Source organism: Pseudomonas sp. JL27(2026) (assembly GCF_056933555.1).
The window spans coordinates 110,849-168,519 of the sequence record NZ_CM167794.1 but is presented as its reverse complement, the minus strand read 5'-3'; the positions used below and the strand labels follow the sequence as shown (position 1 = coordinate 168,519).

At 60.2% G+C, this 57,671-nt stretch carries 29 protein-coding genes, 2 tRNA genes, 4 rRNA genes and 4 pseudogenes (2 of these 39 running past the window's edge); 13 read left to right on the top strand and 26 right to left on the bottom strand.

The window, feature by feature from the left end:
• The 3 genes in view from AC1Z1G_RS00765 to AC1Z1G_RS00755 are tightly spaced (each overlapping or abutting the next) and all read right to left on the bottom strand, a layout consistent with a single transcriptional unit that may run on beyond the window.
• Positions 1–475: the 5' end (the start) of a site-2 protease family protein gene (locus tag AC1Z1G_RS00765; RefSeq protein WP_483624057.1), read on the bottom strand. The gene continues 1,622 nt to the left of window position 1, outside the view; the window shows 475 of its 2,097 coding nt (coding positions 1–475); it begins with the start codon at positions 473–475; its stop codon lies off the left edge, out of view.
• Positions 476–1,795, bottom strand: coding sequence for an efflux RND transporter periplasmic adaptor subunit (locus tag AC1Z1G_RS00760; RefSeq protein WP_483624055.1), 1,320 nt, complete (start codon positions 1,793–1,795; stop codon positions 476–478).
• Positions 1,792–2,574, bottom strand: coding sequence for an efflux RND transporter periplasmic adaptor subunit (locus AC1Z1G_RS00755; protein ID WP_483624054.1), 783 nt, complete (start codon positions 2,572–2,574; stop codon positions 1,792–1,794). The genes AC1Z1G_RS00760 and AC1Z1G_RS00755 overlap by 4 nt, the downstream gene beginning before the upstream one ends.
• 164 nt (positions 2,575–2,738) lie before the next feature.
• Between AC1Z1G_RS00755 and AC1Z1G_RS00750 the strand changes: the two genes are divergently transcribed.
• On the top strand, positions 2,739–4,907 hold the full coding sequence (locus tag AC1Z1G_RS00750; protein ID WP_483624053.1) for a PA5441 family protein: 2,169 nt from the start codon (positions 2,739–2,741) through the stop codon (positions 4,905–4,907).
• A gap of 3 nt (positions 4,908–4,910) precedes the next feature.
• Positions 4,911–5,624 carry a DUF3142 domain-containing protein gene (locus tag AC1Z1G_RS00745; RefSeq protein WP_483624052.1) on the top strand — a complete coding sequence of 238 codons (714 nt, stop codon included), beginning with the start codon at positions 4,911–4,913 and terminating at the stop codon, positions 5,622–5,624.
• Positions 5,625–5,977: 353 nt separating this feature from the next.
• Here the strand turns inward: AC1Z1G_RS00745 and AC1Z1G_RS00740 are convergent, their stop codons facing one another.
• The 7 genes from AC1Z1G_RS00740 to AC1Z1G_RS00710 all read right to left on the bottom strand — a co-directional run bounded on the left by AC1Z1G_RS00740 (position 5,978) and on the right by AC1Z1G_RS00710 (position 15,352).
• A complete protein-coding gene (locus AC1Z1G_RS00740; RefSeq protein ID WP_483624051.1) occupies positions 5,978–8,446 on the bottom strand; it encodes a TonB-dependent siderophore receptor in 2,469 nt (822 codons plus the stop codon).
• Between the two features lie 98 nt (positions 8,447–8,544).
• Positions 8,545–9,501, bottom strand: a complete 957-nt coding sequence (locus AC1Z1G_RS00735) for a FecR domain-containing protein (protein WP_483624049.1) — start codon at positions 9,499–9,501, stop codon at positions 8,545–8,547.
• The gene (locus AC1Z1G_RS00730) at positions 9,498–10,007 is read right to left on the bottom strand and encodes a sigma-70 family RNA polymerase sigma factor (protein WP_347903092.1); all 510 of its coding nucleotides are present in this window, start codon (positions 10,005–10,007) and stop codon (positions 9,498–9,500) included. Before AC1Z1G_RS00730 ends, AC1Z1G_RS00735 begins: the two co-directional genes overlap by 4 nt.
• Before the next feature lie 71 nt (positions 10,008–10,078).
• The gene (locus AC1Z1G_RS00725; protein WP_483624048.1) at positions 10,079–11,509 is read right to left on the bottom strand and encodes an efflux transporter outer membrane subunit; all 1,431 of its coding nucleotides are present in this window, start codon (positions 11,507–11,509) and stop codon (positions 10,079–10,081) included.
• Positions 11,510–11,646: 137 nt separating this feature from the next.
• Positions 11,647–12,714, bottom strand: a complete 1,068-nt coding sequence (locus AC1Z1G_RS00720; protein WP_483624047.1) for an HlyD family secretion protein — start codon at positions 12,712–12,714, stop codon at positions 11,647–11,649.
• Between the two features lie 25 nt (positions 12,715–12,739).
• Positions 12,740–14,278 carry an MFS transporter gene (locus tag AC1Z1G_RS00715; RefSeq protein WP_483624045.1) on the bottom strand — a complete coding sequence of 513 codons (1,539 nt, stop codon included), beginning with the start codon at positions 14,276–14,278 and terminating at the stop codon, positions 12,740–12,742.
• Positions 14,279–14,425: 147 nt separating this feature from the next.
• Complete coding sequence (locus AC1Z1G_RS00710; RefSeq protein WP_483624044.1) at positions 14,426–15,352, bottom strand: LysR family transcriptional regulator; 927 nt, start codon at positions 15,350–15,352, stop codon at positions 14,426–14,428.
• Between the two features lie 225 nt (positions 15,353–15,577).
• Here AC1Z1G_RS00710 and AC1Z1G_RS00705 point away from each other — a divergent pair, with 225 nt between their 5' ends.
• Positions 15,578–16,627 (top strand): RHS repeat-associated core domain-containing protein, encoded by a 1,050-nt coding sequence (locus AC1Z1G_RS00705; protein WP_483624042.1) that lies wholly within the window; start codon positions 15,578–15,580, stop codon positions 16,625–16,627.
• 75 nt (positions 16,628–16,702) lie between these two features.
• Here the strand turns inward: AC1Z1G_RS00705 and AC1Z1G_RS00700 are convergent.
• The 4 genes and pseudogenes from AC1Z1G_RS00700 to AC1Z1G_RS00685 form a co-directional block, all read right to left on the bottom strand.
• A pseudogene (locus tag AC1Z1G_RS00700) lies at positions 16,703–16,862 on the bottom strand (ABC transporter permease); the annotation flags it as partial.
• A gap of 32 nt (positions 16,863–16,894) precedes the next feature.
• On the bottom strand, positions 16,895–18,262 hold the full coding sequence (locus tag AC1Z1G_RS00695; RefSeq protein ID WP_347903084.1) for an HlyD family type I secretion periplasmic adaptor subunit: 1,368 nt from the start codon (positions 18,260–18,262) through the stop codon (positions 16,895–16,897).
• Positions 18,252–20,408, bottom strand: a complete 2,157-nt coding sequence (locus AC1Z1G_RS00690; RefSeq protein WP_483624040.1) for a type I secretion system permease/ATPase — start codon at positions 20,406–20,408, stop codon at positions 18,252–18,254. The genes AC1Z1G_RS00695 and AC1Z1G_RS00690 overlap by 11 nt, the downstream gene beginning before the upstream one ends.
• 42 nt (positions 20,409–20,450) lie before the next feature.
• Entirely contained in the window at positions 20,451–21,803 is a 1,353-nt protein-coding gene (locus tag AC1Z1G_RS00685; RefSeq protein ID WP_347903082.1) for a TolC family outer membrane protein, read from the bottom strand.
• 355 nt (positions 21,804–22,158) lie between these two features.
• Here AC1Z1G_RS00685 and AC1Z1G_RS00680 point away from each other — a divergent pair, with 355 nt between their 5' ends.
• Together AC1Z1G_RS00680 and AC1Z1G_RS00675 are read left to right on the top strand one after the other, a co-directional pair.
• On the top strand, positions 22,159–38,106 hold the full coding sequence (locus tag AC1Z1G_RS00680) for a LapA family giant adhesin (protein ID WP_483624038.1): 15,948 nt from the start codon (positions 22,159–22,161) through the stop codon (positions 38,104–38,106).
• 147 nt (positions 38,107–38,253) lie between these two features.
• Positions 38,254–38,592 carry a tryptophan synthase subunit beta gene (locus tag AC1Z1G_RS00675; RefSeq protein ID WP_483624036.1) on the top strand — a complete coding sequence of 113 codons (339 nt, stop codon included), beginning with the start codon at positions 38,254–38,256 and terminating at the stop codon, positions 38,590–38,592.
• An 83-nt stretch (positions 38,593–38,675) separates the two neighbouring features.
• On the opposite strand, the gene lapD is transcribed toward AC1Z1G_RS00675, so the two are convergent.
• Together lapD and lapG are read right to left on the bottom strand one after the other, a co-directional pair.
• A complete protein-coding gene (gene lapD, locus AC1Z1G_RS00670; protein ID WP_483624034.1) occupies positions 38,676–40,622 on the bottom strand; it encodes a cyclic di-GMP receptor LapD in 1,947 nt (648 codons plus the stop codon).
• 14 nt (positions 40,623–40,636) lie between these two features.
• Entirely contained in the window at positions 40,637–41,329 is a 693-nt protein-coding gene (lapG, locus tag AC1Z1G_RS00665; protein ID WP_483624033.1) for a cysteine protease LapG, read from the bottom strand.
• A gap of 197 nt (positions 41,330–41,526) precedes the next feature.
• Here lapG and AC1Z1G_RS00660 point away from each other — a divergent pair, with 197 nt between their 5' ends.
• Together AC1Z1G_RS00660 and AC1Z1G_RS00655 are read left to right on the top strand one after the other, a co-directional pair.
• Positions 41,527–42,222 carry a GntR family transcriptional regulator gene (locus AC1Z1G_RS00660; protein ID WP_483624031.1) on the top strand — a complete coding sequence of 232 codons (696 nt, stop codon included), beginning with the start codon at positions 41,527–41,529 and terminating at the stop codon, positions 42,220–42,222.
• A gap of 17 nt (positions 42,223–42,239) precedes the next feature.
• On the top strand, positions 42,240–42,989 hold the full coding sequence (locus tag AC1Z1G_RS00655; RefSeq protein WP_483624029.1) for a thioesterase II family protein: 750 nt from the start codon (positions 42,240–42,242) through the stop codon (positions 42,987–42,989).
• A gap of 81 nt (positions 42,990–43,070) precedes the next feature.
• On the opposite strand, the gene AC1Z1G_RS00650 is transcribed toward AC1Z1G_RS00655, so the two are convergent.
• Positions 43,071–43,856, bottom strand: coding sequence for a methyl-accepting chemotaxis protein (locus AC1Z1G_RS00650; protein WP_483627710.1), 786 nt, complete (start codon positions 43,854–43,856; stop codon positions 43,071–43,073).
• A gap of 69 nt (positions 43,857–43,925) precedes the next feature.
• A pseudogene (locus AC1Z1G_RS00645) lies at positions 43,926–44,951 on the bottom strand (HAMP domain-containing protein); the annotation flags it as partial.
• Positions 44,952–45,179: 228 nt separating this feature from the next.
• On the opposite strand from AC1Z1G_RS00645, the pseudogene AC1Z1G_RS00640 reads away from it, so the two are divergent.
• Both AC1Z1G_RS00640 and AC1Z1G_RS00635 read left to right on the top strand, forming a co-directional pair.
• Positions 45,180–45,612: pseudogene (locus AC1Z1G_RS00640) on the top strand (TonB-dependent receptor plug domain-containing protein); the annotation flags it as partial.
• A gap of 153 nt (positions 45,613–45,765) precedes the next feature.
• Positions 45,766–45,861: pseudogene (locus AC1Z1G_RS00635) on the top strand (hypothetical protein); the annotation flags it as partial.
• A 63-nt stretch (positions 45,862–45,924) separates the two neighbouring features.
• Here AC1Z1G_RS00635 and rrf (AC1Z1G_RS00630) read toward each other — a convergent pair.
• From rrf (AC1Z1G_RS00630) to AC1Z1G_RS00595, 8 genes are all read right to left on the bottom strand, one after another.
• A 5S ribosomal RNA gene (rrf, locus tag AC1Z1G_RS00630) occupies positions 45,925–46,040 on the bottom strand.
• A 106-nt stretch (positions 46,041–46,146) separates the two neighbouring features.
• Positions 46,147–46,262: ribosomal RNA gene (gene rrf, locus AC1Z1G_RS00625) — 5S ribosomal RNA — on the bottom strand.
• Positions 46,263–46,433: 171 nt separating this feature from the next.
• Positions 46,434–49,325: ribosomal RNA gene (locus tag AC1Z1G_RS00620) — 23S ribosomal RNA — on the bottom strand.
• A 260-nt stretch (positions 49,326–49,585) separates the two neighbouring features.
• Positions 49,586–49,661: transfer RNA gene (locus AC1Z1G_RS00615), tRNA-Ala, on the bottom strand.
• A 30-nt stretch (positions 49,662–49,691) separates the two neighbouring features.
• Positions 49,692–49,768 (bottom strand) — tRNA-Ile (locus AC1Z1G_RS00610).
• An 81-nt stretch (positions 49,769–49,849) separates the two neighbouring features.
• A 16S ribosomal RNA gene (locus tag AC1Z1G_RS00605) occupies positions 49,850–51,388 on the bottom strand.
• Together the 16S, 23S and 5S rRNA genes with 2 tRNA genes alongside form the textbook arrangement of a ribosomal RNA operon.
• A gap of 643 nt (positions 51,389–52,031) precedes the next feature.
• Positions 52,032–53,252 (bottom strand): CaiB/BaiF CoA transferase family protein, encoded by a 1,221-nt coding sequence (locus tag AC1Z1G_RS00600; RefSeq protein WP_483624028.1) that lies wholly within the window; start codon positions 53,250–53,252, stop codon positions 52,032–52,034.
• A gap of 13 nt (positions 53,253–53,265) precedes the next feature.
• Positions 53,266–54,447 carry an acyl-CoA dehydrogenase gene (locus tag AC1Z1G_RS00595; protein WP_483624027.1) on the bottom strand — a complete coding sequence of 394 codons (1,182 nt, stop codon included), beginning with the start codon at positions 54,445–54,447 and terminating at the stop codon, positions 53,266–53,268.
• Between the two features lie 157 nt (positions 54,448–54,604).
• Between AC1Z1G_RS00595 and AC1Z1G_RS00590 the strand changes: the two genes are divergently transcribed.
• From AC1Z1G_RS00590 to AC1Z1G_RS00575, 4 genes are all read left to right on the top strand, one after another.
• On the top strand, positions 54,605–55,525 hold the full coding sequence (locus tag AC1Z1G_RS00590) for a LysR family transcriptional regulator (RefSeq protein ID WP_483624025.1): 921 nt from the start codon (positions 54,605–54,607) through the stop codon (positions 55,523–55,525).
• A gap of 429 nt (positions 55,526–55,954) precedes the next feature.
• Positions 55,955–57,076 (top strand): Re/Si-specific NAD(P)(+) transhydrogenase subunit alpha, encoded by a 1,122-nt coding sequence (locus AC1Z1G_RS00585; protein ID WP_483624023.1) that lies wholly within the window; start codon positions 55,955–55,957, stop codon positions 57,074–57,076.
• Between the two features lie 15 nt (positions 57,077–57,091).
• The gene (locus tag AC1Z1G_RS00580) at positions 57,092–57,415 is read left to right on the top strand and encodes an NAD(P) transhydrogenase subunit alpha part 2 (protein ID WP_347903070.1); all 324 of its coding nucleotides are present in this window, start codon (positions 57,092–57,094) and stop codon (positions 57,413–57,415) included.
• A protein-coding gene (locus AC1Z1G_RS00575) for an NAD(P)(+) transhydrogenase (Re/Si-specific) subunit beta (protein ID WP_483624022.1) crosses the window boundary here: on the top strand, positions 57,415–57,671 show its start. It continues 1,180 nt past the right edge of the window; the window shows 257 of its 1,437 coding nt (coding positions 1–257); it begins with the start codon at positions 57,415–57,417; the stop codon falls past the right edge of the window. Before AC1Z1G_RS00580 ends, AC1Z1G_RS00575 begins: the two co-directional genes overlap by 1 nt.

Sequence of the window (57,671 nt, the reverse complement as noted above, 5' to 3'; positions counted from 1 at the left end):
ACACCCCAAGCCCCAGCGTCAGCGGTAAACCGTAACGCAAGGCACCAGGGCCGAATCGCGCCAACCAAGGCCAGGAGCGGTTGAGAAAACCATCCGGGCGCCACAGTGGAATGCGAAAAAACAAATACTGATGCAAGACGATTTGCCACAGGCTCTGGCGTTGCGCGGCAGCCTTGATCCCATAACTGCCGCGCTGCTGCGGGTCGAGCGCGCTGATCAGGTCATGGGCGCGTAGAAAACTCAGCAACTGGTCAAGCTCCTGGCCGTCCAGGACCAGCCCTGGCTCACGATTGGCCGCCCGCAACACCTGCTCGGGGTCACCCAGCGACCAGTGCCGCAGCAAGCGCATGGCCGCCGCGCCCAGTTTGAAGTAACGCCCGCGTACCGGGTCGGCCAGGGTCCAGCGTGGCGAGCCGTCGAGGGCCGGCGCGGCCGGGGTCAGTTGCAAATCCGCCCGCAGGCTGGGCAATGTCATCTAAAGGCCTACGCTCTGGCGCAAACCGGCCAGGGGTTTGCGCAACAGATACAGCGCCAACGGCGCGCGATCACCGAAAATTTTTGCCGTGCCCCGCAGGCCAATGCGGGGCGGGGTCTGCTCGAAACTCGCGTCCAGCCGATAGGCCAACTGCCCGCCGGCCGTGGCTTGCGCCTCGTACGCCGAGCGTTCGAGCCGGGCCAGGTGGCGTTGCAACGGGTCGCTGTCGAGAAACAGCGCCACTTGCGCGCCCGGTTCCAGCGCAATCGCGTCGCCCACCGCCAGTTCAATGCGCAGTTCGGCCTGGGTCGGGTCGGCAATTTCCATCAAGCGTTCGCCGGTCTGCACCGGTTTTCCGGTCATGCGCTCGGCGTCGGCGAACACCGCGATGCCGTCACGTTCGGCGCGCACTTCACTGCGTTTGAGCAGCTCGCGGGCGTAATCGCGTTCGGCGCGTTTCTGTTCGACCCGAGCCGCCAGCAGGTCAATTTTCGAGCTCGATTCGGCATCGGCGAAAGCGCGCTGGGCGTTGGCCTTGAGTTCGGCTTCTGCCACGCCCAGCGCCCGGTCAGCCACATCGGCCTGGGCCTTGAGGGTGGTGCTTTCGAAACGCAGCAGCAGGTCGCCACTCTTAACGGCCTGGTTGGGCTTGACCAAAAACTCGGCGATCACTCCGTCCAGCGGTGCAGCCACTACCCGACCGCCCAAGGGCACCACTTCGGCCGGCGCCAACACCGACTGACGCACCGGAATCAGCAACCCGAGCAACACCACCACTGCCAGCGCAACCTGACGTTTGTGCGTCCAGCGCAAGCGCCACGGTTTACGCGGTTGCAGCGCCAGCCAGGCATGGCTGTAGGTGTCACCGAGCTGCGACAACAGCACTTGCTCGGACGGGTTCCACGGCAAATCGCGGGCCAGCCACAGGCCACCGAACACCTCGCCCTTGTGATCGACCAGCGGCAACCAGAACACCTGCGCCGCCGAGAGGCTCTGCCAGTCGGCCTGGATTGCACCGCTCAAAGAAGTGGCGGGAATCACCCGCGCCTGCTTCAGCAGATCCAGCTTGAACAGTTGCGCCACGGCCTGCTCGACAAAAGCCACGAACGGCGCATTCGGCTCCACCGCACTGACCCCGGTCACCGCCCGCACCTTGCCGGCGATCAACAGCGCGGCGTGACGAAAACCGAACAACGCCTGGCCATCGTTCACCAGGCTGAAGGCCAGTTGTTCGGTGGAGCGTGCCGCGCGGGTCAGGCGTTCAAGTTCAAGAAAACGGGCGAAGACCTGTTCGGCCCCGGTCGCGACCGGCGCGTTCACTTAAGCTCCGTAAAACGCGCCGTGCCACTCATGCCGGCCAGCAGGCCGCTAGCATTCGGCAGCGTGGCCACCAGCAACAGGGTCTGGCTGCCTTCGTCGATCCGCGCACCCAGGCGTTTGACAGTGGCATCGAGGGCCTGGCCGGTTTCATCGGGGACGAAGCTGAAAGTCTGGCCCGGCTTGAGCCTGGCCATCCAGCTTGACGGCACCAGCAAGTGGATTTCCAGGGTGCGGTTGTCGACGATGTCCAGCAGCGGCGCGCCAGCGGCCACGCTTTCATAACGCTGGACCTTGCGCTCCACGACCTGGCCGTCAAACGGCGCCACCACGTTGCAGCGTTTGACCTGGACCTGGTAGACCTGGGATTGCGCACGGATTTCGGTCAGCTTGGCCTCGGCCCGCGCCACTTCGAAGCGGCCCACCGAATTCAGCGAGGCCAACTGCCGGTTGTGGGCCAGTTCTTCACTCGCGCCACGGCTGGCGGCCTGTGCGGCATTGAGCTGGGCCTGATAGGCCGAGCAGTCGAAGCGAGCCAGGGTGTCGCCCTTTTTAAAGGATTCGCCTTCGCTGAAGGGCAACTCGACGATGCGCCCCGGCAGCTCACTGGCAAGCATCGCCTGGTCCTTGGCGCGCAGTACACCGCGGGCTTCGTTGCTGGCGGCTGAGCTGGCGGAGGACGCCGGGGGCTCCTGTAGCGGATCGTCTGGCACGGGCGTTTGCGCGTGAACCCAACCTGCCAGACCGAACAATCCAAACATCAATCCATAAATACGCGGCATGACCGTGACTCCCTGACGGATGGTCGGAGTCTATGACAGACTTCCGAACCGTCAAGCAAATAGCCATCAGTGCCTGCAAATGCTGCTCGGCATGGCGGCATTCGGCGTCGGACGCGGTATGATCGCGGCCTCGATTTCAGGCGTTTCAGGATTAAGGACAATTCATGCGTATCGGACTGCTGTCGACTCTCGCGCTGGCCATCAGCGCCACCTTCGCACTCCCGGCGCAGGCCAGCTTCGACGAGGACATGTGCAGCGCCGAGTGGTGGCTCGAAGGCTCCGGTCATTGCAACAGCGTGCCGTTCCTGAGCCCGACCAACGACAGCCGCGTCAATCTGCGCTTGCTACTGGCGGACCAAGGCGTGCCGGCGTTCGATCCGACGCCCATTGCCGACCACGACCGCGAGGCCGGCTACGGCCCGGTGCCGTTCGACATCACACGCCTGGACCCCGCGCCCCTGCCAGCGCTCGTATCGCCACCGGCCACCACGCCGGCCTCGGTGCTTGATGAACCACTGCAAACGTTGGGTCTGGGCGACAGGGTCCCGAGCATTGCCGGTAACGCGTTTATCGATGGCGAAGGCAGCCGCTGCCGCAGCAACAACGAAGACAGCGCGGCCGCCTTCATCAAACAGTTGATCGCCAGCCCTGAACTTCCGGCCCAGGAGCGTCAGGACCTGGCACAGGCGCGCTTGAACCTGCTGAACGCATGCAGTTGGGACGCCGCCGCCCTGAGCAGTCAGTTGCCCGCCACCGTTACCTCGGCACCGGGCATTGCTTTCCTGGCATACCTGCGCGGCGGCGCCCAGTTCTACAGCGGCGCCTTCACCGACGCGACGCAGACCTTCGCCAGCCTGAGTGCCAGCGAACAGCCGTGGCTCAAAGAAACTGCGCTGTACATGAGTGGCCGAATCCCGCTCAACGCCGCCCAGGCCAATGCCTTCGACGACATGGGCCTGCCCACGTACGAGCATGTGGATGAGGCCAACCTGAAACTGGCCGAGCAAGGCTTCGAGCATTACCTGAAGACTTATCCACAGGGCGACTACAGCGCTTCGGCCAGAGGCCTGATCCGCCGCGTGCACTGGCTGGCCGGTGACGATAAAAACCTCGCCGACGACTACGCCTGGCAGCTCACTGCAGCCACTGAAGCCCAACGCAACAAGAGCCTGGCGGAGTTGATCGAAGAGACCCACAGCAAACTCTTGAGCGAGCCGGACAACGGCATTCAGGCGCCCCTGCTGCTGGCGATCAAGGACCTGCAAAACATTGGCGGCTACCAGACAACCTTCAGCAGCCAGCAACTGGAAGGCCAAAAAGCCCTGTTCGCCCAGCAACCGGCGCTCTACGACTACCTGCACGCCGCCGTGTTGTTGCGGCTTGAAAACAACCCCGAGGCCGCGCTGGGCATTCTGCCCGCCAACATCGTGGACAACCCCGACTACCTCGCGTTCAGCCAGCAGTTCCTGCGGGGGCAGGCGTTGCACGCACAGAAAAAATGGCCGCAAGCGCAGGCGCATTGGCTGCAATTGATGACCAAGGTCAAACGCCCGCTGCAATACGAGCAGGTAGAGTTGGCGCTGACCAGCAACTACCTGTACAGCGAGCAGATAGAAAAGATTTTCGCCGCCGACTCGCCCATCAAAACCCCAGCGCTGCGCTATCGCCTGCAACGCCTGGCCGCCGACGCCCCGTTGTTGCGTCAGCAAGTCAGCCAGGGCGCCGACGCCACCGAACGGGACAGCGCCCTGTTTGTGCTGCTCTACAAAGAACTGCTGCGCAACCAGTACGCCGCGTTCGCCGAAGACATGAAGCGGCTGCCGGCCGAGCTGTCGACGGACAACCTCGGGGTCAGCATCGGTTACCTGTACGGCAGCGGCAGGCCGCTGTCGATGTTTCGCTGGCAAGGCGAGCAGAGCGAGTCCGGCTATCGCTGCCCGAGCATCGCCGACACCGCTGCGGCGTTGCAGGCCAACGGCAAAGACCCCAGAGGCCTGAACTGCCTGGGCGAGTTCATCCTGCGCAATAAACTGGACGACTCGCCCGTAGATGAGCGCTCCACGATAGCCCCGCAACCCGGCGTCCCGGTGCCGTTCAAAGGCGATATTTATGCGCGCCACGAGGGCTATCGCCAGGTAATCGGTGACACCCAGGCGCCGAAGGAAGATCGCGCCTACGCCCTGTTTCGCGCCATCAACTGCTACGCGCCGTCGGGTAACAACAGTTGCGGTGGCACGGACGTCGAACCAGCGGTGCGCAAGGCCTGGTTCCGTCAGCTCAAAAGCGGTTTTGCCGATACGCCGTGGGGCAAGTCCCTGCAGTATTACTGGTAAGGCATGCGGCGTTTTTGCGTTGGCCTGCTGCTGGCCTTGTTGAGCGGCGCGCCCGCCCACGCCGCCGTCGACGCCCGCGACCATGACGCCTTCTGGCTATGGAGCGGGGTCAAGAGCCAACCGGTACTGGCCCAGGCCCAAAGCCTGTACATCCTGCAAGGGCAGATCAGCGAATCACGCCGTTATCCACAGCGCGGCGTGCGTTTCATCGCCCAGGGCATGGCAATCCCGCGCCTGACCCAGGGCGAGGTCTGGGTGGTTTACCGCGCCCACACCTTGCGCTGGCCGGCGTCGGCCTACACCCAGTTACTGGGGCAAGTCGAGCGCTGGCAGCAGGCGGGCAATCCGGTGGTCGGCATCCAGATCGACTTCGACGCCCGCACCCGTTACCTCAACGAGTACGTCGACTTTCTCAAGGACTTGCGCCGTCGCCTGCCCGCCCACTATCGCCTGAGTATCACCGGCCTGATGGACTGGAGCAGCAACGCCGACCCCGCCGTGATCGGCCAGCTCAGCGGGGTGATCGACGAAGTGGTGGTGCAAACCTACCAGGGCCGCCACAGCATCCCGAACTACGCCGCCTACCTGCCACGCCTCAACCGCCTGGGCCTGCCGTTCAAGGTCGGGTTGATCCAGGGTGGCGACTGGGACGAACCAGGGTATTTGAAAGACAGCGAGTGGTTCAGGGGGTATGTGGTGTTTTTGCAGAATCAGTAGGGTTTGCGGGCCGTTGAAATGTGAAAACCGGCCTAGGCCTAATGCCAATCAGTTAACGTCACTTTTACGAGGAATGCTTCAGGTTGTTTGCCAGACTCGAGAACCACCCCCTCACCCTAACCCTCTCCCCAAGGGGCGAGGGAACTGACGGCGGTGTTCATTCGAGTGACATCGACCTGAAAGTCCGAGTCGAACTCAGGTTTTGAAAGGCGTGGAGATCTGCTCCCTTTCCCCTCGCCCCTTTGGGGAGAGGGTTGGGGTGAGGGGTAGATTTCAGATCAAAACAGAGCATCCAGACGCTGAGTTTTCTTAACTGACGGGCATTTGGCCTAGGCCGGTTTTCTCTTCGCCCATCACCAATCGTATGTCAGGCTCGATACTACCCGGCGTCCTTCGCCGTAGTAGCAGTCCCACTCGCTGGTGCAGTTGGCAACGTAGGTCTTGTCTTCGAGGTTCTGCACGTTCAGCGCCAGTTTCACGCCTTTGAGTTGCAACGCCGACTTGCTCAGGTCATAGGAAAGGCTGGCGTCGTAGACCGTATAGGACGGGATCTTGAACGCGCCTTCGTAGTAGTCGCCGTAGCTGCCCTTGACGTAGCGCGCACCGACGCCTGCACCCAAACCGGCCAGTGGCGTGTCGCCCAGCAAGGTGTAGTTGACCCACATGGACGCGGTCAGTGGTGGGCTGGCTGCCGGGTGACGACCTTCGCGGCCGTCGTTGTCCTTGGTGTACTTGATGTCGTTGCGGGCCGCCGAGACGATCACGTTCAGCGCTTCGCTCAACTCGGCCTTGGCTTCCAGCTCAATACCCTTGGAGCGCATGGCACCGCTTTGCTTGCTGAAACCGGGGTTGCTCAGGTCGGTGGTCAGGAGGTTTTCCTGATCGATCTGATAGGCCGAAATCTGCACGAAGCTGTTCTGGCCCGGCGGTTGATACTTCACGCCCGCTTCATATTGTTTGCCGGTGGACGGATCGAACGGCGTCTTCCCGACGCTGGTGCCACTCTGCGGGATGAACGATTCGGAATAGCTGACAAAGGGCGCCAAGCCGTTATCGAACAGATAGACAATGCCACCACGGCCAGTGAACGCCTCGTCCTTGCGGTTGGTGTGATTGCCGCTGATCGGCTCCTTGTTATCGGTTTCGGCCCAGTCATAACGCCCGCCCAGGACGAAGATCCACTGATCGAGTTTGATCTGGTCCTGCGTGTAGAGGCCGGTCTGGGTCACGGTGTTATCCCAGCGGTAGCGGCTACCGAACTTGACCGGTTTGCCGTACTTGGGAGTGAACAGGTCGATGATCGGCGGGTTGCGGTCATACAACCCGTCGAACTTGGAGTTGAAATGGTAGTAGTCGAGCCCGACGATCAGGGTATGGCTGAACACGCCAGTGTCGAATTCGGCCTGGGCGATGCTGTCGATGCCCAAGACACGGTTGTCCTGTTGCCAGTCCACCCCGTAGCGGGTCATGTACCGTTGATCCTTTGCCCCGGTGTTGGGGTTTGGCACGAATTTGTAGCCATGCAACGGCGCCGTGTAGCGGTCGTCGACGCGGGCATAACGAGCGTTCTGCTTGAACGTCCAGACGTCGTCCAGGCGGTGGGAAAACTCATAGCCGAACGCATACTGATTACGTGTGTAGTCGTTGACGCCAGGCTCACCGAGGAACAGGCCACGGTCGATTTTGCCGTTGGGGTTATGGAACACCGTGCCCACGCTCGGCAGGCCCTGGGCCTCTGGCACGCTGTTGTCTTTCTGGTACTGGGCGAATACGTTCAGGCGCGTGTCTTCAGTCGGCTGCCAGGTGAAGCTGGGGGCGATGAACTTGCGCTGGTCTTCGACGTAATCGATTTCGGCATTGCTGTCACTGGCAAGGCCCGTCAGGCGATAGAGGAACTTGCCCTCTTTATCCAGTGGCCCACCCAGATCGACCGCGACGCTTTTGTGATCGTAACTGCCCGCCTCCAGCACCACTTGGTGCAGCGGTGTTGCGGTCGGGCGCTTGCTCACCATGTTGATGATGCCGCCCGGCTGGTTCTGCCCGTAGAGCACTGATGCCGGGCCCTTGAGGACCTCGACGCGTTCCAGCGAATACGGTTCGATTTGCAGCGCGCCACCGGTGCTGCCGCCGCCGTAAGGCAAGTGCAGGCCGTCCAGGTACAGCGGCGCCGGCAGAAAACCACGGGACGTCGGCTCATCGAACAGCTTCACCCGGTCAGAAAAGCCGCCGCCGGTAATGCCGGGCGTGTAGAGCAGCGCTTCGGTGACGCTCTGGGCGCCACGAGCCTTGATCTCGGCGGCGGTGATCACGTTGATGGTCTGGGGAATTTCCACCAGTGCCGAATCGGTCTTGCTGCCGGTGGCGCTGCGCTTGGCGACGATCCCGTCGACCGGTCCCCAGGCACTTTCCACCGACTCGGCGGCGCTGACCCGGGTCGCGCCCAGTTGCAGCGGACCGCCATCCTGCACGATGGGTTGCAACGACCAGCCGCCATCCGATTGCACCGCCTGCAAGCCGCTGCCGGCGAGCAACCGCGACAGCCCCTGAGACGTGTCGAAGCGTCCCTGCAACCCGGCGCTACGCTTGCCCTCGGTCATTTGCGCATCCACCGACAACAGGATCCCCGCTGCACTGGCAAAGCGGTTCAAGGCCTGATCGAGGCTGCCCGCCGGGATCGCGTATTCACGCACCTGATCGACGCTTGAGGATTGGGCTTGGGCCAGGTTGGGCAGTAAAGGTGTCGCGGCCAAAAGGCTGACAAACAGGCCACGGCGCAAGGCCCCAGCGAACGCAAACGTCGACGGTATCGGGTGAAATGGCATTGCAGGGTTCCCCATGAGAATGCATCCGATGTGCTTTCATGAGGTATCCCGGCCAGGTTCTGAAAACCGACAAGGCCTGGCCAAATTTTTTTTCGCGATCAGCCTTTGCGCTTCACCGTGACCCAATAGCGGGTCACGGATTCCACGCGAATCGGCAAGGTGCGCTCAAGGGCGGCGAGGATCGAGTCGGTGTCGTTGAGCGGAAACACCCCGGTCAACAAGAGGCCGGACACCTCATCGTCACAGCGCAACCAGCCCGGCCGGTAACGCGCCAACTCATTGATGAAGCGGCCCAGAGGCTGGCGTTCGGCAATCAAGCGCCCTTCGCTCCAACTGCTGGCATTGACGTCCACCGGTTGCATTGCGCCCACCTGACGGGCGTTGAACCACAGGCTGCTGCCCGCGTCCATCTGCACCGTCGAGGCATGACGCGGACTGATGCGCACCTGGCCTTCGTAGAGTTCGACACGGCTGCCGCCGTCCATTTCCCGCACGGTAAACCGGGTGCCCAGCGCCTGTACGTCACCGACTGCGGTCTCGACAATCAACGGGCGAACCGGATCGTGACCGCTGGTGAGCAGGATCTCGCCACGGACCAGCCGAATCCGCCGCGCTTGCGTGGTAAACCGCAGGTCCACCGCGCTGTCGCTATTGAGGGCCAGGCGCGTGCCGTCGCTCAAGGTCAGGTGACGGATCTCCCCGGTGCCCGTGCTCTGCTCGGCAAACGCGGCACGCCAGGGCTGACTGTCTTGAACCAAATACGCGCTGCCGCCCGCCATCAACAACCCGCCCAGCAGCTTCAGCGCCGTGCGCCGTTGCGCGTCCGGCGCATCGCGCAACACCGCTCGCGCGCTGTCGGCCGGCACGCCACCGAGCGTCTGTTGCAACTGTTGCAGGCGTTGCCAGGCGCGCTGGTGCTCGGGGTTGGCAGTTTGCCAACGGGCGAAGGCCTGACGCTGATCGGCATCCAGCTCACCGCCCCAGTGCAGCATCAGCCACTCACTGGCCTGCTCGACAATGTCTGGGGTAATCGGAGCGTCGCGCCGCCATTTCATTCTTCGAAGACCACCTGATAGCAGGCGAGGATCGCCCGGGTCATGTACTTCTGCACCGAACTGACCGTCACGCCCAGGCGTTCGGCAATCTGTGCATAACTCAGGCCTTCGAACTGCGACAGCACGAACGCCTGACGCACATTGTCCGGCATGCGGTCGAGCATGACGTCGATCTGCATCAGGGTTTCAAGAATCAGTGCACGGGTCTCCAGCGACGGCGACTCCGGCTCGGGCAGGTGGGCGATGCTTTCCAGGTACGCACGTTCGATGCGCAGGCGCCGCCATTGGTCGATCACCAGGTTGCGGGCAATTTGCGCCAAATAGCTGCGGCTTTCCTGATGACCAGGAAAACGCCCGGACACCAGAAGACGCAGGAACGTGTCCTGCGCCACGTCCGCTGCGTGCTCGCGATCACCCAGGCGCTTGCGCAACCAGCCTTGCAGCCAGCCATGGTGATCGCGGTAAAGACGATGAAGGTGTTCGTTGCCGTCAGTCGTTGCGTCCATGAATGGCTCACGCACATGATTGAGAGCAATTATCATTACACTTTTATTCTACTCAGGCAAAACGCCGTGATTCAGCGCACAGCCGTCGCCTCCTCAAGCGGATATACCGATTGCCATCCGCCGCCCAACGCCTTGTACAAATCGACCATGGCCAATGACACACCGGTGGCGCTTTCCACTTGTTGCTCCTGAGTGGCCAACAACGCGCTCTGCACCGTCAGCACGTTGACGAAATCCACCACCCCTTCAACGTATTGCTGCTGCGCGGTGCGCAGGGCGATCCGGTTCTGGCGCACCGCCTCGGCGAGGCTGTCGCGGCGCAGTTGGGTGGCGTTGTAACGGCTCAGTTGATCGTCGATTTCATGCCAGGCCCGCAGCACGGTTTGCTGATACGCCAATGCCGCTTCCTGCTGTTGCGCCTCCCGCAGTTTCAGCACACCGCGCAAGCGGCCGCCATCAAACAACGGCAGGCTGAATTGCGGACCGATGCCGAACTGACGCGAACCCCAGGAACCAAAATCGCTCAACTGCATGGCTTGCGAACCCAGGTGGCCCGATAGCGTAATACGCGGATAAAAGTCGCCCTTGGCCACGCCGATGCTGGCGGTTGCGGCGTGCAGACGCGCTTCGGCCTGACGAATATCCGGGCGCCGTTCGGCCAGTTGCGACGGCAGGCCGATGGCCAACCGGGGCGGCGCCTGCGGCACCGGCGCGTCCGCGGACAACTCTGTGTGCAACGCTTGCGGCGGCTCGCCCATCAACAGGCTCAGGGCGTTGATCAACTGTGACTGGCGCTGCTGCAACGCAGGCAGACGTGCTTCGATGGCCGCGACTTGGGCGGCCGCTTCGGCCACATCCAGATCGGTCGCCACACCGTCGGCCAGGCGCAGTTGTGACAGCTTGAGGCTGTGCCGGGCAACGTCGAGGTTCTGCTCGGTCACCGCGCGAGTACTCTGCACGCCGCGCAATTGAATGTAGTCCTGCGCCGTCTCGGCCAGCACCGCCAATAACACGCCCCGGCGATCATTTTCGGCGACTTCCAGGGTCGCGTCGGCAGCCTCGGTTTCGCGCCGCACCCGGCCCCACACATCCAGTTCCCAGGACGCTGAAAACCCGCCATCCCAGAGGTTGTATGCCGAACGGCCGTTATTGGCGGAAGGATCGCTCAGGCCTTCTGCACTGTTGCGTTTACGCCCATAACTGCCGGTCACGGACGTCGTCGGGTATTGCTCGGCGGTGATCACCTGCCGCGCCGCACGGCTTTGCTGCAAGCGACTGCTGGCCAGTTGCAGGTCCAGGTTGTCGGTCAGCGCACGGCGGCTGAGGGCTGACAATGTCGCGTCGTTGAACACCTCCCACCAGCGCTCGTCCATCTCGGCCGTCACCGCTTGGCTGGCAGCGGATTCCTGGGGTTTTGACCATTCGGCGACTTGCTGCGCGTGGGGTTTCACAAAATCCGGGCCGACGGTGCAGGCGCAGAGGCAAACCAAACTCATCACCATAACCGCAGACTGAACACCCACCCTGTGGCGAGCACGCTTGCTCGCGCTTGAGCGCGCAGCGCTCGTCGATTCAGGGGCCGCTACGCAACCCAGCGCGGGCAAGCTCACTCGCCACAGAGGCATGTCGTGACTCTGGCTCATCGCTGCGTTACCTCGCGCACTGTCGGCGCGGCATGCAGCGTATCAATGCTCGCCTCCACCGACATCCCGACCCGCAAACGCTCGGCCAGTGGCTGACCCGGATCAAGGGTGATTTTCACCGGAATCCGCTGCACCACCTTAGTGAAGTTGCCGGTGGCGTTGTCCGGCTTCACCGACGCGAACGTCACGCCCGTGGCTGGCGCAATGCTCTCGACCCGTCCGGTCAGGGTTTCACCGCCAAGGCTGTCGACCCGCACCTGAACGTCCTGCCCGGCCTGCACGTCGGTGAGCTGGGTTTCCTGAAAGTTGCCCACCACGTAAGCCTGCTGCAACGGCACCACCGCAAGGATCTTGCTGCCCGGCGTCACGTAAGCCCCAACCCGCACCGCCCGCTCGCCCACCATGCCATCCACCGGCGCGACGATGCGCGTATAGGACAACTCGAAACTGGCCATCTCCAGTGCCGCGTGGGCCCGCTTCAACCCGCCTTCTGCCGCATCGCGCTGCGCCGTGAGGATTTCCACCTGCTTGCGCTCCGCCGCCAGCACCGCCGTGGCATTGGCCAGCCGTGCGTTCGCCTGGTCGATGCGCGTACGCGCCTGCTGGGCGTTTTGCACCGTACCGGCACCAACCCCGGCGAGGTGGTTGTAGCGGTTCAACTCGTGATCGGCGAACGCCTGCTCGGCTTTGGCGGCGACCACCGTGGCCTGGGCCTGAGCGATAACCGAGGCCTGACGCTCCAGGGTGGCCCGGGCGTTTTGCAACTGAGCCATGGCCACCAGGGTTTCGGCGTCGGCGGCCTGTGCGGCGGCGCGCAGGTCGCGGTCATCAATCAGCGCCAGCAACTGGCCGGCCTTGACTTGCTGGTTGTCTTCGACCAGCACTTGCTTGATGAAACCGGCCACGCGCGGGGCCACCAGAGTGAAATCCGCCGCGACAAAAGCGTCGTTGGTGCTTTGTTGGTTTCTCTTGCCGAAAGCCCCCGAGGCCAGTCCATAGACCAGCGCAGCGACCACCAGCACCGCCGCGCTCAGCGCGACTTTGTGTTTCGTTTGGATCGTCATAAAAACCTTCTGTTTCAGTGAACGCTCAAGTCGGCGCACGCGGTGGATAAACCCGCGTCGGCAGCCAGAAAATCAGCAGGATCAGCGCCAGTGCGACGCCGGCCATGCACAGGTAAAGGTCCGAGGAAGTCAGCACCACCGCTTGCTGGTGCAGCCGATGCGCCAGGCCCGGGGTGTCGCTGTCGGCCAGCGGCGAATTGCCGAGGCGATCGACCAGCATGGTCGAGTGAAAATGCAGGCGCGCCGTGGTCAGTGCATCCAGTACGCCCGTGGCAACCACCGCCGCCAGGCCTTTCACGGTGTTGAACCACGCCGAGGCATATGGGCCCTCCATCGGGCTGATGCTGCCCGTGGCCAGCATCAACAACGGCAGTACTGCCATTGGTTGGCCAAAGATCTGCAACAGTTGCAGGGCGTAGAAGTCGTCGCGAATCCACACAGAGGTCAGTTGCGAACCGCCAACACATGACAGCGCCAGCATGCTCAGACCAATGCCCAACACCCACCGGCAATCGACCCAGCGCACGTTGCACAACGCCGCCACCAGCGGCAGTGCAATCAGTTGCGGGGCAGCCATCAACAACATTACCGGAGCCGTTTGAATCGGCCGGTAGCCCTGGACCTGTGCCAGGTAACCTGACGGAATGATGATCACCGCCAGCAGCACCACCAGCACTCCGGCCAGCGTCAGCAAGGCAAACGACAGGTTGCGGATGCCGAGCATCTGCAACTTGAAGAACGGCACCGGTTGCGACCATTCGTTGAGCATGAACAACACCAGCAACAGTAGGCCACCGCCGAGCAGCCAGCAGATCAGCGTCGACTCGAACCAGTCCAGCCGATTGCCTTGCAAAATGCCGATCACCAGCAGGCAAATCGCCGGAAACCCCAACAGCAAGCCACGCCAGTTGAATTGCTTGAGGCGCTCCAGGCGCAGCGGGTCCTGAGGCAAACCGTAGGCCACGGCGGCCATGGCCAGCAGGCTCGGCGCGATGATTTGCCAGAAAGTCCAGCGCCAGCTCACGTATTCGGTCCACAACCCGGCCAATGGCGTCCCCAGGCCCGGCCCGAACGTGGCCGTCAAGGCATAGCCGGCCAGGCCATAAAGCTTGACGTTGGCCGGCAGGAAACGCAGCGCGACGGTCATCAGCATCGGCGGCAGCGCGCCACCGGCCAGCCCTTGCAGGGTGCGCATCAGTAGCAGGCTTTCGTAGTTCGGGGCCAACGGGCTCAGCACCCCGAGCAAGGTGAACAGGGCAATGACGCACAGGGTGAAACGCCTTAGCGAAAAGGTCACCGAACACCAGGGGGCGAATGCCATGGCCGCGACCGAGGTCGCGGTGTAGCTGGCGACCAGCCAGGTGCCTTCGTCATAACCGATGGCCAGGGCGCCGCGAATGTCGGCCAGGGCGACCTTGGTCACCATTTCGTTGAGGCCCGACACCAGCACCGCCAGCAACACGCCGACCAACCCGATGATGATGCGCGGACCGAAAGCGGGAGGCGCGGCGGCTGCCGGTTTGCTGGCCGCTTGGAGGGTCGCGGGGGCAGCGAGGGAAGTCATGTGCGCTAATGCTCCGGAAAACAGAAATACCGGAGCAGTTTATGAACGCAGACAGCTGACGAAAACTGACTTATTGGCAGCTTATAAGTGCGTTTTATGCAGCAATGGTGAAGGTCATGGCCTCTTTACAAGCATCGGAGCGCCGCATCAACTCGAGACCGGCTGCGCCGCCTGCCACGTCTCGTCGCAACAGCGTTTGAGGGTTTCGCGCAACCAGCGGTGGGCCGGGTCCTTGTCGTAACGCGGGTGCCAGGCCTGGGTCAGCATCAAGGTCGGCAGTGGCACCGGCAACGCGAACGACTGCAATCGCAAGCCCAGGCGGGTCACGCTCAGCAGCGCCTCCTTGGGCACCGGCAGAATCAGGTCCGAATCGGGCAACACGAACATTGCGGCATGGAAGCTGGGGGCAATCAGCGTCACCCGTCGCTCCAGGCCCAGCGCATTGAGCGCGGTGTCGATCGGCCCACGGGCCAGGCCACGACGGGACATGCTGATGTGAGAAAAACCGGCAAACCGTTCCGGGGTGATCTCCCCGTCGAGCAACGGATGGTTCTCACGCACCAGACCGACAAAGGTCGTCGAAAACAGGTTCTGGACTTTCACTTCCGGGGTCAGCGGCCGTGTATTGCTGATGCGCAGGTCAATCCGCCCTTCGCGCAGCGCCTCGTCGTCGCCATCACCCTCCGGCACAAACCGCAGCTCACAGTGCGGGGCCTGGCGGTCCAGGGTGTCGATCAGATGACCGCCGTACACCCCGACGAAGAAGTCGTTGGCGCGCACGTTGAACCGCCGACGCAAGGTGCTCATGTCCACTTCATCGGCCGAACGAAACAGCAGCGCCGCCTGCTCCACCACGTCTCGCACCTGATCGCGTAGCGCCAATGCCTTGGGGGTCGGCACCAGGCCTCGTCCGGCACGCACCAGGATCGGGTCGCCAATCGCTTCGCGAATCCGCGTCAGGGTCCGGCTCATGGCCGCCGGACTGAGGTTCATCCGCCGCGCCGCGCCCACCACGCTGCCTTCGTCGAGCAATGCGTCGAGGGCGACCAGAAGGTTCATGTCCGGGAGTTGCATGTCAGGCACTCGTGGCTGATCAGGATTGAGCCAGACGCAATGCTAGCAAAAACCTTCTGATCGATGCGTTGCCAATGCTGGCCTCATCACGAGCACGTTGGCGCCTACAGAAGAAGGAAGTGTAAAGCGTGAAAACACTAGCAGTTCTGCTAGTTCACAAGCTTTTGATCAGAGCGTAAAACTAGGGACCGCATTATCAAAAACCAATCACGCAGGTTACTCGGCATGTCTAAAGATCAACAGAAGCCGATTACACAGCGCACCGTATTACTGGCAACCAACAGCATGCAGTCGACCATTGGCGAAGTCGTCGATGGCAAATCCAACGCCATCGCTTATTCCGCCTACGGCCATCAGTCCGCGCAGCAGGACGTCGCAACGCGATTGGGCTTCAATGGCCAATTGCGCGAGATGCACACCAGTTGGTATTTGCTGGGTAACGGCTATCGCGCCTACAACCCGCGACTGATGCGCTTTCATAGTCCAGACAGCTGGAGTCCGTTTGGGCGGGGCGGGTTGAATCCGTATATGTATGTGGCAGGGAATCCGGTGATGAATTCGGATCCTACGGGGCATTACGGATTAAAAAGTTTTGCCCTGGATTTTCTATTCGGCATGACGAGCGGTCCTGGAGGGAGTGGAGGGGGAACCGTTGCCAAACCGACGATGGGAAAGAAGGGGGGGATGACGGGGATTTTCCTTGCGGTCGCTGGAGGTCACGGCAAAAGGAGATCGCCCACAGGGAAAATCCCGTCTCCATCAAGGAACAATAATGGCTCTGACGGCATGTCGATAGGAGGAGTGGGTAACTCTGGCGTCGATATGCTTACGGCTTTATCTACAGTGGTTGCATCACCTCAAAGCGCGAACTCTCGAACCGTAGGGGTAAGCGTCTCACCAGCTTATACGCCGTCACTGCCATCCAGACCCCCTACCATTCTATCTGGAGGAGCATTACCCCCACCGGCTTTTGGACAAGCAAAAAAGCCTTCATTCATGACTCCTGGTACCTTTGCTAAATCACATCCTACTCAGACCTATACGGTTTACCCTGTGGAGACAGGAAGCCCGCCTCCACGCTTAGGTAGCACTTCTTCATCCTCAGTTCGGCCTTCGTCATCTGCCCAAATTGGGAGTTCAACACATAGCTCGTCTGATAGACCCGCTGCTAGAGTAGCTGGAATTCGTTGCCCAGAAACTCGTACAGAGCTCACTGGCCGTGTGGACGAAGAGGCTAGAAGAGAACTCAGACGCCTGCCGTCAGATAGCGAATAACCCGTCGTCACGGATACGTCGATGACATTAGGAGAAATTCGCAGAAAACCTGGCAAGTGGTTACAGCGGCGCTCTCTAGCTTCGCCGCTGCATCCCCCAGCGCTTCACCGTCACTCGTTCCAGCGTGTCGAATACCAGATTCTCCACCAGCAACCCGATCAAAATCACCACCCCACCCGGCAAAAACCTTGTCGGGGTACAGCTCATTGCGATTTTGAAAGATGTACCAGCCCTTCGAGCACTGGCAGCTCAGTGGGCCATCACACGCTACCGCTCGTGCAACGCCTCTGCCCGCGCCTTGATGATCGGCTTGAGCAGGTAGCTGAGGATGGTTTTCTTGCCGGTGATGATGTCCACCGAAGCAACCATGCCGGGAATGATCAGCAACGGCTTTTCGTCCGTGCCCAGATGGCTGCGGTCGGTGCGTAGCTTGATCATGTAGTAGGTGGTTTTCTTGTCTTCGTCGGTGATGGTGTCGGCACCGATCTGTTCCAGCGTGGCCTTCAGGCCGCCGTAAATGGTGTAGTCGTAGGCGGTGAATTTGACGATGGCTTCCTGGCCAGGGTGCAGGAACGCGATGTCTTGCGGGCGAATCTTCGCTTCCACCAGCAGGGTGTCGTCCAACGGGACGATTTCGACCATGTCGCTGCCCGGCTGAATCACGCCACCGATGGTGTTGACCAGCAGTTGCTTGACGATGCCGCGCACCGGCGAGGTCACCAGTGTCCGGCTGACGCGGTCTTCCAGGGCCTTGCCGGTCGCCTGGGCCTTGTTCAGGTCCGTGCGCGCTTCGTTGAGCTGGGTCAGCGCCTCGCTGCGGAACTTGCCACGGGTTTCGTCGATCTTGCGCTGCACTTCCTTGATCGCCGACTCGGCACGCGGGATCGCCAGGGTGGTGGCGTCCAGTTGACCGCGGGTTTCGACTTCGGCGCGCTTGAGCCGCAGCACTTCCACCGGCGACACCGCGCCCTGAGCCACGAGTGGCTCCGACATGTTGATTTCCTGGCGCTGCAAGCCCAGTGCGTTGCGGTACTGCGATTGCTTGGAGGTGAATTCGCGCAGCTCTTGCTGACGCTGAATCAACTGCTCCTGCAAACCACCGATCTCGTCGTGCAGTTGCTGGCGACGGCTGATGTACAGCGATTCTTCACTGGCAGCCTGCACCGGAACCGCTTTCATGACGTCGTCCGGGAAAGCCAATGGACGGTCGTCGACTTCCGCGCTCAAGCGCTCAACACGCAGCAACATGGACAAACGGTCCGCTTCGGTTTCGCCGACGTTGGACACAAACCGCGTGTCGTCCAGACGAATCAGCGGGGCGCCCGCCTCGACGATTTGCCCTTCGCGAACGAAGAGCTCGGCGACGATACCGCCCTCCAGGTTCTGGATTTTCTGGATTTTCGACGAAGGAATCGCCTTGCCATCGCCCTTGGTGACCTCATCGATCACCGCAAAGTTGGCCCACAGCAGCAGGAACACAAAGAAGCCGATAATCGCCCAGATCGTCAGGCGCACCACGCGCGGGGCGTCTTCGATCAACGCCTTGTTGACCTCCGGCAGCGGCTGGCCTTGCAGTGAATCGGTGCCTTTGAAATAACGACGGATCGAGTCCTTCATCCCAGACTTAAGCAACACTGATCTGCCCCTTCTTCAACGCTTCCATCACCACGGCTTTTGGACCATCGGCCAGAATTTGCCCTCGATCGACCACCAGCAAACGGTCAACTAGCGACAGCAGCGATGCCCGGTGCGTCACCAGCACCACGGTTTTGTTTTCCACCACGGCTTGCAGGCGTTGCTTCAAACGTTCTTCGCCGGTGTTGTCCATGGCGCTGGTCGGTTCATCGAGCAGCAGGATCGGCGGGTTCAGCAACAAGGCACGAGCCAGGGCCACGTTCTGGCGCTGGCCGCCGGACAGGTTCTGTCCGCGCTCGCCGACTTGCAGCTCATAGCCTTGCGGGTGCAGGCGGGCAAACTCATGGACACCGGCCAGTTCGGCCGCTTGCAGCACCAATTCGTCTTCGACGTAACGGGCACCGGAAACCAGGTTGTCGCGCAGGGTGCCGGCGAGCAACTGGATGTCCTGGGGCACGTAGCCAATGTTGTGGCGCAGCTCACTCACGTCGATCTGGCGGATGTCGACACCATCCACCAGCAACGCGCCGTCATCCGGCTGATACAGGCCCACCAACAGTTTGGCCAGCGAGCTTTTGCCCGAACCGCTGCGCCCGATGATGCCGATCTTCTCGCCCGGCTTGATGATCAGGTTGATGTTCTTCAGGGCCGCGTTCTGCTGGCCGGGGTAGGTGAAGTTCAGTTGACGGCATTCGATGGCGCCTTGCAGGACCTTGCGGCTCAGCGGGCGCTCTTCGAAGTTGCGCTCTTGCGGCAACTCCATCATCTGGTCGACCGAGGTCATGGTAACCCGCGCCTGCTGGTAACGCGTGAGCAGGCCGGACAACGACGCCAGCGGGCTCAGGGCGCGGCCGCTGAGCATGTAGCAGGCAATCAGGCCGCCCATGCTCAGGTTGCCGGCGATGATCTGGTACACGCCGAAGACAATCATGATCACGCCCGCCAGTTGCTGGATCAGCAGGGTGATGTTCATTGCCAGGCCGGAGAGCATTTTCACTCGCAGCTCGAGGCGGCTGAGGGTGCCGATGGTCTGTTCCCACTGGTACTGGCGTTCGCTTTCAGCGTTGTTGACCTTGACCGCATCCAGCCCGGCCAACGTCTCGATCAGGCTCGACTGACGCTCGGCACCCAGGGCCATCGTGCGCTCCATGGTTGCCACCAACGGCTTCTGCAAGGCATAGCCGATCAGCAGGGCAATCGGGAACGCCAGGACGGGGATCCACACCAGATGGCCGCCAAGGATCGCGATCACCAGGAAGATCAGCAGCGTAAACGGCAGGTCGATCAGGCTGGTCAGGGTCAGCGACGCGAGGAAGTCGCGCAGGCTCTGGAACTCGTGGATGTTCTGGGCAAAGCTGCCGACCCGCGCCGGGCGGTACTTCATGGCCATGCCGACAATCCGCTCGAACAGCGTCGCGGAGATAATCAGGTCGGTTTTCTTGCCGGCCAGGTCCAGGCACAGGCTGCGCAGGCTTTTAAGCACCAGGTCGAACAGGTAGGCGCCGGTAATACCGATGGCCAGCACCCAGAGGGTCGCTTCGGCCTGGTTCGGTACCACGCGGTCGTAGACGTTCATCACGAACAGCGGCGCAGCCATGGCGATGATGTTGATCAGCAGGCTGGCGGCGATGGCGTCGGCATATAGCCAGCGTGAACGCTTGAGGGTGTCGCGAAACCAGGAGCGCGCGCGGGGAATCAGCGTGCCGTGGTTCACGTCGAATTTGTGTTGGGGTTGGGCGAAGAACACTTGCCCGGTGTAATCGTCAGCCAGCAGTTCGCGGCTGACGCAGACTTCGCCGCCGTCACTTTCACTGAGCAGCAAACGTGCCTGATCGTCGCCTTGCCAGCCCAGCAGGACGGCACTGCGGCCGTCCTTGAGCAACAACAGCGCCGGCATGGCGATGGCCGGGATCTGCTCCAGTTTGCGCTGCAACACCCGCCCTTGCAGGCCGGCGCGTGCAGCGGCACGCGGGAGCAACTCGACACTCAAGCGCTGCTTGGGCAATGGCAGACCGGTGGTCAGCATGGCCGCGCTTGCCGGTTTCTGGTGCAACGTGCACAGCGCCAACAGACCATCCAGTAACGGATCGTCATGCAACGCACGTGGATCATGACTGAGATGAACTCGACTGACTTCTGATTCCACGCTCGGCAACCTTGGCTAACTATTGAACAATAAAGGGTCTGCTCAATTCATGCCGGGCAGTTGGACCTTGGGCTTCACGTCATTGGATACGACGGAGGCCATCGGTGCGACCACTCCCTGGCTCTTGAGCAACTCGCCCATGGTCGCCTTGATTCGATACTGAGTAAATAACTGAATGTTTTTGATTTCCGCCAACCGACGGGAAGCGGTGAACAGTTCGTTCTCACTGTCGAGCAAGTCGAGCAGGGTGCGCTCGCCGAGGCTGAACTGTTTCTGATAGGCGGTGCGCACGCTGGTGCTGTAATCGACATATTGCTGAGCGATCGGCACCTGGGCGTTGGCATTGTTCAAGGCGTTCCAGGCCAGGCCCAGTTCCTCGTTCAAGACCCGCAGGGCGTTATTGCGAATATCCAGCGCCTGGGTGGACTGATAGGCCTTGGATTCCAGGTCAGCTTTGTTGCTGCCACCGGCAAACAGGTTGAAACGCATGCGCAACATGGCCTGCCATTCATTGTTGTGACCGTTCTGGCCATCCAGGTCGTTGTCGGCGGTGCGGCCCAGCTCGGCATCGAAACGCGGGTAAAACGTCGATTTGGCCGTGTCGTACTGCTTCTCTGCGGCAACGATGTCCGATTCGGCGGAACGCAGGATCGGGCTGTTCTCCAGCATTTGCTGGCGGGCTTCATTCAGGTCGGCGGGCAGCATCGCAACGAAGCTGTTCGGACGCTCCAGTTGATCAGGCATCTGGCCCACAGCACTGAGGAAGTTGGTTTGGGCATCGGCCAGGTTGGTCTGTTCGGTGATCAGGTTGTTGCGGGCCTGCGCCAGACGGGCTTCAGCCTGATCGCGGTCAGCGGTACGGCCGACACCGCGCTCGGTGCGCAATTTGATCTGGTCGAAGATCCGCTCGTGGTTGCGCAGGTTGTCCTGGGCCAGTTGCACGAACTCACGACGGGTCAGCACGTCGAGGTACACCTGGGCCACGGTCAGCGCGGTGCGCTCGGAAGTGCCCAGCAAGGAATACGCACGGGAGTTAACGGTGGCTTGTTGACGCCCGACTTCGCTGGACGTCGCAAAACCGTCAAACACCATTTGTTGAAGACGCAGGCTCGATTCGCCGCGGTTCAGGGTTTCCCAGTGATTGTTGCCGGTGCCCGCGCGGGTGGTCGGGTTGTCGGTGCCTTCACGGCCATAACCGCCCAGCAGATCGACCCGTGGCAGGTATCCACCCTTGGCCGCTTTTAACTGATAATCCGCGGCGATTCGGCTGTTAACGCCCGCCTGGATTTCCGGGTGCACGTCCAGAGCCTGTTGCATGGCCTCTGGAAGGGTTTGTGCTTGAACGAAACTGGCGGCGAGGACGAACGGAATAGCCTTGAACACGTGCGAACGCATAGATAAATTTCCCAGGACTTCTTGTCTCAAATCACAGCAGAACGTGGTGCTGCGTCGGAAGATGGCAACCAGAGTGACCGTATATCGGAAAGTTCAAAATCGGAACTGGGTCACACACTGTAGGGCAGGTCGCCGCATAAATATCAATGTGACATTACCGGGACGATTGTTTAGGATGGCACCCAGAAGGTCAATAGTTTGGCATAAAGTTAATTTCGAAAGATTCTAGCCAAATTATTGACGAAATCCCTGCTAAACAGTGCGTCAAATACTTTACAAGTACGTCCAGACCGAGGTGGCAAAGGCCCCACGGGTACATGGAAGTCAACTGAACGGAACGTCCGGAGAATCCTCAATGAGCAGTGTTGTTGCCATCGTCAAAAGCATTGTCGGTCAAGTTTTCGCGGTGTCCCCCGAGGGCATCAGACGCGTACTCATTGAAGGCGACCGACTGTTCGTGGGCGACCAGGTAGACACCGGCCCGGCCGGCGCGGTCACCCTGGAACTGGCTGACGGCCGCAGCCTGGACCTGGGCCGCGACACGCAATGGAGCGGCAGCGCACCGGACTCCAGCACCGACCTGGCACAAGCCACCGCGCAATCCGCGCCATCGGTTGACGAACTGCAACAAGCTATCGCGGCCGGTGTCGACCCGACGACTGCCTTCGAAGCCGCTGCGGCAGGCCCGACCGCCGCAGGCTCCGGCGGTGCTGCCGGTGGTGGCCACAGCTTCGTGGTGCTCGACGCCACGGCCGGCCGTGTCGACCCGACCATTGGCTTCCCGACCGCAGGCATCGGCTCTGCGACTTCGGCGGTGGACAATACCGTTGGCGGCCAGAACAACGACAGCGGCAATGGCAACAATGTGCTGCGTGGCTCAACCCTGAGCCTCAGCGCGACCCCGACCATCACGGAAGCCGGCGGCGTGCTGGTGTACACCGCGACGCTCACCGAGGCCCCTCTCACCGACCTGATCGTGACCCTGTCCAACGGCTCGGTGATCGTGATCCCGGCCGGCCAACTGACCGGCAGCGTCAACGTGCCACTGGCACCCAATGACAGCGTCTATATCGATCCGGGCCAACTGACCGTCGACGTCGCCCGCACCACCGGTGGTGGCGGCCTGGTGCTGACCGTCGATCCGACGCCGGCCGTCACTCAGATCACCGACACCATCGACACCACCACCGTCACCCTGACGGCCAATCCGACCGTCACCGAAGGCGGCCAGATCACCTACACCGCGACCCTGACCAACCCGGCGCAGACACCGGTCACCGTGACCCTGTCCAACGGTTCGACCATCACCATCGAAGCCGGCAAAACCACCGGCACCGTGAACGTCGATACTCCACCAAATGACGTGTACAACAACAGCAGTACCGTCAGCACCACGATTACCGGCGCCACCGGCGGCAACTTTGAAAACCTGGTGCCGAGCACCACGCCGGCCGTTACCACGATCAACGACTCGATCGACAACACCGGCCTGACCCTGACGGCCACCGAGAGTGTCACCGAAGGCGGCCAGATCACTTACACCGCAACCCTGACCAACCCGGCGCAGACACCGGTCACCGTGACCCTGTCCAACGGTTCGACCATCACCATCGAGGCCGGTAAAACCACCGGCACCGTGAACGTCGACACCCCGCCGAATGACGTCTACAACAACAGCGGCACTGTCAGCACCACGATCACCGGTGCCACCGGCGGCAACTTTGAAAACCTGGTGCCGAGCACCACGCCGGCCGTTACCACAATCAACGACTCGATCGACAACACCGGCCTGAGCCTGACAGCCACCGGCACCGTGGTTGAAGGTGGCCCGATCACCTACACCGCCACCCTGACCAACCCGGCCGGCACGCCGATGACAGTGACCTTGAGCAACGGCTCGGTCATCACCATCGAAGCAGGCAAAACCACCGGCAGCGTGGTCGTCGACACTCCACCAAACGATGTCTACAACAATGGCAGCACCGTCAGCACTACGATTACCGGCACCACGGGCGGTAACTTCGAGCAACTGACCCCGAGCACCGAGCCTGCACTCACCACCATCACCGACTCCAAGGACGACACCGGCCTGAGCCTGTCGGCGTCTACCGAAGTTGCTGAAGGTGGCTCGATCATCTACACCGCGACCCTGACCAACGCGGCCCAGACTCCGGTCACTGTCACGCTGAGCAACGGCGCAATCATCACCATCGCGGCTGGCGCAACGACTGGCACCGTCAGTTTTCCAGCACCGGCCGACGACGTCTACAAAGACGCCGGCAAGGTGGAAGTCTCCATTAAGGACGCCAGCGGCGGTAACTTCGAAAACCTGGTGACCAGCGATGTGCCTGCCGTCACGGTGGTTAATGACACCATCGACACCAGCACCGTTTCGCTGACTGCAACGCCGGATGTGGCTGAAGGTGGCACGGTGGTGTACACCGCGTCCGTTACTGCGCCCGTCACTGGTTCGCCAGTGGTAGTCACTCTCTCCAACGGCCAGACCATCACTATTCCAGTGGGCGCCAGCTCCGGGACTGTGAGTTTTGTTGCGCCGAATGATGTGTTGGCCGGCGGCAGCTCGCTGAGCGTGAAAATCGACGACGCCAAGGGCGGCAATTACGAAAAACTGGCCATCGACAGCAAGCCTGCCGACACCTCGGTGACCGACGTCAACGACACCACCAACCTGTCGCTGACCGCGACCGGCTCGGTAGATGAAGGCGGCCAGATCACTTACACCGCGACCCTGACCAACGCCGCTGGCACCCCGGTGACCGTGACGCTGAGCAATGGCTCAGTGATCACCATTGAAGCCGGTAAAACCACCGGCACCGTGACCGTCGACGCGCCAAAAGACAGCGTCTACATCGACGCCGGTAAGGTTGAAGCGAGCATCACCGGCACTGCCGGTGGCAATTTCGAGAACCTGGTGACCAGCGACAAACCCGCGGTCACCGTGGTCAATGACACCATCGACACCAGCACGGTTTCGCTGACCGCGACTGAGAACGTCGCTGAAGGCGGCACGGTCGTTTACACCGCTTCGGTTACCGCGCCCGTCACCGGCTCCCCGGTGGTGGTGACCCTGTCCAACGGCCAGACCATCACCATCCCGGTCGGCGCAAGCTCCGGCACCGTGAGTTTTGTGGCACCCAACGACGCATTGGCCGGTGGCAGCTCGCTGAGCGTCAAGATTGACGACGCCAAGGGCGGCAATTACGAAAAACTGGCCATCGACAGCAAGCCTGCCGACACCTCGGTGACTGACGTCAACGACACCACCAACCTGTCGCTGACCGCGACCGGTTCGGTGGACGAAGGCGGCCAGATCACTTACACCGCGACCCTGACCAACGCCGCTGGCACCCCGGTGACCGTGACGTTGAGCAACGGTTCGACCATCACCATTGAGGCCGGCAAAACCACCGGCACCGTCACCGTCGATGCGCCAAAAGACAGCGTTTACATCGATGCGGGCAAGGTTGAAGCAAGCATCACCGGCACTGCCGGTGGCAATTTCGAGAACCTGGTCACCAGCGACAAACCTGCGGTCACCGTGGTCAATGACACCATCGACACCAGCACGGTTTCGTTGACCGCGACTGAAAACGTCGCTGAAGGCGGCACCGTGGTTTACACCGCTTCGGTTACCGCGCCCGTCACCGGTTCGCCGGTGGTGGTGACCCTGTCCAACGGTCAGACCATCACTATCCCGGTCGGCGCCAGCTCCGGCACCGTGAACTTCATCGCGCCAAACGATGCGTTGGCCGGTGGCAGCTCCCTGAGCGTCAAGATCGACGACGCCAAGGGCGGCAACTACGAAAAACTGGCGATTGATAGCAAACCCGCCGACACCTCGGTGACCGACGTCAACGACACCACCAACCTGTCGCTGACCGCGACCGGCTCGGTAGACGAAGGCGGCCAGATCACCTACACCGCGACCTTGACCAACGCCGCTGGCACCCCGGTGACCGTGACCTTGTCGAACGGTTCGACCATTACCATCGAGGCGGGTAAAACCACCGGCACCGTGACCGTCGACGCGCCGAAAGACAGCGTCTACATCGACGCCGGCAAGGTTGAAGCGAGCATCACCGGCACTGCCGGTGGTAACTTCGAGAACCTGGTGACCAGCGATAAACCCGCGGTCACCGTGGTCAACGACACCATCGACACCAGCACGGTTTCGCTGACCGCGACTGAGAACGTCGCTGAAGGCGGCACGGTGGTTTACACCGCTTCGGTTACCGCGCCCGTCACCGGTTCGCCGGTGGTGGTGACCCTGTCCAACGGTCAGACCATCACTATCCCGGTCGGCGCCAGCTCCGGCACCGTGAACTTCATCGCGCCAAACGATGCGTTGGCCGGTGGCAGCTCCCTGAGCGTCAAGATCGACGACGCCAAGGGCGGCAACTACGAAAACCTGGCCATCGACAGCAAGCCTGCCGACACCTCGGTGACTGACGTCAACGACACCACCAACCTGTCGCTGACCGCGACCGGCTCGGTAGACGAAGGCGGCCAGATCACTTACACCGCCACCCTGACCAACGCCGCTGGCACCCCGGTGACCGTGACCCTGTCGAACGGTTCGACCATCACCATCGAGGCCGGTAAAACCACCGGCACCGTCACCGTCGATGCGCCAAAAGACAGCGTCTACATCGACGCCGGTAAGGTTGAAGCGAGCATCACCGGCACTGCCGGTGGCAATTTCGAGAACCTGGTCACCAGCGACAAACCTGCCGTCACCGTGGTCAACGACACCATCGACACCAGCACGGTTTCGTTGACCGCGACTGAAAACGTCGCTGAAGGCGGCACGGTCGTTTACACCGCTTCGGTCACCGCGCCAGTCACCGGCTCCCCAGTGGTGGTGACCCTGTCCAACGGCCAGACCATCACCATCCCGGTCGGCGCAAGCTCCGGCACCGTGAGTTTTGTGGCACCCAACGACGCATTGGCCGGTGGCAGCTCGCTGAGCGTCAAGATTGACGACGCCAAGGGCGGCAACTACGAAAAACTGGCGATTGATAGCAAACCCGCCGACACCTCGGTGACCGACGTCAACGACACCACCAACCTGTCGCTGACCGCGACCGGTTCGGTAGACGAAGGCGGCCAGATCACTTACACCGCGACCTTGACCAATGCCGCCGGCACCCCGGTGACCGTGACCCTGTCGAACGGTTCGGTGATCACCATCGAGGCCGGTAAAACTACCGGCACCGTCACCGTCGACGCGCCGAAAGACAGCGTCTACATCGATGCGGGCAAAGTCGAAACGAGCATCACCGGTACTGCCGGTGGCAATTTCGAGAACCTGGTGACCAGCGACAAACCCGCGGTCACCGTGGTCAACGACACCATCGACACCAGCACCGTTTCGCTGACCGCCACGCCGGATGTGGCCGAAGGCGGCACGGTTGTTTACACCGCTTCGGTTACCGCCCCTGTCACTGGTTCCCCAGTGGTGGTGACCCTGTCCAACGGCCAGACCATCACCATCCCGGTCGGCGCGAGCTCCGGCACTGTCAACTTCATCGCGCCAAATGATGCGTTGGCCGGCGGCAGCTCGCTGAGCGTCAAGATTGACGACGCCAAGGGCGGCAACTACGAAAAACTGGCCATCGACACCAAGCCCGCCGACACCTCGGTGACCGACGTCAACGACACCACCAACCTGTCGCTGACCGCGACCGGTTCCGTGGATGAAGGCGGCCAGATCACTTACACCGCGACCCTGACCAATGCCGCTGGCACCCCAGTGACCGTGACCCTGTCGAACGGTTCGGTGATCACCATCGAGGCCGGTAAAACTACCGGCACCGTCACCGTCGACGCGCCGAAAGACAGCGTCTACATCGATGCGGGCAAAGTCGAAACGAGCATCACCGGTACTGCCGGTGGCAATTTCGAGAACCTGGTGACCAGCGACAAACCCGCGGTCACCGTGGTCAACGACACCATCGACACCAGCACCGTTTCGCTGACCGCCACGCCGGATGTGGCCGAAGGCGGCACGGTTGTTTACACCGCTTCGGTTACCGCCCCTGTCACTGGTTCCCCAGTGGTGGTGACCCTGTCCAACGGCCAGACCATCACCATCCCGGTCGGCGCGAGCTCCGGCACTGTCAACTTCATCGCGCCAAATGATGCGTTGGCCGGCGGCAGCTCGCTGAGCGTCAAGATTGACGACGCCAAGGGCGGCAACTACGAAAAACTGGCCATCGACACCAAGCCCGCCGACACCTCGGTGACCGACGTCAACGACACCACCAACCTGTCGCTGACCGCGACCGGTTCCGTGGATGAAGGCGGCCAGATCACTTACACCGCGACCCTGACCAATGCCGCTGGCACCCCAGTGACCGTGACGTTGAGCAACGGTTCGACCATTACCATCGAGGCCGGTAAAACTACCGGCACCGTGACCGTCGACGCGCCGAAAGACAGCGTTTACATCGATGCGGGCAAGGTCGAAGCGAGCATCACCGGCACTGCCGGTGGCAATTTCGAGAACCTGGTGACCAGCGACAAACCTGCGGTCACCGTGGTCAACGACACCATCGACACCAGCACCGTTTCGCTGACCGCCACGCCGGATGTGGCCGAAGGCGGCACGGTTGTTTACACCGCTTCGGTTACCGCCCCTGTCACTGGTTCCCCAGTGGTGGTGACCCTGTCCAACGGCCAGACCATCACCATCCCGGTCGGCGCGAGCTCCGGCACTGTCAACTTCATCGCGCCAAATGATGCGTTGGCCGGCGGCAGCTCGCTGAGCGTCAAGATTGACGACGCCAAGGGCGGCAACTACGAAAAACTGGCCATCGACACCAAGCCCGCCGACACCTCGGTGACCGACGTCAACGACACCACCAACCTCTCGCTGACCGCGACCGGTTCCGTGGACGAAGGCGGCCAGATCACTTACACCGCGACCCTGACCAATGCCGCCGGCACCCCGGTGACCGTGACGTTGAGCAACGGTTCGACCATTACCATCGAGGCCGGTAAAACTACCGGCACCGTGACCGTCGACGCGCCGAAAGACAGCGTTTACATCGATGCGGGCAAGGTCGAAGCGAGCATCACCGGCACTGCCGGTGGCAATTTCGAGAACCTGGTGACCAGCGACAAACCTGCGGTCACCGTGGTCAACGACACCATCGACACCAGCACCGTTTCGCTGACCGCCACGCCGGATGTGGCCGAAGGCGGCACGGTTGTTTACACCGCTTCGGTTACCGCCCCTGTCACTGGTTCCCCAGTGGTGGTGACCCTGTCCAACGGCCAGACCATCACCATCCCGGTCGGCGCGAGCTCCGGCACTGTCAACTTCATCGCGCCAAATGATGCGTTGGCCGGCGGCAGCTCGCTGAGCGTCAAGATTGACGACGCCAAGGGCGGCAACTACGAAAAACTGGCCATCGACACCAAGCCCGCCGACACCTCGGTGACCGACGTCAACGACACCACCAACCTCTCGCTGACCGCGACCGGTTCCGTGGACGAAGGCGGCCAGATCACTTACACCGCGACCCTGACCAATGCCGCCGGCACCCCGGTGACCGTGACGTTGAGCAACGGTTCGACCATTACCATCGAGGCCGGTAAAACTACCGGCACCGTGACCGTCGACGCGCCGAAAGACAGCGTTTACATCGATGCGGGCAAGGTCGAAGCGAGCATCACCGGCACTGCCGGTGGCAATTTCGAGAACCTGGTGACCAGCGACAAACCCGCGGTCACCGTGGTCAACGACACCATCGACACCAGCACCGTTTCGCTGACCGCCACGCCGGATGTGGCCGAAGGCGGCACGGTTGTTTACACCGCTTCGGTTACCGCCCCTGTCACTGGTTCCCCAGTGGTGGTGACCCTGTCCAACGGCCAGACCATCACCATCCCGGTCGGCGCGAGCTCCGGCACTGTCAACTTCATCGCGCCAAATGATGCGTTGGCCGGCGGCAGCTCGCTGAGCGTCAAGATTGACGACGCCAAGGGCGGCAACTACGAAAAACTGGCCATCGACACCAAGCCCGCCGACACCTCGGTGACCGACGTCAACGACACCACCAACCTGTCGCTGACCGCGACCGGTTCCGTGGATGAAGGCGGCCAGATCACTTACACCGCGACCCTGACCAATGCCGCTGGCACCCCAGTGACCGTGACGTTGAGCAACGGTTCGACCATTACCATCGAGGCCGGTAAAACTACCGGCACCGTGACCGTCGACGCGCCGAAAGACAGCGTTTACATCGATGCGGGCAAGGTCGAAGCGAGCATCACCGGCACTGCCGGTGGCAATTTCGAGAACCTGGTGACCAGCGACAAACCTGCGGTCACCGTGGTCAACGACACCATCGACACCAGCACCGTTTCGCTGACCGCCACGCCGGATGTGGCCGAAGGCGGCACGGTTGTTTACACCGCTTCGGTTACCGCCCCTGTCACTGGTTCCCCAGTGGTGGTGACCCTGTCCAACGGCCAGACCATCACCATCCCGGTCGGCGCGAGCTCCGGCACTGTCAACTTCATCGCGCCAAATGATGCGTTGGCCGGCGGCAGCTCGCTGAGCGTCAAGATTGACGACGCCAAGGGCGGCAACTACGAAAAACTGGCCATCGACACCAAGCCCGCCGACACCTCGGTGACCGACGTCAACGACACCACCAACCTCTCGCTGACCGCGACCGGTTCCGTGGACGAAGGCGGCCAGATCACTTACACCGCGACCCTGACCAATGCCGCCGGCACCCCGGTGACCGTGACGTTGAGCAACGGTTCGACCATTACCATCGAGGCCGGTAAAACTACCGGCACCGTGACCGTCGACGCGCCGAAAGACAGCGTTTACATCGATGCGGGCAAGGTCGAAGCGAGCATCACCGGCACTGCCGGTGGCAATTTCGAGAACCTGGTGACCAGCGACAAACCTGCGGTCACCGTGGTCAACGACACCATCGACACCAGCACCGTTTCGCTGACCGCCACGCCGGATGTGGCCGAAGGCGGCACGGTTGTTTACACCGCTTCGGTTACCGCCCCTGTCACTGGTTCCCCAGTGGTGGTGACCCTGTCCAACGGCCAGACCATCACCATCCCGGTCGGCGCGAGCTCCGGCACTGTCAACTTCATCGCGCCAAATGATGCGTTGGCCGGCGGCAGCTCGCTGAGCGTCAAGATTGACGACGCCAAGGGCGGCAACTACGAAAAACTGGCCATCGACACCAAGCCCGCCGACACCTCGGTGACCGACGTCAACGACACCACCAACCTCTCGCTGACCGCGACCGGTTCCGTGGACGAAGGCGGCCAGATCACTTACACCGCGACCCTGACCAATGCCGCCGGCACCCCGGTGACCGTGACGTTGAGCAACGGTTCGACCATTACCATCGAGGCCGGTAAAACTACCGGCACCGTGACCGTCGACGCGCCGAAAGACAGCGTTTACATCGATGCGGGCAAGGTCGAAGCGAGCATCACCGGCACTGCCGGTGGCAATTTCGAGAACCTGGTGACCAGCGACAAACCTGCGGTCACCGTGGTCAACGACACCATCGACACCAGCACGGTTTCGCTGACCGCGACTGAGAACGTCGCTGAAGGCGGCACGGTCGTTTACACCGCTTCGGTTACCGCGCCCGTCACCGGCTCCCCGGTGGTGGTGACCCTGTCCAACGGCCAGACCATCACCATCCCGGTCGGCGCAAGCTCCGGCACCGTGAGTTTTGTGGCACCCAACGACGCATTGGCCGGTGGCAGCTCGCTGAGCGTCAAGATTGACGACGCCAAGGGCGGCAACTACGAAAAACTGGCCATCGACACCAAGCCAGCCGACACCTCGGTGACTGACGTCAACGACACCACCAACCTGTCGCTGACCGCGACCGGCTCGGTAGACGAAGGCGGCCAGATCACTTACACCGCGACCTTGACCAATGCCGCCGGCACCCCGGTGACCGTGACCTTGTCGAACGGTTCGACCATCACCATTGAAGCCGGCAAAACCACTGGCACCGTGACCGTCGACGCCCCGAAAGACAGCGTTTACATCGATGCGGGCAAGGTTGAAGCGACCATCACCGGCACTGCCGGTGGCAATTTCGAGAACCTGGTGACCAGCGACAAACCCGCGGTCACCGTGGTCAACGACACCATCGACACCAGCACCATTTCGCTGACCGCGACTGAAAACGTCGCCGAAGGCGGCACGGTGGTGTACACCGCCAGCGTCACTGCGCCCGTCACGGGTTCGCCAGTGGTTATCACGTTGTCGAACGGCCAGACCATCACCATCCCGGTCGGCGCAAGCTCCGGCTCCGTCAACTTCATCGCGCCAAACGATGCGTTGGCCGGCGGCAGCTCCCTGAGCGTCAAGATCGACGACGCCAAGGGCGGCAACTACGAAAAACTGGCCATCGACAGCAAGCCTGCCGACACCTCGGTGACTGACGTCAACGACACCACCAACCTGTCGCTGACCGCGACCGGTTCCGTGGACGAAGGTGGCCAGATCACCTACACCGCCACCCTGACTAACGCCGCTGGCACCCCAGTGACCGTGACCCTGTCGAACGGTTCGGTGATCACCATCGAGGCCGGTAAAACCACCGGCACCGTGACCGTCGACGCGCCGAAAGACAGCGTCTACATCGATGCGGGCAAAGTCGAAGCGAGCATCACCGGTACTGCCGGTGGCAATTTCGAGAACCTGGTGACCAGCGACAAACCCGCGGTCACCGTGGTCAATGACACCATCGACACCAGCACGGTTTCGCTGACCGCGACTGAGAACGTCGCTGAAGGCGGCACGGTCGTTTACACCGCTTCGGTCACCGCCCCCGTTACCGGCTCGCCAGTGGTGGTGACCCTGTCCAACGGTCAGACCATCACCATCCCGGTTGGCGCCAGCTCCGGCTCCGTCAACTTCATCGCACCGAACGACGCCCTCGCAGGCGGCAGCTCCTTGAGCGTGAAGATCGATGACGCCAAGGGCGGCAACTACGAAAAACTGGCCATCGACAGCACCCCGGCGAAGACCAGCGTCACGGATGTGATCGACACCACCAACCTATCGCTGACCGCGACCGACTCGGTGGCTGAAGGCGGCCACATCACCTACACCGCCACCCTGACCAACGCCGCTGGCACCCCGGTGACCGTGACGTTGAGCAACGGCGCAGTCATTACGATTGATGCGGGCAAAACCACCGGCACTGTCACCGTCGACGCCCCGAAAGACGACGTCTACATCGATGCGGGCAAGGTCCAGGCGACCATCACTGGCGCCAACGGTGGCAACTTCGAAAAACTGGTCACCAGCGACAAGGCTGCGGTGACTGACGTCACCGACACCATCGACACCACGACGGTCAAACTGACCGCCACCCCGAACGCGGCCGAAGGCGGCACCGTGGTCTACACCGCGTCCGTGACCTCGCCGGTCACCGGCTCGCCGGTTGTGGTCACGCTGTCCAACGGCCAGACCATCACCATCGCGGTGGGCGCCAGCTCCGGCTCCGTCAACTTCATCGCGCCAAACGATGCGTTGGCCGGTGGCAGTTCGCTGAGCGTGAAGATTGACGACGCCAAGGGCGGCAACTACGAAAAACTGGCCATCGACGCTACCCCGGCTAAAACCAGCGTCACGGATGTGATCGACACCACCAACCTGTCGCTGACCGCGACCGACTCGGTGGCTGAAGGCGGCCACATCACCTACACCGCCACCCTGACCAACGCCGCTGGCACCCCGGTGACCGTGACGTTGAGCAACGGCGCAGTCATTACGATTGACGCTGGCAAAACCACCGGCACCGTCACCGTCGACGCGCCGAAAGACGACGTCTACATCGACGCCGGCAAGGTCCAGGCGACCATCACCGGCACCAACGGTGGCAACTTCGAAAAACTGGTCACCAGCGACAAGGCTGCGGTAACCGACGTCACCGACACCATCGACACCACGACGGTCAAACTGACCGCCACCCCGAACGCAGCCGAAGGCGGCACCGTGGTCTACACCGCGTCTGTGACCTCGCCGGTCACCGGTTCGCCGGTTGTGGTCACGCTGTCCAACGGTCAGACCATCACCATCGCTGTGGGCGCAAGCTCCGGCACGGTGAACTTCATCGCGCCAAACGATGCATTGGCGGGCGGCAGCTCCCTGAGCGTGAAAATCGACGACGCCAAGGGCGGCAACTTCGAAAAACTGGCCATCGACAGCACCCCGGCGAAGACCAGCGTCACGGATGTGATCGACACCACCAATCTGTCGCTGACCGCGACCGACTCGGTGGCTGAAGGCGGCCACATCACCTACACCGCCACCCTGACCAACGCGGCCGGCACGCCAGTGACCGTGACCCTGAGCAACGGCGCAGTCATCACCATCGACGCCGGCAAAACCACCGGCACCGTCACCGTCGACGCCCCGAAAGACGACGTCTACATCGACGCCGGCAAGGTCCAGGCGACCATCACTGGCACCACCGGTGGCAACTTCGAAAAACTGGTCACCAGCGACAAGGCTGCGGTGACTGACGTTACCGATACCATCGATAAAACCGAAGTCAGCATCAGCGGCAGCAGCCAGGTCACTGAAGGTGAGACTGCCCACTACACCGTGACCCTGTCGCACCCGTCGCAAACCGAAGTGACGCTGAATATCAGCTACAGCGGCACCGCTAAAGACGGCTCGGACTTCACCGGCGTATACACGGTGAAAATCCCGGCCGGCGCCAGCACCGCCAACTTCAACATCGCGACCATCGACGACAAGATCACCGAAGGCACCGAGAACTTCGTGGTCAAGATCGACTCGGCCTCGGGTGGCAACTTCGAAAGCCTGGTGGTCAGCAGCACCAACGGCAGCGTCAATACATCGATCATCGACAACGATGCGCCGCCGGTCATCGACCTGGACGCCAACAACTCCAGTGGCGCAACTGGTGCCGACTACAAGGTGACGTTCACCGAAGGCACCACCGGGCCAGGTGTGTCGATTGCCGACACGGACCTCTCGATCACCGACCCGGACAGCACCCTGCTGACCGGCGCCACCATCGTGCTGACCAACCGTCAGCCAGGTGACTCGCTGAACCTGGGCAACCCCGTCAACGGCATCACCATCAATACCAACAGCAAGGATGGCTCGATCACCCTGACGTTGTCCGGCAATGCGACGCTGGCCGACTACATGCAGCAAATCAAAAACATCACGTTCACCAACAACAGTGAAGACCCGAGCACCACGCCTCGGACCATCACCGTGACCGTGACCGATGGCGGCAACTATTCCAACGTGGCCACCACCACCGTCAACGTGGTGGCGGTCAACGATGCACCCGTCGCCACTGGCGGCGCGGTCACCGGCACCGAAGACACCCCGCTGATCCTCGGCTGGTCGAATTTCGGCGTAAGCGATGTGGACAGCCCTGCCGCCAGCCTGGGCGTGAAAATCACCCAACTGCCGGGCGACGGGAAACTGCAGTACCTGGACGGTTCGACCTGGAAAGATGTGGCGAACAACCAGACCTTCACCAAGGCAGACATCGACAGCGGCAAGCTGCGCTTCATGCCTGATGCCAACGAATCCGGCACCGACGGCTACGGCGGTACCAAGGTCGGTGATCAGCAGGCCGATTACGCGCAGATCAAGTTCCAGCCAACCGACGGTCAACTGCTGGGCAACACCGGCACGGTGAAAGTCGACATCACGCCTGTCGCCGATGCGCCAACACTGAGCATCGCTGGCAACAATGTGAACTCCACCGGCCTGATCAAGGAAGTCTGGACCGGCCTGGCTGGCCTGGGCACCAACGGTAATGGCGCGCCATCCGACACCCTGAAATCAGTGATCGATGCCGCTGGTAAACCGAACAGCAGCACCACCGTGACCAACGTGCAGTCTGACGGCAGCGTGACCGCGGGCACCGCGTCGAAAACTTCCGGGCTGATCTACCTTGAAGCCGGCAAGACCTACAGCTTCAGCGGCGTCGGCGACGACAGCCTGCTGGTGACCATCGGTGGCAAAAATGTGGCCAGCGCCCTGTGGGGCAACGGCGGTCAGCTCAGTGGCTCGTTCACGCCGACCACCAGCGGTTACTACACCCTGGACATCTACCACCACAACCAGAGCGGCCCGGGCAGCTATGACGTTAACCTGTCGGTCAATGGCAGCACACCTGTCGATCTGAGCACCGCAGGCGTGCCGATCTACACCGGCGTGACTGACCTGGTGAATGCCGGCGTGACGGTCTCCGACCTGCACGGCAGCAATGGCGAGGGTTACTACGACGGCTACAAACTCAACGAAGGCGCCGAGGGCGGCAGCGTTCATCTGTCGAAGATCACTACCGCACTGACCGACACCGACGGCTCCGAAAGCCTGAGCGTGAAAATCGGTGGCATTCCGGCAGGCTCGGTACTCAGCGATGGCGCCGGCCACACCTTCACCGCTGGCGCGACCACCGGTGAAGCGAACGTCACGGGCTGGAACCTCGGCACCCTGACCATCACGCCGCCGCCGTACTACAACGGTTCGTTCAACCTGACCGTGACCTCGACCTCCACCGAGTACCTCGGCGGCTCGGCACCGAGCACCGCGCAGATTCCGGTCACCGTCTACCCGGCGGTGTACAACGCGGTCACGGCCACTGCGGCGGACGACAACATCACCGGCACTGACGGCAACGACATCATGGTCGCCGACATCGGCGGGCTGACCGTGGTGCCTGGCGCCAACTACAACATCGCTTTCATGGTCGACAGCTCCGGCAGCATGAGCGCGGCCTCGATCAACGCGGCCAAGGACTCGCTGACATCGGTGTTCAACACCCTCAAGCAAAGCCTGGCCAGCAACGGTTCGGGCACAGTGAATATTTTTCTGGCGGACTTCGATAACCAGGTCAACAAATCGATCTCGGTCAACCTGAACGATCCGGGTGCCCTGACACAGCTCAAATCCGTGCTGGACTCCATGGCGTCCGGCGGCGGCACCAACTACGAAGACGTGTTCAAGGCCACGGCCAACTTCTTCCAGAGCGGCATGGCCACCGGTAACAACAATGCGACCAACCTGACTTACTTCATCACCGACGGTAAGCCAACGTATTACCAGACCAACGAACAGACCAACCCGACGCTGTACGGCAACGTGAAGCTCGATGACGTGCTGACCACCAGCAACTACTCGCTGGGCCAGACTTACAGCGCCTATATCGATAACACCCACGCGCTGTCCATCAACAGTTCGGGCGCCGCCACGCTGTCGACCTGGAACGGTAACCGCTGGGTCGACAAAGGCCTGGGCACCGTACACGCTCAGGGCGACGGCACCTATGAGATCTCCAAACTCGGGGGCACCGGTTACGCCGAGTACTGGAACTACATCGACTCGGCCAACAACTCCAGCGCCAGCTTCACGCTGCTGAGCAAGCTGTCGCAGGTCGAGGCCATCGGCCTGAACAACGACGTCGGCCTCAATGACCTCAAGCCTTACGACACCGATGGCAAGCCGCAAACCAACATTGATCCGAAAGACCTGGCCAACTCGATCATCGGCCACACCGAAGCAACGATGCCAGGGTCCGACACCGTCAGTGGTGGCGACGGCAATGACATTTTGTTCGGCGACCTGGTGAGCTTCAACGGGATTGCCGGCGAGGGTTACCAGGCCATGCAAGCGTTCGTCGCCCAGCAAACCGGCGTGGATGTCAGCAAAGTCACCACCAGCAACGTGCACCAGTACATTACCGAGCACTACACCGCGTTCGATGTGTCCGGTTCACATGACGGTAACGACACCCTGCTGGGCGGTGCCGGCAACGACATCATCTTCGGCCAGGGCGGCAACGACCTGCTCGACGGTGGCAAGGGCAATGACATCCTGCTCGGCGGTACCGGCAACGACACGCTGATCGGCGGTCAGGGCAACGACATCCTGATTGGCGGCTCGGGTGCCGACACCTTCGTCTGGAAGGCCGGTGACGTTGGCAACGACGTGATCAAGGACTTCAAGGCCAGCGAAGGCGACCGGATCGACCTGCGTGATCTGTTGCAGGGCGAGAGCGGCAGCACCATCGACAACTTCCTGAAGATCACCACGGTTGAAGGCGTGTCGACCTTGCAGGTCAGCTCCGAAGGCAAGCTCAACTCGGCTGGCGGCGTGGCCAACGCAGACGTGACGATCAAACTGGAAGGCAACAACTGGTCCGGTCAGAGCATCAACTCTCTGATCGCCGGCAGTGACCCAACCATCAAGATCGACCACAACAACAGCTGATCCGGCCACTGACGGTCGCCCTCACGGGGCGGCCGTCATGCGCCAGCCATCACCACCCGTGACGATTTCGTCGTCGCACCGCATACTCGCGTCCGTTGGCCTAAGCTGCTGACAGCATGACGCTGGTCCACTCATGAGGGATTTTCAATGTTCTACGTGCAACGCGATGCACAAGGCCTTCTGGTTCGCGTGGAAGCCGCCGCTTATGCCGAAGCGACGGAGACACTGCCCGCCGATCACCATGAAATCCAGGCCTGGTATGCCAACGAGGTGATGGAAACCAGCCTCAAACAACTTAAGCAGAGCGACCTGGAAATGATCCGGGTACTCGATGACTTGATTCAGGTGCTGACCACCAAGGGCGTGATTCGCGTCACCGACCTGCCAGCAGCCGCACAGGCCAAACTGATGGACCGGACCCAGGCCCGTGAGGCACTGGGCGGCTTGAGCCACCTGATCAATGATGAAGAAACCGGGTTGATCTGACGACCAGAGAAGCATCGCGGGCAAGTCGGACGGCGTTCCGATGCTCGCGATGTGTGACTTATTGGCAACTCAGCTCAACAGCCTTACTTCCAGGGCTTCGGCTCACCAAACAGCTGACCCTGCACCCCGTACAAGCCCATCTCGCGAATCACCTGCAACTCCCCTTCCGTTTCGACCCGCTCGGCAATCAGCGGCAGGTCGATGCTGTGGGCAGCACGCTGGATGGCTTCGATGAACAGGCGTTTGTCGCTCTCCTGATCGATGGCGCGGATATAACTGCCATCGATCTTCAGGTACGCCAGCCCCAGCCGCGCCAGGTTGCCGATCATGCTGAAACGGCCACCGAAACGTTGCAGGCTCAGGGAAAAACCCAGCTCGCGCAGGTGCCGGGTCAGTTGCTCAAGCACGGCCTGCTCGGGCAATTGCTCCTCACCGATTTCCAGGGTAAGGCGCGATCCCAGGTTGGCATGCTGGCGCAGAATGTCGAAGACCGCGTTCAGCGCTTGCGGGTCGGCCAGCGTCGCAGCGGAAAGGTTCAGCGCCAGCGAATCTTCGTGCCCGCCCATTTGCTTGAGCACCTGTTCAAGCATCAAGCGGTCCAGCCGGGCGGTCCAGCCGAAACGCTCCAGCCATGGCAGAAAGCGCCCGGCGGGGATGGTCTGGCCCTGTTCGTCGGGCAGGCGCGACAGCACTTTGTAGTGCAACACCGTTTGTGTGTCCTGGCTGGCCACGACGGGCTGGAAGTACAGTTCGAAACGCTGCTGGCTCAAGGCCTGATCCAGCAGCGTATGCCAGGCGTGATGGTCATCCCCGACGCTGGCCGTCACGCTGTGATCCAGGCACGCCCAGTTTGCCTCGCCTTCGCCTTCAGCATGGGACAACGCCTGATCGGCCAGGCTCAACACTGCTTGCGGTGTATCACCGTGGGCGTACGGCACCAGCCCGATAGACGCTACCGAAGCCACATCGGTGGCCCCGGTCGTGTGCAGGCTGGACAGCGCGATGTCCAGGTTCTGCGCCAGTTGCAACGCTTCTTCACGCACCAGCCCCGGCGCCAGCACTGCGAATTCCCCCCCACGGATGCGGGTAACCAGGTTGTGGGTTTCCGGGTAACGGGAGCACTCGCGCAACAATTGCTCACCGACAGCCTGCAGCAGCAGGTCGGTACGCTGACCGCCGAGGCGCTGGTTCAGACCGGCCAGGTCCTTGACCCGCAACAGCAGCAGATAGCCGGAGCTGGCTTGCTCGGGGTTACTCACGCGCGCATTGAGCTGCATTTCGAAATAACGCCGATTAGCCAGCCCCGTCAGGGTGTCCTGATAGGACTCGACCCGCAGCTTTTCACTGCGTTCAGCCTGTTCCTGGAACAGCGCCTTGAGCTTCTCGACCATCTGGTTCATCGCCTGCACCACGCGCCGCAGTTCGGGCGTGCGTGGCAGCTCCGGCAGGCTGAGGAACTCGCGACGGGCGATGGCGTGGGATTGCTGAACCATGTAATCGAGCGGTCTCAATTGCCGACGCAACAACAGCGCCCCCAGCACGGCGCTCGCTGCGCCGCAGATCAGCAGCCAACCCAAGCTGCCCAGCGCGCTCTGCCAGAGCTTGGCCACGGCAAACATCGGGTGGCTGACCACCTCGACCCGTGCCGCCTGCTCCCAGCCACGGCTGACTTGCGCATCGCCACCGGCTGGTTCCAGGTCGATCAACTTGACGAACCAACCCGGCACGCTGCCGACCTCGGGCGCACCGCTGCGCTCGACCATCACCTGGTCGGTCTTGAGATCCACAACGCGGATGCTTGCGTAATAGCCACTGTCGAAGATCGAGCTGACCATCAACTCGACCATCGCCGGGTCATCGATATTAGGCGTCAGTGACAACGCCAGCGCGGTCGCGGCGTCCTGCGCATGGGAGCGCAACTGGTTGACGTACTGGGTACGTGAACTTTCCAGACTGACCATGAAGCTGCCGGTGAAAGCGACCACCAGGAACAGACAGATTGCGATCAACAGCTGTTTGAACAAAGACATCTGAGCGCGTGCTCCTAGTTAGTCGTCTCGACCGGGAAACCTTCGGCCTGCATTTTCTTCAACACATCCTGCCAACGAGACAGGCGCTTGGTGTCACCGACTTTTTTGTTGCCCTTGGCCCCCGTCAACCACAAGCCCTCGGCGTTGAAGGAGTACACCGGCAGCAGGTCGGTCCGCTGGCTGGCCGGCTGGATCGCGTCGATCAAGCTGTCGAGGACCAGCGGCATGGCGTCCGGGCTTGAATAGTAGGTCAAGACCATGTGGGCGCGATTCTGGCGCAGGGCCTTAACATAGGTGATGCGTAACTTGTCACTGGAAACGCCGAGGTGGCGCAGGCTGAAATACTTGGCGATGGCATAGTCCTCGCAATCGCCGGCACCTTTCCACAGCGCTTCGATCGGCGTTTCCCAGTAGTCTTCGACGTGCCACAGATCGATGTCTTCGACGTAGCGCATCTGCTTGTTGAAGAACAGGTTGACCACTTTGAGCTGTTCAAGCTCCGGGGTTTGCTTCTGTGTCGCCAACAGGTGCTGCCAGGCATCGATCCGCTGCTTGCCGGGGCCCAGCGGCCCATAAATCGCTTCGGCGCGACGGCTGATCAGCGAGAAGTCCCAATCGGCGTGCAGGCCGCCCAGCAGAATGCCGGCCAGCAGCAGCGCTGAACACAGCCATCGCAGGGTTCGTGGGAGAGCTGAACGCGTCGCCAATGCGAGACATCCTGGGGGGCAGTTGAAAACCCAGTGATGGTGAAGGCTCACTGACCAAAAGACAATGGCACCATGCGATCACGCACTATGCTTAAAAGATGCAACAAAAGGGCTCGGCAGGCGGTTTGACAAGCGTTCCGACGGCCTCTAGTGTGGCCCGGATCCAATGTTTGACACTTTATGTCAGGTGCGTTGTCGTGACAAAGAAGCCGAACCCTCTCAGCAGTATTGTCGTCAGTGGGCCGATTCCCGCCCACCTGGCACGTGCGGTGATCGAGGAAACCCTGCGCGCGGCGATTCTTGACGGTCGATTACCCTGCGGCGCCGCCCTGCGCCAGCAAGAGTTGGCCGACCTGTTCGGTGTCAGTCGCATGCCGGTGCGCGAGGCCCTGCGCCAACTCGAGGCACAATCGCTGCTGCGCGTTGTCGCCCATAAAGGGGCGGTCGTCGCGCCGCTGATCGAAGGCGATGCCGCCCAAACCTATGCGCTGCGCATTCTGCTCGAATCCGAAGCCCTGCGTTTATCGATCCCCTTGCTCGATGCCGACGACTTTGCCGAAGCCACGCGGTGCATCGACCTCCTTGAGTCGCAGACCGACTACGCTGCCATCGGCCGACTCAACCGGCTGTTTCACATGAGCCTGTACCGTAAAGCGCCCAACCGCCGGTTGCTGGCCTTGATCGAAGACGGCTTGAATGAAGAAGAACGCTTCCTGCGCTTGAACCTTGAAGCCATGGGGCTGGGCAAGCTCAGCCAAAAGGACCACCGCGACCTGCTGAGCGCCGCCCAGGCGCGGGACATTCAGTTGAGCGTGCAAACACTCGAACACCACCTCAACCGTGGCGTCGAGGCCATCACTCGCTATCTGGACAGCCTCGCGGCTAAAAAGTGAACCCGACAGGAAACCCCGTGCACGCTCAAGACACGCAATGGCTAACCCCTCTGAACACGCAGCAGCAGACCGATATTCGGCTGATCTGTTTTTCCCAGGCCGGTGCCGACCCTGAGCAGTACCGCAGTTGGGCGCCAGGCCTGAGCCAGCACATTGAACTGCTGGCGTTCACCCTGCCCGGTCACGGCACGCGGCAGAACGAATCCCCTTATGAGCAATGGTCGCCGTTGCTGGAGGACGCCTTCGCGGCTCTGGAGCCGTACCTGAGCCAGCCCCACGCACTGTTCGGCCATGGCTTGGGGGCGATTCTGGGGTATGAACTGGCCAAACTGACCGAAGCCCGCTACCCCGGGCAAACCCGCCACTTGTTCGTCTCCGGCTGCCGCAGCCCTGGCAGCGCCACCGCCCCTCTGTCATTAAACGGTTTGCCGCCGCCTCAGCTTCGCCGCGCGCTGTTGAACCTGAGCGCCCCGGGCAAGGTGACCCCTGAACTCGGGGTCATGGACTATCAGGTGCTGTTGCGCAGTGATCTCAAACTGCTGGAGTCCTGGCCGAACAGCAGCCGTCATAACCTGAGTGTTCCAATGACAGCGCTCTACGGCAGTGATGACCCGCTGGCGCCCCTGGAAAGCATGTTCAATTGGCGCAACTTCACGGCGCGGGAATTCGAACTGATCGAGGTGGGCGGCAATCACTTTTTCATCACCACCGCCCGCCAACGGCTGCTGCAAATCATCAACACCCACTTGGGGTTGCTCAGCGAGTAATCCACAACCGGACATAGCCCGTAAAAACAAAAACGCGATGAGTCATGCAGACCTCATCGCGTTTTTTGTCGACACTACGGTTTAGATTTTGAAGCTGTCGACCAGTTGCTTCAGGCGATTGGCCTGTTGGGACAAGGCGTCGCAATCCTTCAAGGTTTCGTTGAGGTTGGCGACACCCTGCTGGTTCAGCAGGTTGATCTGGCTGATGTCGACGTTGAGGGTTTCCACCACCGCGGTCTGTTCTTCTGTCGCTGCCGCAACCGACTGGTTCATGCCGTCGATTTCGGTGATCCGCTGAGTCACGCTGACCAGCCGCGCACCGGCCTGGTTCGCCACTTCAACGCTTTCTTCGCTGGACGTCTGGCTGGCGTTCATGGTCGATACCGCCTCGCGGGAACCGATCTGCAACGAGGTGATCATTTTGTGGATCTCCTCGGCCGACTCCTGTGTGCGGTGGGCCAGGTTACGCACCTCGTCCGCCACGACCGCAAAACCACGTCCGGCTTCACCGGCACGGGCCGCTTCAATGGCCGCATTCAATGCCAGCAAGTTGGTTTGCTGGGAAATGCCTTTGATCACATCAAGAATGTGCCCGATGTTATCGGTACTGGCGTTCAGGGTTTCGATCTGGGTGCAGGACAGGCTGATTTTTTGCGACAACTCGGTCATCGCCAGAATGGTTTGCTCTACCACCTGACGACCGTCATCGGCCTGTTCGCTGGCGCCGCTGGCGTGTTGCGAAGCATCGGCGGCGTTGCGGGCGATTTCCTGGGTAGCCGCACCCAGTTCGTTGATAGCCGCAGCCACGCTGTTGGTCCGCGCACTTTGCTCGTCGGAACCGATGATCGAAGCGTTCGAGGAGGCCATTACACGCTGCGACAAGTCATGCACCTGACGGGTGGCCGAGGACACTTCGGAAATCGATGCATGAATACGCTCAACGAACTGGTTGAAAGAGCCGCCCAGTTCGCCGAATTCATCCTTGCTCTCCACAACCAGACGACGGGTCAGATCGCCTTCACCCTGAGCGATGTCCTGCATCGCACGGCCCATGGTGGTCAGCGGACGCATCAACACCTGGATCAGCAGCGTCAACAGCACCGCAATGGTCGAGACTGCGATGAACATCGCAATCAGCGCCGAAGTACGGAACTGGCTCAAAGGTGCGTAGGCTTTGTCCCTGTCGATCGACAGGCCGATGTACCAGTCGGCATTCGGCAGACCGGTCACCGGGGTAAACGACAGGATGCGCTCCTGCTTGTTCAGCACCACTTCCTGATTGCCCTTCTCGATACGGACGTTCGAACCTGGGTAGATATCCTTGAGGTTCTTCATCACCTGGTCTTTGTCCGGGCTGACGATCACCTGGCCATCACCGCTCACCAGGAACGCATGACCGATGCCGCCGAAGTCCACGGAGTTGATGATCTTCACCAGAGTTTCCAGGCTCAGGTCACCGCCGACCACACCCAGCAGCTCGCCGTTCTTCTTCACCGGCATGGCGATGGTCACCACCAAGCCACCGACCGCGGCCATGTAGGGCGGGGTCAGCATGGTTTTATCAGCGGCAATGGCCTGCTTGTACCACGGGCGCTGACGCGGATCGTAGCCATCGGGCATCTTCGCGTCAGGACGCTGAGTGAACACACCATTGGCCTGGCCAACGTAGGTGAACTGGAAGTTCGAAGTGAACGCCGGCTGGTCAACCAGCCCCGGGAAATCCGCGTGGGCGCCCTGGTGAGCAACGTTCTGCGCCAGGTTTTCCAGCACCAGAATCCGGCCGCTCATCCAGTTCTGCACACTGCTGGAGGTCAGATCACCGGCCTGCTGAACGGAGGACTCGAGGTTTTGCCTGATGGTGTTTCGCTGGAGGTAGTCGTTGTACAAAGTGAACAAGGCAAAAGCCAGAACCACTACGCCTGAAGCGGCCAAAAGGATTTTATGGCTGAACTTGAGATTCATTTCATGGGACTTCTTATGCAGAAAGTGGGGATGCGTCCGTTGTGAACATTCCATGTAACAGTGCAGGCGACGTTCTATGATCGCTCTACTTTGGTGCACGCATGTCTCACCAGTCTGTCGGCAGGAGTCGGAGAAAACTTAGGCATTTGTGCGAAATCCAGGGCATTCCGGTCAGAAACCCGCCGAACGGCGTGCTAGAGCGGTTGATACACCCCATTCGACGGCAGCGGATTGAAGTTCATGGGCGACAGCGGCACCTACAGCACCATGCAGGTCGATCCGTACTTCCTGGAGCGCGTCGACATTCTCAAAGGGCCGTCCTCGGTGCTTTATGGCCGCAGTTCACCGGGCGGTCTGGTGGCGCTCACCAGCAAAAAACCGCTGTATGAGCCCTACCATCAGATCCAGGCCACGATCAGCACTCAGGGCCAGCCGCGGCATGAGGTTCGACTTCAGTGGACCGGTGGACGATGACAAGCGCATTGCTTATCGCCTGACGGGGCTTGCAGACAAGTCTGACACTCAGTTCGATCACAACAAGGAAAAGCGCTATGCACTGGCGCCTACCGTCAGCATCGACTTTACCGACGACACCTCTCTGACCCTGCAGGCCTATCTGCAACATGACCCGGACGACGGCTATCACAGCGGCATGCCCGCCGCAGTGCCACACAGCGATCCGGCGACCGGAAAACCCTTTGCGAGCCTCATCAGGTGTTCTATCTGGACCCTGTCAGCGGTGAGCAAAAGGGGCTGCGCAACTGGGGTGAATGCTGTTTCCAGCGCGAGCACTTCATCCGGTCAACATGACACCGAGGCTCGCGGCAAATCCTGGTTGTTCTTTCATGGCCCGGATGGCCGATTACTGGGGCAAGAAATCGCCGGGCAAGGTGCGTGGGGGAAGCGCTTTTTAGCGATGCCTGAAACGACAAAACCCCTGTCTGCTTGCGCAGACAGGGGTTTCGGAATTCAATCTTGACGATGACCTACTCTCACATGGGGAAACCCCACACTACCATCGGCGATGCATCGTTTCACTGCTGAGTTCGGGATGGGATCAGGTGGTTCCAATGCTCTATGGTCGTCAAGAAATTCTGTAACCAGCCCGTCAAGTAACAACGTGCCAGTAAAATTGGTGACTTCTACTAAAACAAAACCCCTACCTGCATACGCAGATAGGGGTTTCGGAATTCAATCTTGACGATGACCTACTCTCACATGGGGAAACCCCACACTACCATCGGCGATGCATCGTTTCACTGCTGAGTTCGGGATGGGATCAGGTGGTTCCAATGCTCTATGGTCGTCAAGAAATTCGGGTACTGAGTCGTGGCCAGAAGGCCTCGCTTCAGCAAATTGGGTATGTGGTAGGTTTCGGTGTTTTGTGCTGCCTTTTTAGGGGCAGTCGAACTTTCGGTTCGTTTCGTCTTCACACACCGCAATCTGGTGCCTTTTCAGGTCAGCAAATTGCTTGGGTGTTATATGGTCAAGCCTCACGGGCAATTAGTATTGGTTAGCTCAACGCCTCACAGCGCTTACACACCCAACCTATCAACGTCGTAGTCTTCGACGGCCCTTCAGGGAACTCAAGGTTCCAGTGAGATCTCATCTTGAGGCTAGTTTCCCGCTTAGATGCTTTCAGCGGTTATCTATTCCGAACATAGCTACCCGGCAATGCCACTGGCGTGACAACCGGAACACCAGAGGTTCGTCCACTCCGGTCCTCTCGTACTAGGAGCAGCCCCTCTCAAATCTCAAACGTCCACGGCAGATAGGGACCGAACTGTCTCACGACGTTCTAAACCCAGCTCGCGTACCACTTTAAATGGCGAACAGCCATACCCTTGGGACCGGCTTCAGCCCCAGGATGTGATGAGCCGACATCGAGGTGCCAAACACCGCCGTCGATATGAACTCTTGGGCGGTATCAGCCTGTTATCCCCGGAGTACCTTTTATCCGTTGAGCGATGGCCCTTCCATACAGAACCACCGGATCACTAAGACCTACTTTCGTACCTGCTCGACGTGTCTGTCTCGCAGTCAAGCGCGCTTTTGCCTTTATACTCTACGACCGATTTCCGACCGGTCTGAGCGCACCTTCGTACTCCTCCGTTACTCTTTAGGAGGAGACCGCCCCAGTCAAACTACCCACCATACACTGTCCTCGATCCGGATAACGGACCTGAGTTAGAACCTCAAAGTTGCCAGGGTGGTATTTCAAGGTTGGCTCCACGCAGACTGGCGTCCACGCTTCAAAGCCTCCCACCTATCCTACACAAGCAAATTCAAAGTCCAGTGCAAAGCTATAGTAAAGGTTCACGGGGTCTTTCCGTCTAGCCGCGGATACACTGCATCTTCACAGCGATTTCAATTTCACTGAGTCTCGGGTGGAGACAGCGCCGCCATCGTTACGCCATTCGTGCAGGTCGGAACTTACCCGACAAGGAATTTCGCTACCTTAGGACCGTTATAGTTACGGCCGCCGTTTACCGGGGCTTCGATCAAGAGCTTCGCGTTAGCTAACCCCATCAATTAACCTTCCGGCACCGGGCAGGCGTCACACCCTATACGTCCACTTTCGTGTTTGCAGAGTGCTGTGTTTTTAATAAACAGTCGCAGCGGCCTGGTATCTTCGACCGGCATGAGCTTACGGAGCAAGTCCTTCACCCTCACCGGCGCACCTTCTCCCGAAGTTACGGTGCCATTTTGCCTAGTTCCTTCACCCGAGTTCTCTCAAGCGCCTTGGTATTCTCTACCCAACCACCTGTGTCGGTTTGGGGTACGGTTCCTGGTTACCTGAAGCTTAGAAGCTTTTCTTGGAAGCATGGCATCAACCACTTCGTGTTCTAAAAGAACACTCGTCATCAGCTCTCGGCCTTAGAATCCCGGATTTACCTAAGATTCCAGCCTACCACCTTAAACTTGGACAACCAACGCCAAGCTGGCCTAGCCTTCTCCGTCCCTCCATCGCAATAACCAGAAGTACAGGAATATTAACCTGTTTTCCATCGACTACGCTTTTCAGCCTCGCCTTAGGGACCGACTAACCCTGCGTCGATTAACGTTGCGCAGGAAACCTTGGTCTTTCGGCGTGGGTGTTTTTCACACCCATTGTCGTTACTCATGTCAGCATTCGCACTTCTGATACCTCCAGCAAGCTTCTCAACTCACCTTCACAGGCTTACAGAACGCTCCTCTACCGCATCACCTAAGTGATACCCGTAGCTTCGGTGTATGGTTTGAGCCCCGTTACATCTTCCGCGCAGGCCGACTCGACTAGTGAGCTATTACGCTTTCTTTAAAGGGTGGCTGCTTCTAAGCCAACCTCCTAGCTGTCTAAGCCTTCCCACATCGTTTCCCACTTAACCATAACTTTGGGACCTTAGCTGACGGTCTGGGTTGTTTCCCTTTTCACGACGGACGTTAGCACCCGCCGTGTGTCTCCCATGCTCGGCACTTGTAGGTATTCGGAGTTTGCATCGGTTTGGTAAGTCGGGATGACCCCCTAGCCGAAACAGTGCTCTACCCCCTACAGTGATACATGAGGCGCTACCTAAATAGCTTTCGAGGAGAACCAGCTATCTCCGAGCTTGATTAGCCTTTCACTCCGATCCACAGGTCATCCGCTAACTTTTCAACGGTAGTCGGTTCGGTCCTCCAGTTAGTGTTACCCAACCTTCAACCTGCCCATGGATAGATCGCCCGGTTTCGGGTCTATTCCCAGCGACTAGACGCCCTATTAAGACTCGCTTTCGCTACGCCTCCCCTATTCGGTTAAGCTCGCCACTGAAAATAAGTCGCTGACCCATTATACAAAAGGTACGCAGTCACCCAACAAAGTGGGCTCCCACTGCTTGTACGCATACGGTTTCAGGATCTATTTCACTCCCCTCTCCGGGGTTCTTTTCGCCTTTCCCTCACGGTACTAGTTCACTATCGGTCAGTCAGTAGTATTTAGCCTTGGAGGATGGTCCCCCCATATTCAGACAAAGTTTCTCGTGCTCCGTCCTACTCGATTTCATGACTAAGAGATTTTCGCGTACAGGGCTATCACCCACTATGGCCGCACTTTCCAGAGCGTTCCGCTAATCTCAAAGCCACTTAAGGGCTAGTCCCCGTTCGCTCGCCACTACTAAGGGAATCTCGGTTGATTTCTTTTCCTCAGGGTACTTAGATGTTTCAGTTCCCCTGGTTCGCCTCTTACGCCTATGTATTCAGCGTAAGATAACCATCTTATGATGGCTGGGTTCCCCCATTCAGACATCTCCGGATCGCAGTCTGTTTGCCGACTCCCCGAAGCTTTTCGCAGGCTACCACGTCTTTCATCGCCTCTGACTGCCAAGGCATCCACCGTATGCGCTTCTTCACTTGACCATATAACCCCAAGCAATCTGGTTATACTGTGAAGACGACATTCGCCGAAAATTCGAATTTCTCAGTTAAGAGAACTCACAAATTTTACCTTAGCCTGAGCCGTTACCAGTGAAAGTAACGTTCAGTCTATCTTTCTATCACATACCCAAATTTTTAAAGAACGATCTAATCAAAGACTAGAAATCAACATTTAGCCTTCGTCCGAAGGAAATGCTCATTTCTAAGCTTTAACGCAGAAACAGCAGTCAAACAGCAGTAAGTGGTGGAGCCAAACGGGATCGAACCGTTGACCTCCTGCGTGCAAGGCAGGCGCTCTCCCAGCTGAGCTATGGCCCCGTATTTCTACAGGCGTTTCCCACACAAAATTGGTGGGTCTGGGCAGATTCGAACTGCCGACCTCACCCTTATCAGGGGTGCGCTCTAACCAACTGAGCTACAGACCCAATTTCGGGCTGCTTCTATCGTCTTCTTCAATGAATCAAGCAATTCGTGTGGGAGCTTATGCAGCAGCTGATGTCGTCGATTAAGGAGGTGATCCAGCCGCAGGTTCCCCTACGGCTACCTTGTTACGACTTCACCCCAGTCATGAATCACACCGTGGTAACCGTCCTCCCGAAGGTTAGACTAGCTACTTCTGGTGCAACCCACTCCCATGGTGTGACGGGCGGTGTGTACAAGGCCCGGGAACGTATTCACCGCGACATTCTGATTCGCGATTACTAGCGATTCCGACTTCACGCAGTCGAGTTGCAGACTGCGATCCGGACTACGATCGGTTTTATGGGATTAGCTCCACCTCGCGGCTTGGCAACCCTCTGTACCGACCATTGTAGCACGTGTGTAGCCCAGGCCGTAAGGGCCATGATGACTTGACGTCATCCCCACCTTCCTCCGGTTTGTCACCGGCAGTCTCCTTAGAGTGCCCACCATGACGTGCTGGTAACTAAGGACAAGGGTTGCGCTCGTTACGGGACTTAACCCAACATCTCACGACACGAGCTGACGACAGCCATGCAGCACCTGTCTCAATGTTCCCGAAGGCACCAATCCATCTCTGGAAAGTTCATTGGATGTCAAGGCCTGGTAAGGTTCTTCGCGTTGCTTCGAATTAAACCACATGCTCCACCGCTTGTGCGGGCCCCCGTCAATTCATTTGAGTTTTAACCTTGCGGCCGTACTCCCCAGGCGGTCAACTTAATGCGTTAGCTGCGCCACTAAGAGCTCAAGGCTCCCAACGGCTAGTTGACATCGTTTACGGCGTGGACTACCAGGGTATCTAATCCTGTTTGCTCCCCACGCTTTCGCACCTCAGTGTCAGTATCAGTCCAGGTGGTCGCCTTCGCCACTGGTGTTCCTTCCTATATCTACGCATTTCACCGCTACACAGGAAATTCCACCACCCTCTACCATACTCTAGCTCGACAGTTTTGAATGCAGTTCCCAGGTTGAGCCCGGGGATTTCACATCCAACTTAACGAACCACCTACGCGCGCTTTACGCCCAGTAATTCCGATTAACGCTTGCACCCTCTGTATTACCGCGGCTGCTGGCACAGAGTTAGCCGGTGCTTATTCTGTCGGTAACGTCAAAACAATTACGTATTAGGTAACTGCCCTTCCTCCCAACTTAAAGTGCTTTACAATCCGAAGACCTTCTTCACACACGCGGCATGGCTGGATCAGGCTTTCGCCCATTGTCCAATATTCCCCACTGCTGCCTCCCGTAGGAGTCTGGACCGTGTCTCAGTTCCAGTGTGACTGATCATCCTCTCAGACCAGTTACGGATCGTCGCCTTGGTGAGCCATTACCTCACCAACTAGCTAATCCGACCTAGGCTCATCTGATAGCGCAAGGCCCGAAGGTCCCCTGCTTTCTCCCGTAGGACGTATGCGGTATTAGCGTCCGTTTCCGAGCGTTATCCCCCACTACCAGGCAGATTCCTAGGCATTACTCACCCGTCCGCCGCTCGCCACCAGGTACAAGTACCCGTGCTGCCGCTCGACTTGCATGTGTTAGGCCTGCCGCCAGCGTTCAATCTGAGCCATGATCAAACTCTTCAGTTCAAACATCTTTGGGTTTTTAAGAAACCCTAAACTTGGCTCAGCAATCGTTGGTTACATCTTTGATTTCTCGCGGAGTAACTTGTGATGCTGATAATCTTGTTGACTATCAGTCTGACTGCACAAGCACCCACACGAATTGCTTGATTCAGTTGTTAAAGAGCGGTTGGTTAAGATCTTTCGTCTCAACCGAGGCGCGCATTCTACAGCAGCCTCTGTTGCTGTCAAGCGGTTATTTTCAGAAGTTTTCGAAGAATTCTTCAACAACTTCAACCACTTGCGCTTCCGATCTCTCGTTAGCGGGAGGCGAATTCTACAGCGTTACTCGCTGCTGTCAACCCCTCTTTTTCTCCGCTTTCGACCGAGAAGATCGAACCGTCAAAAGCGCCATGCAACCCTGCTCTTTCAACTCCTTCCAGGCTTCGATGAACTGAAGCAACCTGCTGCCGAAAACTGCGTAACTCTTTGTTTACCAAGGAGTTTTCCGTTTCGACTGCGCCGGAAGTGGGGCGAATTATAGACTTCCAGAATCTGCCGTCAAGGGTTAATTACGCTTTTCTATCAATGAGTTGCAGAGCACCCAAAAAGCAGCGCTTTACCCTCTATATAAGAAGGGCAAAACACTGCTTCTATATAGAAGGAATCCTCAGAGCACTCCAGCCTCTCTAAAAGCCGCTACCGCAGATGCATCGAGACCCAGCACCCGCTGCAAGACTTCCAGCGTGTGCTCGCCCAGCAAAGGAGGCGCACTCCGATACTCCACTGGCGTCTCGGACAACCGAATCGGGCTGGCAACCTGCGGAACCCGCCCAGCCAATGCATGCGGAAGCTCAATGACCAAACCACGGGCCTTCACCTGCGGATCGGCAAACACCTGCGACAGATCGTTAATGGGCCCACACGGCACACCTGCCAGCTCCAGCTGCGCCACCCATTCGGCCGTGGTCTTGAAGACAGTTGCCTGGCGAATCAGCGGAATCAGCACCGCCCGATTGGCGACACGCAGCTTGTTGGTGGCGAAGCGCGGATCATCTGCCCACTGCGGCTGACCGGCTACCTCCGCGAATTTACGGAATTGCCCGTCATTCCCCACCGTAAGAATGAAATCACCGTCCGCGGTCGGAAAGTCCTGATAGGGAACGATGTTCGGATGAGCATTCCCCAGCCGCTTGGGCGCAACACCCGTCGTCAGGTAGTTCATGGCCTGGTTAGCCAGGCACGCTACTTGAACATCGAGCAGCGCCATGTCGATGTGCTGACCACCACCGCCATGCTCGCGATGGGCCAGGGCCGCCAGGATCGCCACGGTCGAGTACAGCCCCGTCAGAATATCCGTCAGCGCCACACCAACCTTGACCGGCCCGGCCCCGTCATCACCTTCTGGACGACCAGTCAGGCTCATCAAACCGCCCAAGCCCTGAATCATGAAGTCGTAACCGGCGCGCTTGGCATAAGGGCCGGTCTGGCCGAAGCCGGTGATGGAGCAATAGATCAGCCGAGGATTGATTGCCTTGAGCGACTCATAGTCCAGCCCGTAAGCCGCCAGGCCACCGACCTTGAAGTTCTCGATCAGGATGTCCGACTTCGCCGCCAACTCACGCACCAGCCGCTGACCTTCGGCCTGCGTGAAGTCGATAGTCACTGACTGCTTGTTACGATTGGCCGACAAGTAATAAGCGGCCTCGCTGGTGTTCTCGCCGTAAGCGTCCTTGAGGAAGGGCGGCCCCCAGGCACGAGTATCATCGCCATTGCCTGGGCGCTCGACCTTTATAACCTCGGCGCCGAGGTCCGCGAGAATCTGCCCGGCCCAAGGCCCGGCCAATACCCGCGATAAATCCAATACCCGCAGATGCGATAACGCGCCCATGGCCGCTCTCCTATTAATAGAACGCCTGGAGACCGGTCTGCGCACGCCCCAGAATCAGCGCATGGACGTCGTGAGTCCCTTCATAGGTGTTCACCACCTCCAGGTTGACCAGGTGACGCGCCACACCGAACTCGTCGGAGATGCCATTGCCGCCCAGCATGTCGCGAGCCATGCGCGCGATATCCAGAGACTTGCCACACGAGTTGCGCTTCATGATCGAAGTGATTTCAACTGCAGCCGTGCCCTCATCTTTCATGCGACCCAAGCGCAGGCAACCTTGCAGCGCCAGGGTGATCTCGGTCTGCATGTCCGCCAGTTTCTTCTGGATCAACTGAGTGGCAGCCAAAGGCCGACCGAACTGCTGACGGTCCAGGGTGTACTGGCGGGCGGTGTGCCAGCAGAACTCTGCGGCGCCCAAAGCACCCCAAGAGATGCCATAGCGTGCGGAGTTAAGGCAGGTAAAAGGGCCTTTCAAACCACGGACATCCGGGAAGATGTTCTCTTCGGGAACGAATACGTTGTCCATCACGATCTCACCAGTGATGGAAGCACGCAGGCCAACCTTGCCGTGAATCGCTGGAGCACTCAGGCCTTTCCAGCCTTTTTCCAGAACGAAGCCACGAATATCGCCGGCATCATCCTTACCCCACACCACAAACACATCCGCGATCGGGCTGTTGGTGATCCACATCTTGCTGCCGGTCAGGCTGTAGCCGCCGTCCACTTTGCGCGCACGAGTAATCATCGCACCCGGGTCGGAGCCGTGGTTCGGCTCGGTCAGACCAAAGCAGCCAATCCACTCACCGGAGGCGAGTTTCGGCAGGTATTTCTGTTTCTGGGCTTCGGTACCGAATTCATTAATAGGCACCATGACCAGCGAGGACTGCACGCTCATCATCGAGCGATAGCCAGAATCGACGCGCTCGACCTCACGAGCAATCAGGCCGTAGCTGACATAGTTCAAGCCGCTGCCACCGTACTGCTCAGGGATGGTCGCACCCAGCAGACCGATCTCGCCCATCTCGCGGAAGATCGCCGGGTCGGTCTTTTCATGGCGGAAAGCTTCAAGAACACGCGGCGCCAGCTTGTCCTGGGCAAACTGCGCAGCACTGTCGCGCACCATGCGCTCTTCTTCGGTGAGCTGTTGATCCAGCAGCAGGGGATCGATCCAGTTGAAGCTAGCTTTACTGCCCATGAGAGTGTCCTCGCGAAGTAGGTCAAATATCGTGGACTGATCCTAGGCGCCGTTCGCCCATTGGGCAAACGAGGATTTTGCATGCTGTTGTGCTAATTTCTCACTTCGTAACGGCCTGAAAGGGCATCTATGTGAACGTTTAGTGAGGATGCCGTACATGCGCAGGAAAATCCCCAGCACAGCCGCGCTCATCAGCTTTGAGGCCGCCGCCCGTCACGAGAGCTTTACCAAGGCTGCGCAGGAGCTTTCACTGACCCAAGGTGCAATTTGCCGACAGATCGCCAGCCTGGAGGAGTTTCTCAGCGTCGAACTGTTCCGACGCTCACGACGCGGCGTGAAACTCACAGAAGCAGGACTTTCCTACAGCCGTCGAGTCGCCACACAACTGGACGCCGTCGAACGGGACACCTTGTCAGTCATGGGCCAGCAGGGCGCCAACGTGATCGAACTGGCGGTGGTGCCGACGTTTGGCACGCAATGGTTGTTGCCGCGACTCAAGGACTTCCAGCAGCGACACCCGGAGGTCACGGTGAACCTGACCAACCGCACGCGCCCGTTCCTGTTCGCCGACACCGACTTCGACGCCGCGATCTACTTTGGCGATGCCGACTGGTCCGGTACAGAGTCCCACAGGCTGATGGGCGAAAATCCGATGCCCGTATGCAGTCCGGTCTTACTCGGCGATCACACGTACCTGAGCGCCGAAGCCATTGCCGAACTGCCATTGCTGCAACAGACCACACGCCCCTACGCCTGGCGCCAGTGGTTCAACTCACAAGCCCTCAACATCCCGCGCGACATGACAGGCCCGCGCTACGAGCTATTCTCCATGCTGGCTCAGGCAGCCATGCACGACATGGGTATTGCGCTGATTCCGCCGTTCCTGATCCAGCGCGAGCTGGCAGAGAAGCGACTGGTCATCGCAAACCCCAAGGCTTTGTCGAGCCTGAAGGCTTATTACCTGATGATTCCGGAGCGAAAGGTCGAATCCGCCTCTTTACGGGCATTTCGTGATTGGCTGACCGAGCAAGCACACAGCTACAGCCTAGAAGGGCAGGGACCAAAGGACATTAGCTGACTTCGTAGTCAGCTAATACAGAGCACTACAGATATAACTATTTGTCGCATTTTAATGGACTGTACCCGACACTTGAACAATCGTCCCACAAGCCACGGATGGCATGGCTTTTGGCCGTTATTTCGAAGCAATATCCGTTCATTCATGGCGCCAATGTGTAATTTCACAAATTTCGACCAGAATCCTTACAAAGCTTGGCCCACAAGGGATTAGGGCAGGGGGTTGCGACATTCGGTCACGGGGTGACTTGTAGTTAATTTTTCGTCACACGTCATAATCCCTTGAAGGCCATAAAGTTCGCCTGCAAAATGCCGCGCCCCGCCCTGAATACGGTGGGATCGTGCTGATCGCCCGCCCCAGCAGCACCTTGCGTAGTGCGCTGGCCTTCAAAGAAAGATCAAAGCAATAAGATCAAGCAGGAGATTTGACGTGCACATTGGTGTCCCCCTCGAAACCCAGACCGGTGAAACGCGGGTTGCTGCAACCCCGGAAACCATCAAGAAGCTGATCGGCCAGGGTCATAAAGTCACTGTGCAACGCGGCGCAGGCATTAACGCCAGTGTTGTCGACAGTGCCTATGAAGCGGCAGGCGCGATGATTGGCAGTGCTGACGATGCCTTTGGTGCAGAGCTGATTCTCAAGGTCGTCGCCCCCAGCGACAGCGAACTGGCCCTGATTAAAAGCGGCACCGTGCTGGTCGGCATGCTCAACCCCTTCAGCAATGAAACCATCGCCAAGCTGGCAGAGCGGGGCATTACGGCATTCGCCCTGGAAGCCGCGCCGCGCACCTCCCGCGCGCAAAGCCTGGATGTGCTGTCCTCACAGGCCAACATTGCCGGCTATAAAGCAGTGCTGCTGGCCGCGCATCATTATCCGCGCTTCATGCCGATGCTGATGACCGCTGCGGGCACCGTGAAAGCCGCCCGCGTACTGATTCTGGGTGCCGGCGTGGCGGGTTTGCAGGCGATTGCCACCGCCAAGCGTCTGGGCGCGGTGATCGAGGCATCGGACGTGCGTCCGGCCGTGAAGGAGCAGATCGAGTCCCTGGGCGCCAAGTTTGTCGACGTACCGTACGAGACCGATGAAGAGCGCGAATGCGCCGTCGGTGTCGGCGGTTATGCCCGTCCCATGCCGGCCAGTTGGATGCAGCGCCAGGCCCTGGCCGTGCACGAGCGCGCCAAGCAGGCAGACATCGTCATTACCACCGCATTGATTCCCGGCCGCAAGGCACCGGTATTGCTGAGCGCTGAAACCGTCGCGCAAATGAAACCAGGCTCGGTGGTAATCGACCTGGCGGCCGCGCAGGGTGGCAACTGCCCGCTAACCGTGGCCGACCAGGTGATCGTCGCGCATGGTGTGACCATTGTCGGCCCGACCAACCTGGCAGCACAGGTCGGTGCAGATGCGTCGGCGTTGTACGCCCGCAACCTGCTGGACTTCCTGAAACTGGTCTTCACCCCGGAAGGCCAGTTCCAGATCAACCTCGAAGACGACATTGTCGCCGCGTGCCTGATGTGCCGCGACGGCCAAGTCATCCGCAAAAACGCCTAAGCAGGGATTCAGACGATGGAAGAGCTTATCTCCCCCGGTATCTACAACCTGATCATCTTCGTGCTGGCGATTTATGTCGGTTATCACGTGGTCTGGAACGTAACTCCCGCACTGCACACGCCGCTGATGGCGGTGACCAACGCCATTTCGGCGATCGTGATTGTCGGCGCCATGCTGGCCGCCGCGCTGACCGTGACGCCGCTGGGCAAAACCATGGGCACCCTCGCAGTGGCCCTGGCCGCGGTCAACGTGTTCGGTGGCTTCCTGGTCACCCGCCGCATGCTTGAGATGTTCAAGAAGAAAGCCCCGAAAGTTATAAAAGAAGAGGCGCCCAAGTAATGAGCATGAATCTCGTCACGACGCTCTACTTGATCGCGTCGATCTGTTTCATCCAGGCCCTCAAAGGCCTGTCGCACCCGACCACCTCGCGACGCGGCAACCTGTTCGGCATGCTGGGCATGGCGCTGGCCATCGTCACGACCGTCGGCCTGGTATTCAAACTCGGCGCAGAACTCGCGACCGCAGGCATCGGCTACGTGATCGTTGGCTTGCTGATCGGCGGCACTGCCGGTTCGATCATGGCCAAACGCGTTGA

Excerpts from the sequence above, each read along its gene's own strand:
- AC1Z1G_RS00580 (WP_347903070.1), top strand. The coding sequence starts at position 57,092 with ATGGAAGAGCTTATCTCCCCCGGTATCTACAACCTGATCATCTTCGTG.
- AC1Z1G_RS00705 (WP_483624042.1), top strand. The coding sequence starts at position 15,578 with ATGTCTAAAGATCAACAGAAGCCGATTACACAGCGCACCGTATTACTG.
- AC1Z1G_RS00590 (WP_483624025.1), top strand. The coding sequence starts at position 54,605 with ATGCGCAGGAAAATCCCCAGCACAGCCGCGCTCATCAGCTTTGAGGCC.
- AC1Z1G_RS00595 (WP_483624027.1), bottom strand. The coding sequence starts at position 54,447 with ATGGGCAGTAAAGCTAGCTTCAACTGGATCGATCCCCTGCTGCTGGAT.
- AC1Z1G_RS00730 (WP_347903092.1), bottom strand. The coding sequence starts at position 10,007 with ATGGACGCAACGACTGACGGCAACGAACACCTTCATCGTCTTTACCGC.
- AC1Z1G_RS00680 (WP_483624038.1), top strand. The coding sequence starts at position 22,159 with ATGAGCAGTGTTGTTGCCATCGTCAAAAGCATTGTCGGTCAAGTTTTC.
- AC1Z1G_RS00755 (WP_483624054.1), bottom strand. The coding sequence starts at position 2,574 with ATGCCGCGTATTTATGGATTGATGTTTGGATTGTTCGGTCTGGCAGGT.
- AC1Z1G_RS00715 (WP_483624045.1), bottom strand. The coding sequence starts at position 14,278 with ATGACTTCCCTCGCTGCCCCCGCGACCCTCCAAGCGGCCAGCAAACCG.
- AC1Z1G_RS00710 (WP_483624044.1), bottom strand. The coding sequence starts at position 15,352 with ATGCAACTCCCGGACATGAACCTTCTGGTCGCCCTCGACGCATTGCTC.
- AC1Z1G_RS00685 (WP_347903082.1), bottom strand. The coding sequence starts at position 21,803 with ATGCGTTCGCACGTGTTCAAGGCTATTCCGTTCGTCCTCGCCGCCAGT.
- AC1Z1G_RS00600 (WP_483624028.1), bottom strand. The coding sequence starts at position 53,252 with ATGGGCGCGTTATCGCATCTGCGGGTATTGGATTTATCGCGGGTATTG.
- AC1Z1G_RS00745 (WP_483624052.1), top strand. The coding sequence starts at position 4,911 with ATGCGGCGTTTTTGCGTTGGCCTGCTGCTGGCCTTGTTGAGCGGCGCG.
- AC1Z1G_RS00740 (WP_483624051.1), bottom strand. The coding sequence starts at position 8,446 with ATGCCATTTCACCCGATACCGTCGACGTTTGCGTTCGCTGGGGCCTTG.
- AC1Z1G_RS00675 (WP_483624036.1), top strand. The coding sequence starts at position 38,254 with ATGTTCTACGTGCAACGCGATGCACAAGGCCTTCTGGTTCGCGTGGAA.
- AC1Z1G_RS00725 (WP_483624048.1), bottom strand. The coding sequence starts at position 11,509 with ATGGTGATGAGTTTGGTTTGCCTCTGCGCCTGCACCGTCGGCCCGGAT.
- AC1Z1G_RS00750 (WP_483624053.1), top strand. The coding sequence starts at position 2,739 with ATGCGTATCGGACTGCTGTCGACTCTCGCGCTGGCCATCAGCGCCACC.
- AC1Z1G_RS00735 (WP_483624049.1), bottom strand. The coding sequence starts at position 9,501 with ATGAAATGGCGGCGCGACGCTCCGATTACCCCAGACATTGTCGAGCAG.
- AC1Z1G_RS00720 (WP_483624047.1), bottom strand. The coding sequence starts at position 12,714 with ATGACGATCCAAACGAAACACAAAGTCGCGCTGAGCGCGGCGGTGCTG.
- lapD (WP_483624034.1), bottom strand. The coding sequence starts at position 40,622 with ATGTCTTTGTTCAAACAGCTGTTGATCGCAATCTGTCTGTTCCTGGTG.
- AC1Z1G_RS00650 (WP_483627710.1), bottom strand. The coding sequence starts at position 43,856 with ATGGCCTCCTCGAACGCTTCGATCATCGGTTCCGACGAGCAAAGTGCG.